We start from the raw sequence: 57,671 nt of genomic DNA on the forward strand, positions 1-57,671 counted from the left end.
TACCTATGATTTCACCATTAATAGATATATATATGTAGCCAAAACCATACTGAAAGTTTTTTGTTCTATGTATTCTAACCTTCCTCATTTCTATAAAGCCTTTTTCTTTCTATTTTTATATTTTGCTAATGAAGCTGCAATATAAGCCTTTTTATCTATTTCTTGAGCAGTAGCAATATTTTTATAGACAGCTCTTTGCTTGGCTTTTGTTTGACTTACTCTATATTTGTGGTATTCATATCTATCTCTGAAATGATTCTTCTGGTGAGTATACTGTTTCTCATAAAGATTATCAGGTTGCATATCTGTAGCTAAATCAACTAGAGATATACAATCCATAGGACATGGTTCAATACAAAGTTCGCAACCAGTACATTCTGACTCAATTATAGTGTGCATCAGTTTTTTTGAACCAACAATAGCATCAACAGGACATGCAAGTAAACATTTCTCACAACCAATACACATAGACTCATCAATCTTTGCTACAGCACGAGGTTTGTGTTGACCAAGTGAGTCATCAAGTGGTATCTCAGGTTTATTTAAAAGTTTAGATAATTCTTTTAAAGTCTTTTCTCCGCCGGTTATACACTTATTATGATTTTCGCCATTCGTAATAGCTTTAGCATAACTATAGCAGTCATCATAAGTACATTTTTGGCACTGTGTTTGCGGTAATATTTTATCTATTGCTTCTATGGATATAATCATTTTAATATAGTTCTATATTTGTTTTGGTTTCTATACTTTTTATGTAACTATTAATATTATCAGGAACCTCAAGTAAATCCCTAGCCATGGTTAGTATGAAGAATATTGGAAAAATATTTATATCATCCCAAGAAAAATTATCTCCATTGATGAAAGGTATTTTGACAAAAGGTTCTATCTCTTTGAGGATTTTATTAATTTCTAAAATTGAGTCGTAGGGAGGATTTTTAAGTAAAGAATCAAAATCCCCAATGTATTGAGATTTCTTGTTTATAAAATACTCTTTTGCACTTTGTGTTGGGAAATCACATTCATTACGAGGGTGATGAGGAATGCGAGGGTATACTATCCTACGATAATGCTCAGCTAGTTTAGCAACAGACTCTTTGGCGTAATTATCAATCGTTGATTCTGCTATCTCAAAATTTTGAGTGCGGGCTATAAACTTACAGATTTCATCACTCTCTATTATAAAAGTACCATCGTCTTTCTCTAGAAAAGGAACTTGCTTAGAGCCAATTCTGTCTATATGAGATTTTTCATCATCATTCGCTAAGATTATCATCTCATAGTCTAATTTGCTAAGATCTGCCACTAGTCTAACTTTTATACAATACGGGCAGTGATGGTAAAGATATATTTTCATATTTTATTAGTATTTTCAAATCTATGAGGCTAATTATATCATTTATCACAATTAGATAAATGTCTTAAAACATTATTGATATGAGATATTTTTAGTGATTATAATTATTTTTAATAGATATTAAAAAGTTATATTGGCAGGAGAGTGCTTCCAATAGTCTTGACTTTTACCCATTTTATAGCCTAATTCGTATAACTGATTCATTTCTAGATTATCAAATGGTTCTTGTGATATCGGATTGTAACTATATGGGATGTATGTGAAATTATATTTAAAACCATCTTTCATGCTTAGGTAATATATTCTGAACAAATCACCTACACCTTGAGATGTAGTTAAAGTGAATAGAGCTTTAGTTCCTATTGATAAAAAACTTTGATCAACAGGAACATAATCTTTATGAATTTTGCTATTGCGAATTATATATAATGATTTATCAATTTCATCATGATAGTTGATTTTGTTTAAAGCCTCTGAAAAATCAACACTAAAACCGTATAAAAACACCTCTGTCATCATACCGCCATCAACATGTAATTCATCATAGTCTTTGTGGTCTACTTTGACATCAAATTTTACTGGAGGAAACGCTACAGGTATAGATGCAGATGCTAGTAATATCTTTCTGATAAGTGCTAGAGATTTTTCTTTATCTGGTTGGATTGCAATCTCTCCAATATTCCAGATATTGACTCTTTGGTTGTCAAGGTTAGTCGTACCAACATATAATCTTCTGCCTTGATTATGTGCTTTGATAATATCCATTAGAACTTCTTCAGTTAGATATTTTTCAATAAGTTTTTTTAATGGCTCTGTGGAAGCTAGTGATGAAGAGTTACCTAATATAGCATCAGTAATATTAATTTCAAACACATCTTTAGCTGAAATTGTTGTAAATGCTTCTTTTAATCTTTGATCATATTTCTCACCTAAAAAAGCAAACGGTGCTACTAAGGCTCCAGTGCTAATACCAGTAACTAAATAGAATTCAGGCCTTTTGCCAGACTGGGACCAACCATTAACAATTCCTGCACTGAATGCTCCATCACTACCTCCACCTGAAAGTGCTAAAATATCTATTTTAGGATTGCTATCTTGGCTTGATAAATACTTTACTAGACTTTGCTCTAAATCTTTTTGGAAAAATTGATTTTTACCATATCCGTGAGCTCTAACTGTTTCATAGTCCTTTATATTTGCTTTTTGAGCATATTCTTTTGGGACGGGATTCCTATTTACAGAACAATTAGTAAGAATTAGAGTTAATAGTATTAAAAATATATTTCTGAGTATAGTCATAATAAGTTATTTAGTGTTTTCTGGTTAGTTATTATTATCTACAGATAGAGCAGGTAAGTTGCTAATCTAAAAGTCATTAGATGATATCATAATTTATGATTAATATATAAAATTAAATCTTTATTTTTATTTAATAGAAAGTTCTTCGCTATAATTCTATATTTCTTTTTTATTAAATACGTAATAGTATAAAAATATTCTATTTTCTAAAGAGCTTATATGTTAAAAGATTTAAGAACAAAACAAAGCTTTACAATTGCTGCTATAACATTTTGGGGTCAGTTTGCCACTTACAGTTTCAATGCTATTTTAATTTTGTATCTGACAAAGTCTGTACTAGATTATGGTATTGGTTTTTCTGAGAGTCATGCTTACTCATTTCAGGGTATTTATAAAGCAATGAATTATGCAATTATTATGTTTGGTGGATATATCGCGGATAGATACCTTGGTTTGAGAAGATCAATATTCTGGGGTAGTTTACTATTAGCTTTTGCATACTTAGCTGTATTTTTAAGTGGTTTCATGGTCCATGTAAGTAGTGAATTTTTTATTTTTGCATTTGCTTTGGTTCCAGTCTGTGGGTCATTATCAATGGGTACTGCATCTGCAATGGTTTCTAAAATTTATAGCACAGATCCTGTTCATGCAAAAAGTGGTATGACTATGTTTTATATATCTATTAATTTAGGTAGTTTGTTAGCATACTTAGTAGCACCCTCATTGATAGGATATCAATTTGGTGCTCTAGCTGTATTGGGTATAGTCTTTGTTGGTAAATTAATAGCTATAGCAAACTTTTCTTATAGGTATAAAATTTATGATAATGTTGTTGATGAAGCTGACAAAAGTCCGATGACGATCATAGCCAAGAAGGTCGTTTTAGGGTATTTAGCCATAGTATATATTTTTACAGTAGTTTGTTATCACTACCCGGATTATGCAAATGTTGTAGTTGCAGGTATTAGTATACTTTGCTTAGTGATATTTTTATTTAGAACAATTTTTTTCTTAAAAGAAGATGTACGGATTAAGCAAATAGTAGGTTTGATATTAATAATTGTAGCTGTAGTATTTTTTGTTATCTATAATCAGATGGAATCTACTCTTGTTATGGCCGCAAAGAATAATTCTGATCTTTTAATGTTTGGCTTTAGTGTCAATCCAGCAAGCTATCAAATGGTTAATCCAATTTTGATAATATTTGGTGGGATGCTACTTATAAGAATATATCCATTGTTACCGAGATTTTATATACCTTACCAATTTGCAGTAGGAGTTTTGTTAGCCGCTATTGGTTTATTTGTAATGTATTATGGCTTCTCTCATGATAATAATGGGATCATAAGTGGTAACTATATTACTTTATCATATATTTTGATTTCCATATCAGAGCTATTTGTAAGTGCGATTGGTCTTAGCATGATAGGTATTTATTGTGATGGTAAGACTATAGGTTTTGCTATGGGTGCATGGTATATATCTGCTTCTATGGCAAATTCTATTACAGGATTATTAAACCAAGTTGTTGCTCTTCCAGAAGATGGAATCAGCACAGTAGAGAGTGCTAGTTTGTATCAGACTTATTTTTTTGATACAAGTATTAGTGTTATGTCTATAGGAATATTTGTACTTGTACTTGCATATTTTTTGATAAGATTTATGAAAAGAAGGAAAATAGATTTTGTGTAAGTATTAGCCTAAGTCAGGAGCACTAAAGCTTCTTTTAGCAGCTTCTTGGTCCAACATGTATAAACCACCATCTTTAACTAGCTTAATTTTGTTTATCATATCGTTAACAGTAGCTTCTTCTTCAACCTGTTCGTCAATGAACCACTGTAAGAAACTCTTAGTAGCATGTTCTCTTTCTTCTAGTGCTATATCCATCAAGCTATAAAATCTATTAGTAACTTCTTGCTCGTGCTCAAGAGTTGCTTCAAAAGCCTCAAGCAATGAGTTGAAATGATTCTGAGGAGCAGAGACAGATTTAACTTCTATGCGACCATTTTTGTCGTTTATGAATTTCATAATTTTTTTAGCATGGAAAAGCTCTTCTTCATACTGCGCCATAAACCAATTAGTAAAACCACCAAGGCCTAAATCTTCAGTATATCCAGCCATCGCTAGATAAAGATTAGCTGATTCAAGTTCATAATTAAATTGATCATTTAGAGCATCTAATAATTTTTGTGATAGCATGACATTTTCCTCATTATTTATAATTTACGGATTAAGTTTAAATGTTTTTAGCATCATCTGCAAATTTATAGGCGAAATGATTTTTGAATATTGGATAAGTTATTTTTGTTGAGAATATAATCTTAAAGTAAATATTTATAAATAGGAGTTTATATTTTATAATGTAGTCAAAATTACGGATTTATAAAAGTTTCAATAATTACATGAAAGAAATATCTAGTATAAAAGTGAAAGTTGAGAGTGGTACAAAATATACTACAGACCATGGTTTCCACGCTGTCAAAGATGGTATTAGAAACAAAAAAGAAAATTCTGTACATATACGCAAACCAGAATGGTTAAAGGTAAAGAAGCAAGATTCGAAAGAGTATTTGAAAGTTAAGTCTATAACCAAAAAACATAAATTAGCAACTGTTTGTGAAGAAGCAAAGTGTCCAAATATTAATGAGTGTTGGTCTCATGGAACAGCTACAATTATGCTAATGGGAGCAGTGTGTACCAGAGCATGTAAGTTTTGTTCTGTTGATACGGGTAACCCAAAAGGTTGGCTAGATAAAGAAGAACCTCAGAATACAGCAGAAAGTGTTAAACTTATGAATCTAGAGTATGTTGTATTAACATCCGTGGATCGTGATGATTTAGAGGATGGTGGAGCTGGACATTATGCTGATACAATAACAGCTATCAAGAAACTAGATGAGAATATAAAAGTTGAGGCTTTGACTCCTGATTTTGCGGGAGTTAAACAGAATGTTGATAAAATCATTAATACAAAAGTTGATGTAATAGCTCAAAATATAGAGACTGTAGAACGTTTGACGCATCCTGTACGTGATCCTAGAGCTGGATATTGGCAAACACTAGAGTTTTTGAGATATGTCAAAGAAAAAGCACCTAGTGTACTAACTAAAACTAGTATTATGGTTGGTCTTGGTGAAACCGATGAAGAAATTTATAAGACAATGGATGATGCTCGAAGTGTTGGAGTGGATATAATAACTCTTGGTCAGTATATGCAGCCGACAAAGCATCATCTAAGTGTGGAGAGGTTTGTAACTCCTCAGCAGTTTGAAGAATATCGTAAGATTGGTCTTGAAAAAGGATTTTTAGAAGTTGCCTCTGGCCCAATGGTTAGATCAAGTTATAGAGCTGATAGAGTTTTCAAAAGAAATAATCTAGATTTGTAAATAAAAATGTAAAGGTGAGTTTAAAATGTCAAAAATAGCGGTAGTGTTATCTGGTTGTGGCTATCTAGATGGTTCAGAGATACAAGAAACTGTTTTAACTATATTAGCTTTAGAAAAACAAGGTGTAGAGTGGCAGGGAGTTGCTCCTAATAAAAATCAAAAGCATGTTATTAATCATTTGCATCAAAATGTAGATAATAGGGCATCTCCGCGTAATATTTTAGAAGAGTCAGCACGAATTACTAGAGGCAATGTTATTGATATTGCAGATGCAGATAGTGATGAGTATGATGCAGTAATTTTCCCAGGTGGTTTTGGAGCTGCTAAAAATATTATGGATTTTGCATTTGTGGGTGATGAAAGCTATCAGATGGATGAAGATGTATTAACCTTTGCAAGAGCATTTTATCTAGCTGATAAGCCAGCAGGTTATATCTGTATTGCTCCTTTGATGATACCTTTAGTTTATCCAGAAGGTACAAAAGCAACCGTAGGAACAGATGATAATACATCAGCAATCTTAGAGAAAAAAGGTGCAGAAGCTGTTATTATGGATGCAACAGATATATGTGTTGATGAGTCTGTAAAAGTTGTATCAACTCCAGCGTATATGTGTGCTAAAAATATTTTAGAAGCATCTCAAGGTATTGATAAATTAGTAGAAAAAGTGGTTAGTTATATATAAATTAAAATAGGTGTAAAAATGGCAGGTCATAGTAAATGGGCTAATATTAAGCATAAAAAAGCTAAAGAAGATGCTAAAAGAGGAAAAATTTTCACAAAGCTTATCCGAGAAATAACAGTTGCTGCAAGATTAGGTGGGGGCGATAAAGATGCGAATCCACGTTTGAGAGCGGCTATAGCAACAGCTTTTGCAAATAATATGAGTAAAGATACTGTTGAAAGAGCTATACTAAAGGGAGCTGGTGGAGATGATGGCGCTAATGTTGAAGAAGTGCGCTATGAAGGCTACGGACCTGGTGGAGTTGCTATAATAGTAGACTGTATGACTGATAATCGTAATCGTACAGTTGGTGAGGTTCGTCATGCGTTTACAAAAAGTGGTGGTAATTTGGGCACTGATGGTTCAGTTGCGTATATGTTTACAAAAAAAGGTATCATCTCTTTTGCTCCAGGAGTTGACGAAGATGCTCTTATGGAAGTGGCCCTTGAAGCTGGTGCAGAAGATATTATTACTCATGAAGATGGAAGTATTGATGTTTTTACAGCACCTAATGACTTCTCAGATGTGCAAGAAGCATTGGTAGAAAAAGGATTTGAATCTGAAAGTGCTGAAGTAACTTTTGATGCTGAAACAAAGGCTGATATGGAAATTGAAGTGGCTGAGAAAGTTATCAATCTAATTGATAAGTTAGAAGATCTTGATGATGTGCAGAATGTATACTCTAATGCCAACTTCACTCAAGAGATTATGGAGCAATTAGGCTAAATATTCTATAGTAATACATTATGGTTTTTATTCTAAAATATTATACATAATTTATAAAAGCTTCTATCTATTGAGAATTATCTATAATAAAATTCTTCTAAGTTTGTGTAACAAAAATCTATAAATGGTAATCCTAGGAATAGATCCTGGTTCAAGAATAACAGGCTTTGGAGTTATAAAGATACAAGATAACAAAGTATACTATGTGGCAAGTGGCTGCATTCGTATTACGGAAACTGGTACTGCTAAAAGGCTCAAACAAATCGCCGATGGCATCACAGAAGTTATAAACATTTATGCTCCAGATGAATCTGCTATTGAGCAGATATTCATGTTTCAAAATCCTGGTGCAGCACTTAAGCTTGGACAAGCTCGAGGTGTAGCAATGTGTACTCTTGCTATTAATAACCTTGAAGTATCAGAATACTCAGCTAAGCAAGTTAAACAAGCCGTAGTTGGAACAGGTGGCGCAGCTAAGTCTCAAGTCCAACATATGATACAGTCAATATTAGGCTTAAGTAAAAAGCCACAAGAAGATGCAGCAGATGCTTTAGCTATAGCAATATGTCACTATCATAGTAGTAAATCTCTAGCTAGAATCGCTGGAGCTAGTCGAGTTGTACATAAAAGAATCAAATAGTATAAAAAATAGTTGACCCTAACCTTTGGTAATACCTTAATATTCCAACATATGAAAAAGAAAAAGGTTTTTTATGCAGTGGTATACAAAAGAAATTAGCAAATTGACAAATGTATCTGTCAAAACTTTACATCATTATGATAGCTTAGGCTTGATAGTTCCTGTACGTAATATAAATGGTTATAGGATTTATACTGAAAAAGATCTGTTGAAACTTCAAAACATAATAGTTCTAAAATCATTTGGTTTTAATTTGAAGCAAATAAAACAGATTTTAGATAAGAAGTTAGATATTAAAGAGAGTTTTTTACTGCAATTAAAGACCTTGAAAAAGCAAAAAGATCAGCTTGAAGAGTTAATAACTATACTTTCTAAATTTACAGAGCAAGATGATTTTAAACCTTTTGATATAAGTAATATATTTAATATGATTAAGGAGTCTAATATGTTAGAGGTTTATGAAAACTCTCTTGAAGAGGTTTTAAATGATCTAGAAAAACAACAATATAATCAGTTAAAGCAAGAGAAAAAAATAACAGAAGAGGCTTTCAACAAAAGATGGAAAACTCTTTGCGAAGAAATTAGTCTAAATTTAGATGAAGATCCTTTTGGTGAGTATGGTATTAAGATGGGTGAGAAAATTCATGCAGCTGTTTATAATCTTTATGGTAGGAGGTATGCGGGCTTAAAACATACTGTATGGAATAAAGGTTTTATGACTGGGAAACTTGAAAGCAGTATAGTTACTGAGAAAGTCATTAATTGGATAGATAAAGCTATGCAAGCTTACTTTTCAGTTAGATTAAAAAGCATATTTATTGGTCTGGAGACTAAACAAGATAGTCTTGTAGCAGAGCAGTTTGGACAGCTATTAGATGAAATGTTTGGCAATGAAGATAGTTTAAAACTAAACTTTTTTGAACAAATGTTTAATCATAAGGAAGTACCTGAAAAAACCAAAAAATGGGTCAAGCAAAATCAAAAGATCTTTTTATAGCTAATAGATTGATAAAATATTTGTTTATATAGTCTTCAGTGCTTATAATGGCGTTATTAAGATGATAATCAGTTTTATAAAATGAATTCAAAATACTATTTTAGAGCTTGTACAGTTTGGCTTATTGGTGCAACATTTTTCTTTTATGAGTTTTTCCTAAGAGTATTACCAAATTCATTACATCAGGAGATTATTGATAGTTTTCAAGCAACAGCATTCAGTTTTTCATTATTTGGTGGAGCTTTTTATCTTTGTTATTCTGCCTTGCAAGTTCCAGTAGGATTTATATTTGATAAATATGGTATAAAAAAATCATTATTCTTTGCTACTATTGCATGTGCTTTAGGTGCTTTATTATTTTCTCTTACATCTAGTATATATGTTGCAATCTTTGCTAGATGTTTAATGGGTATTGGTGCTGCGTTTGGTTTCTTAGGATTGTTGATAATTTCAACACAATGGTTCCCTGTTAGATATATGGGAATTCTGTCAGGCTCTACTCAGATACTTGGAACTCTTGGTCCAATTTTAGCTGGTGGGCCATTATTGTTTTTTGTTAGCTATTTAGATAGTTGGAGATTAGTAATATTAATATCTGCTATTATTGGAATTTTTTTGGCCGCTCTAATTTTAATTTTTGTCAAAGAGGGCGCTAAAGCTGCTGAAACTCTAAGTAAACAAGAAGTAAATAGCGAAATTAAAGGTAATCTTTTAAATAAGAATCTAATTACTATATACGTTTATGCTTTCTTTATTTACTGTTCCATACCTACTTTAGGAGCTATATGGGGAGTAAGTTTGCTAGAAACTAAAGGTTTTACTGCAACTCAGGCATCATATTCTGTTGCATTTTTATGGTTAGGATTGGGTATTGGTAGTCCATTTTTTGGGTTTTTATATGACAAGTTTAAAAATAGAATTAATATGTTGTTCGTGGTATCTCTACTAGGATTTGTCTGTGTTTGTGTATTATTGTTTGTACAGTTAAATCACCTAATGAGCATGATAGTATTATTTTTGATAGGATGTGCAGCAGCAGGTCAGACGTTATCTTTTACAGTAATTGCTAATTATAGAGCAGAGAAACCAAAGTCGATATTTTTTGGTATAAACAATACAGCTGTTATGCTTTCAGGATTTGTTGTTCCTTTAGTCGTTGGAGTTTTGGTGAATAGTTTTGATTTAGATATTTCTGTTGCTCTTATGACCCTACCAGTTGCATTCTTAGTTGCACTTATGGTTAGTTTGAAGTTAAATACAATTCAAAAGTGCTAAGGAACTGATAATGATTAGTTTTATTAAAGGGACTTTAATCGAAAAAGATCCAACAGCTTTACTTATAGACGTAAATGGTCTTGGTTATGAGGTTTTTGTACCAATGACTACGTTTTATTCTTTAGGAGAGCTGAATAGTCAAATTAGTCTTTATACTCATTTTGTAGTTCGCGAGGATGCTCAACAGTTATATGGTTTTAAATCAAAAGTTGATAAAAAAGTTTTTCAAGAGCTAATAAAAGTAAGTGGTATAGGTGCTAGAACCGCTATTGCAATATTATCTGGTATGGATTCTATGACACTTCTGCATTGTATTGAAAATAAAGATTATGGATTATTAGCTACTGTACCTGGTATTGGTAAAAAAACCGCAGAACGTCTAGTTGTTGAGATTTATGATAAACTATTGAAAATGGCAAATGAAATTTATAGTCAATCATCTGATACATCTACAAATTCGAATACAAGTAGTGCTCAACAGAGCCAAACTCCAGCTGCTATTTCAAACTCAATTTTTGGTGAATCAGTAGATGCTCTTTTAGCTCTTGGTTATAAACAAAAAGACGCAGAGAAAATGATTCGTGGTACTATTGGAGAATCAACAACAGCTGCTGAGGCAATTCGTAAGGCTCTTCAAGGGTCTATAAGATCAAAAAATAAATAATCTAAGGAATCTAAAATGATATTAGCTATAGCATTGATAGTGCTATTAGTCATCTGTGGCATAGTGCTTTTTTTTAATCTTAATAAAAAATCTAAAGAAGCAAAGCATATTCGTGCTCAATTTGATGATTACAAAAATTTAGTACAGCAAGAATTGTTGTCTTTGCGTAGCAAAGAATTAACTCTTGATACACTTTTAGATCAAGAAAAGCAAAAGAATTTAGAGTTAAAGCAAGATAATACTCTACGTATAGATGAGCTTAAGCAGGAGCTCAAAGAAGAGAGAGAAAAATCTTATAGTTATATCGAAGAAATAAAAAACTACAAATCTCAAGTATCAATGCTTGAAACTCAGCTTAAAGAACAGAATAATGCGATGCAAGATAAATTAGAGCTTCTACAAAATAGTGAGACTAAGTTAAAAACTGAGTTTGAAAACTTAGCTACTAAAATCTTTGAAGATAATTCAAAAAAGCTTAGTGAGCGTAATCAAGAAAGCTTAAGTAGTGTTTTAAATCCTGTACGCGAGCAACTTAAAGATTTTAAGCAAAAAGTGGAAGATGTCTATGATAAGGAATCTACAGCTAGAGGAGCTCTACAAAATGAGTTGAAAAGTCTTAAAGAGTTAAACCAAAAAATGACTGTTGAAGCTCATAATCTGACAAATGCTCTTAGAAGTAGTACAAAGCAACAAGGTATCTGGGGTGAGATGGTACTTGAGAATGTTCTTGAAAAGTCTGGACTAAGAGAAGGCTTTGAGTACTTCAGAGAAAAACATACTACCGATGATGAGGGCAAAGCATATCGTCCTGATGTGGTTGTTAAATTACCTGATAATAGAGATATTATTATAGATGCTAAGACTTCGTTATTTGCGTACAATGATTATATGGCTGCAGATGATGAGCAAAAACAAACTCATTTAAAAGCCCATATTTGCTCTATTAGAGAGCATATTAGAGGTCTTTCTAATAAAAATTATGAAAATTTAAAAGGTATAAATTCATTAGATTTTATATTTATGTTTATACCTGTAGAAGGAGCTTTGCTATTAGCATTAGATAACGATACTAATCTTTATGATGAAGCATTTAAACAAAAGATCATCTTAGTTAGTCCTACAACTTTATTAGTAGCATTACGAGCTGTTGAAAATACTTGGCGTTATGAGAAGCAAGCTCAAAGCATTACAGACATTTATAGTAGAGCGGAAGAGTTGTATAAGAAGTTTGTAGGTTTTGTTGAAGATTTAGAAAAGGTTGGTAAATCTATAAATGATGCTAATAAATCTTATGAGAATGCTTTTAATAAGTTAAAAACTGGTCGAGGAAATTTAATTGGTCAAGTTGAAAAGCTAAAAGTAATATCTAACATAAAGCCTAAAAAAGAGCTTGATAATAATTTAGTTGAAAATGCTATGGGTGATGGTGAGTAGGGAAAATGAAGATTTTTAAAGAATATATTTTTATAAAGTCTTTTTGGCAGTATCTTGGTCAGTCACAAGACAAGAATTATCGTATTTTACATATTGTAGTAGGTATGGCTGTTTTATTTCAGATTATAAATAGTAATTTTGTGCATACTAAATATGGACTCAATTCATGGGCATATATTCATATGCTTAGTGGGCTAGGGTTAGCCGTGTTAAGCGTACTATTGCTTATTATGTCATTAGACAAAAGAGGTATGAGATACTATTTTCCATATTTGTATGGTGATTTCTCAGCGCTTAAAGAAGATCTACTAGAGTTAAGAAAATTTAAATTACCTAATGCTCGTAGTGGTAGTCTTGCTGCCATAGTCCAAGGTTTAGGTTTATTAGCTTTAACTCTGGCATGGGTTACAGGATTTTTTTGGTTCACAGCTTGGAACTATCAGTCAGCATATATTGATAATTTAAAAGCTATTCATAAAACACTAGTTGATCCTGTTGAGATATATATCTATGCTCATGCTCTAATGGGTATTTTGCACTACATTTTACAAAGATACTTTCCAGATAGAATTAGTGGAGTTAAATAATATTAAGAAATTTTTTTTGATAAAGGCTTCAGAAAATCATTAATAGTGCAATGATTTTCGATAGGATGGCGAAGGTTTTTGTCTTTATTGATACTGTAATGGTTATTTCTGCCAACTTTTTTTACTTTTAAATAGGCTGTCTCGGTTAGGTCACTTAGAATATTTAGGACTGCTCTTTCAGTGATCCCAACCTTGATAGCCATATCTCTAATAGTTATGTTTGGGTTACTATTAATGAGACATAACACGTGTGAATGGTTAGTCAGAAAAGTCCAACTTTGTTGTTTCTTAGTAGCCATTATCTATACTTTAGATTATCAATTAGTTAATTATACTGGAGAATATGGCAAAGATGAATGGTGAAGCACAATTTGCAACTCCCCATTAGCATTTGGTTTGAAGCCCATGGTGTAATTAGCTATTACCTTTGTGCCATCAGTTTGAGTTAGGTGTTTATTACCCATGACTATACCTATATTATCTTCAACAATATAGCCAGTATTTTCAAACTGTAAGTCAGCCCATGGACCAATAGCAAAACCATTATCTTCTGGGTATTTATCATTACCAGCCACAAAATAAGATACTGCACCATCTAAGTCACCTCTAAACATTTGTTTAGAAGCAAGAGTGGGCTTAAAAAGAACGTCACTATTATCATAAGCATACATATTTTTGATAAAGTTGTGAGCTAGTTTCTTATAGTCTCCTCCTTCTCTATAAGTCCTAGAAATCTTTAGAAGTCCATCTTTCCATTTAGCTAGTGCGTTATCTATATCTAAACTAGTCATATTTTTCTCCTCTCTCCAAATATGAAATTAAATATATGTATTATATTTCGTGTATTATAATTCATAATATTTATTTGTAAATACAAAATTTAAAAAAAATTATTTTTTAGTATGTGCTTTGTAATTATTTAATTGATTTTCTAAGGCTATATATTAAAAATTAGATTATCTATACTTTTAAGAAAAGTTAATTATTCCAGTGTAATTTATCCACTGTTTCAAGTATTATATAGGTAATTATTTTTACTATTTTATGATATGCACAACCATCCTTCTATACTTGTTTTTGTTCTAGTAATGCTTGGAATTTTGATAGTAACAATTACTTTGAAAAAATTAAAGCAGCCGTATGTGGTAGCATATCTACTAACAGGAATTTTGCTAGGACCATACGGTTTAGAACTAATTCAAGATCAAGAAAATCTTGCTCAACTTGGTGAAATTGGTGTAATACTATTGTTATTCTTTGCGGGTATGGAAGTTTCTCCTAGAAAATTTGCTGAAAATTGGAAAGTTCCAACTATAGGTACAATACTTCAGATAGTAATAACCAGTTTCATTGTGTCTATTGTAGGTATGGTTTTAGAGTGGAGCTTGGCAAAGATATTATTATTTGGTGCTGTGATTAGTTTAAGTAGTACAGCAGTTGTTCTTAAACTACTTAATGATAGTGGCAGCATGAAAACTCGTTTGGGACAAAATGTACTTGGAGTGTTGCTTATTCAAGATTTAGCAGTTGTTCCAATGTTGATAATATTGAGAACAATTGGTGGGGAAGAACCGTCTATCAGTCAGATATTAATACAAATTTTAGGTGGTGTATTTGTTATATCAATAGCCACCTTTATGGCGATTAAAAAGAATCTAAAAATACCATTTATTAGTGTTCTGGGTAAAGATGAAGAAATGCGAGTTTTTGCCGCTTTAGTTATTTGCTTTGGGATGGCTGCATTTACCGAATCTTTAGCATTATCTTCCGCTTTAGGAGCATTTATTGGTGGGATGATTGTGTCAACTGTTGAAGAAACAGAATGGGTAGGCCACAGTTTATCAACAGTTAAAACAATTTTTATGGCATTGTTTTTTATATCTATTGGTATGCTTATTGATTTGAATTTATTTTGGAATCATATTGAACTTTTTATTTCTCTTCTTTTGATAACATATATGCTCAATACTACAATAAATGCCCTGATTTTTAAGGCCCTTAGACAAAGGCTTGATGAGGCTTTAATTGGTGGTGCAATGTTATCACAGATTGGAGAGTTTAGTTTTGTACTTATTTCTATGGGTTATGTTTCTGGAATTCTGACAAATTCGCTTTATCAGTATTGTATTACTCTTATATCTTTATCGCTACTATTTAGTCCATTATGGATTAGTGGAGTTAATTTGTTTATTAATAAGACTATTAAAAAGAAGTGTTAAGTTTGATTATTTTTACTAATTCGTTTAGATATAGTTGTTCTATTTCTTTTTTATCGTCCGAGAAACAGTAGAAATAAGCTTGTATATTTAGGGTATCTGTTTTGTCTGATAGAGTTTTAATCTCAATATATGGTGCGAAATCATTAATGCCATATTGCCTAAGTTTATGCTTAGTGACTAAATTACTTTGAGTAAAAGTTTCGTTAAACAAATACTTCTCAGAAATTATTGCTCGGATAGTTAAGTCTAGAGAATCTCTAATTTTTAAAATATCACTATCAGTACTTATCAAAAAAGGAATTTTATTTAAGGAAATATTCTCTTCACTGGTAAAAGTAGATATAACATTTGTTATAATTATTGAATTAGGGAATTTTAATAGTTTTCCGGTAGTTTTTTTATCTCCATGTTCGACTGTCTCATACATTCTGAAATAAAATAGTTTTATTTCAGTAACACAGCCATGATACCCCATGATTTGTATATAGTCGCCCTCAGAAAATAGGCTTCTCCAGTTAATAATTATCCAACCTACTAGATTCATAACAGTTTCTTTATTAACGATTATAAGACCAGCAGCTACTAAGCTTAACATTGTAAGTAAATTAGTGATTCCACCAAGCCATATTTTTATTATTATAAGAGAAAAAATAATTATGCTTATGTATATTGTACGAGATTTTAGCTTACTAATTTGTTTTTCAGAGGTCTTACGTTTTTTCAATATGTGAAATACTACTGTAGCAATTATAGTTATAAAGATAGCCATAATTGCTGTATCTATAGTGTTCAAAAAAAGCTCATTGTTTAAGGTCATGTTACTAAATTGGTATTTGTATTTTATGTAACAGTATATTATTAATTTTATGGATTTTAAATTTGTATATCTTAATGGCGTAAAAAACTGTATTAATAAGCTTTACAAGTAACATAAAAGTTTTGATATTTAATCGCAAAACAGAGCTTTTTTCTATATCCTATAAGTTATGGTTAAATAATAATATCTATTGGCTAATGAAGACTCATAAATATAGTCTACTAGTGGGGTGGGGGATTTGGATCGTTGCGGCGATTTTCTATGGATTAGACTATTTTCAGCATACTGCACCAAGTGTTTTAATCAAACCAATATCTATTGGAATGGGAGTGGGTATAGAAGATATTGCTTATGTGATGAGTATATATTTTCCTATTTATGCAATATCTCAAGTTCCTGCAGGTATTCTATTAGACCGGTTTGGTTCTAGGATAATGTTATCAATATCTTGTTTAGTTATGAGTCTGGGGATTCTATTATTTGTATATGATCCAAATCTAAGCACAATGCTAATAGGTAGAGTTCTTATTGCGATAGGATCTGCAGTAGCTTTTATAGGTACATTAAAAGTAGCTGCTGATGTTTTGCCAGAGAGGGTGTTTCCTATTGCTGTTGGTCTAACTAATACAATCGGGGTACTAGGTGGTATATTTGGTCAAGTATTATTAAATCATTTAGTGATCCTTCATGGTTGGCAATCAGCTTTAGCCTTAATAGGCTATTTTGGTATTTTTTGGAGCATAATAATTATTGTATTCTTAAAATCATCAATAAACATTGAAAATTCAACTAAGAATTTTAAGTATTTAAGTTTCACACAAAGCTTAAAATTGCTTCTAAACAAGAAACTGTGGTTATTAGCAATTTATGCAGGATTAATGGTTGGTATTGTTGTTAATTCGTTTTCAGAGCTGTATGATGTTTTATTTTTAGAGCAAGCCTATAATCTATCACAGCACACAGCAGCACAAATAAGTGTAATGATGTTCGTAGGTATAGCAGTTGGTGGGCCATCGCATGGTTTTATTGCTAGTCTATTTGGTGAAAAGAGAATATGGATGTTAATTTGTAATTTAATTACTTTATTAGCATTTTCGTCTGTAATTATATTTGCAAGTTCCATTACAGTTAGCTACCTATATATTATATTCTTTATAATAGGATTCTCGGTTTCTAGTATGCTTTTAGCTTTTTCGGTAGTGGAAGAAATATTTCCCGCACAGATTAAAGCAACAGCTCTAGCTATTGTTAATATGGTCATAGGGTTATGCGGAGCAATATTTCAATACTTAATTAGTTATATTAGTGTATATCTTAATGGAGGACCGTTAACTGGACAGGTAGATATAAATGTTTTTGATAGGGCGTTTTTATATCTTATTGTACCTTTATTTATAAGTACTTTAATAATATTCTCATTGGTTATAGAAAAATATAGAATGCGAGAGATTAGTTTAGATAAGCTAAGCAAGTTTTAAAAATATCTTATTTCATGTCTACAAATATTACTTCTTTCTTAGAGCGACAGAATGTTTCTTTAATAAAAAATATACTTATTAAAATACCTAAGGCAGTAAATACCAACAGTAAACTTAAACTAGTCTGGTAGCTAACTACAGATGGGTTTTTTCCTTGATTAGAAAATAAGTCAAAGACTTCACTAATAATAGGCGAACCAACTCCTACTGATAGCATGATAAGAAAGTTATTAACTCCCAATGCTGCCGCTCTACATCCAGAACTAGATTGTTCAGCAATAATTGCGAATCCTATACTCTGCCCACTCGCCCCTAAGCCTAAGCAGATAAATGATAAATATAATATTGTTTGATTTATTGGGAAGAAAATAATTGTAGCTAACGAAACAAAAGTCAAGCAGATAGCAAAAATCATAACGGGCTTTCTTCTTTTTATACGATCAGATATTGCACCAAGACTAGGACAGCCAATACCATAGCCTAACCATGCTAAGGTGATCAAATAAGAACTAAATTTAGCATCAAAGCCATTTAAAGATAAAAAGCTTTTTGTAGCATTTTCAGAAAGATATTCTATAGCTAAGTATGTAGTAGCTGAAAAAATAGCAATTAACCAAATTTGTTTATTGGAGAATATACTTTGAATCTCTTTCATCACAGATGTTGGAGTATTTAGAATAATAAATCTATTTTTACTAGAGTCGCCAGATTGATCATTATTTTTTACTAAAACTATGGTTACTCCAGCTAAAATAATTCCTATTATTGCTAGAGCAATAAATACATAACGCCAGTCTACACCTCCAGCTTGTGACAAAGACTCTAGCGGGCCTGCTGCGATCATTGGACCTAGTACTCCGATAAATTGAGAAAGACCTATAAACAAACCAATATGTTTATGTGGAAGCCAATCATATACAGCAATTAATAAACAAAGAAAGCCAAAAGATGCTCCAAAACCTATCATAATCCTATAAATTAAAGCAGCTGCAAAGCTACTTGATAAAGCGAATAGCCCAACACCTAGAGCACATACTAATATTGCAAGAGTTAGAGCTTTTTTTAGCCCAAGCTTATCTGTGATAATACCTACGGGAATTTGCATGATTCCATATGTAAGCTGATAAGCCGTAGAACTAAGAATACTAAAAGTTAGTATGCTTAAGTCAAGGTCGGATATTATTTGATGTTCGAATGTACCTAGTATAGTTCTCAATAAGAACTCGTACATAAAAAATACAGCACAAGTAAGCCATATAGTGATTGCTAAAAAAGATAATTTATTATTCATCGCTAAAACTTTCTTTTGCTATTTCTTCCCAATCTTCTATTTTTGCTTCTGCTTTTTCATCATCTTGAAATGAAGAAACTTTAAATACTAAATCGCCTTCTTTAATCATAGGGTAGTTGTTAATACCTAATATAATTCCATCGATAGGAGACTTTAAGCTAACACTATCATCATTGCCAAAAGGGTCTATTAGTTTACCAATCTTTTGATCTTCTTTAACTCTTGTGCCAAGTTCTATTTCCGTTCTTAAAATTCCTGGTTTATCAGATATCGTCCATTCAGTATCTTCTGAAACAAGAGGCTTAACTTGCTGGATAAAATCCTGATCTTTTAGCAGATTAATCTTGCGCATTACATTTTGAATACCTGCTGTACCAACATTTATAGCCTCTTCACCAAATTTATTAGCTTCTCCAGCTTCATAGCATATAAACGGTATATCTAGATCTTGGTGGATTTTACGAATACTAGAACGATTCATATTTACAGCAGTAATAACCGGTGCTTGAAAGGCTCTAGCCATTTTGACAGACTCTTCATCTTCAGCATTAAAATATACTTGTGGCAGTATTTCATGATTTAATGCACCTGTCTTAATTTGTACAGAATAGTCAGTTTTTTTGATTATTTCTTGAGTTATTCTATATGCATAACGATGCATGTATGAACCAGATTCATCACCAGGGAAGGCTTGTTCGAGCGTTGGGTTGTGTTTGGCAGCATGTACTAGACCAAAGACATTTAACACTGGAATGGCTATTATTGTTCCGTGTAGCTCTTTAGGATTAGTTTTTTCTAGAACAGAGTTAATTATTTCGATACCATTAAACTCATCGCCATTAACCATACCAAAAATTAGTATACAAGGACCTTCTTTAACGCCGTTAAGAATCTTAATTGGTAAATACATAGGTGCACATGAATATTGGCTAGGTAGTGGCATCGCCAAGGTAGCCATTTCTCCGGCTTGGAAAGTATTATCAAAGATTTTGAATTTCATAAAGTAATGTAGATTAGAAATGTTAGATTTTAGTTGTACGGGTAGTATAACAAAGACACAATCTTAATTCAAAATAGAGGGTAGTATCTAGCAAATAGCAAAATAATAGATAAAAACTCATTTTTAGGCTTTTTAAAATATCTAAAAAACATTAGAATTATGATGCGTTAGGTGTGTGAATTTTTTAAAAGGTTGTTTAGGTATGTCTGAAGATTTGATGATATTTAGTGGTAATGCTTCTAAGAAGCTTGCTTGTGAGGTTGCTAAGGAGTTAGGGGCAACTCTTGGTAATGCTACTGTTGGTAGATTTAAAGATGGAGAGATACATGTAGTATTGAATGAAAATGTCCGTGGTAAAGATGTTTTTGTTATTCAATCAACATGTCCTCCATCTGATAACCTGATGGAGCTAATACTTCTAATAGATGCTTTGAAAAGATCATCAGCGGAGAGAGTAACAGCTGTATTGCCATATTTTGGATATGCTAGACAAGATAGACGATCTAAATCTGCAAGAGTACCAATATCTGCTAAGGTAGTGGCTAATCTTCTCCAAGCTGTTGGCTTAGATAGAATATTATCCGTTGATATTCATGCTGAACAAATTCAAGGTTTTTTCGATATTCCATTTGATAATGCCTTTGCGACAAAAATATTTCTAGAGTATGTGCGCAAGAATCCTGAAAAATACGAAAATATAAAAATAGTCTCACCTGATATGGGTGGGGTAGTGAGAGCTAGATCGGTAGCTAAGAATTTGGGTGTTGAGATTGCAGTTGTAGACAAAAGAAGACCTAAGCCAAATGTAGCAGAGGTCATGAATATAATTGGCGATGTTGAAGGTAAGCATTGTATATTAGTTGATGATATTATGGATACGGGTGGAACAATGTGTCAAGCTGCAAAAGCACTAGTTGAAAAGGGTGGCGCGGCTAAAGTTTCTGCTTTTTGTGTACATCCTCTGTTATCTGGTGATGCAATCAAAAATATCGAAAATTCTGCTATTGAAGAACTTATAGTTACTGATTCAATTCCTCTCAAGCCTCATGCTGAATCATGCAATAAGATAAAGGTGATAACCTTAGCTCCTTTACTTGCACAAATTGTAGAAAAAACTAATGGTGAAGAGTCTGTGAGCGATATCTTCAGAATAGATGGATTAGTTGATTAATATCTTGAATTTATTATTATAGCTGACTATAATAGCTCAGTTAATCTAGGGTCGCATAGATTAATATATTTGTTTAAACGAAAATAAAGGAATTTAACAATGGCAAATTTTGTTTTGAAAGCAGCTAAAAGAGAAGATTTAGGATCTGGTGCGAGCCGCCGTCTAAGAAGAGCGGGTAAAATCCCTGCTGTTATATATGGTGGTGACAAAGAAGCAGTATCTATAGTATTAGATCACGATAAAGTTTTACACTCTACAGAAGACAAAGCATTCTTCTCAAGTGAAATCACTTTAGAGATTGATGGTCAAGAAGAAAAAGTAATCATCAAAGCACTACAAAGACATCCATATAAAGTTAAGCTTGTTCACGCTGACTTCATGAGAGTATAATACTTCTCTCTACAAATCATTTCTGATTATATTTTTTATTATCAAAGTTCTTATGTTAAAATAAGACTTCGCACTATCTTTATTATTATCTAATTAGATGAGTACTTACACCGTAATTATTATTTTATTTATTCTTATTGGTATTTCAGCTTTTTTTTCAAGCTCAGAAACAGCTATGATGGCTTTGAATAAATATAAGCTTAAACATTTGGCAAAAAAGAATCATCGAGCAGCTAAAAGAAGTCTGTCTTTAGTTCGTAATCCTGAGAGATTGCTAGTTGCGATACTTATTGGAAATACTTTTGCGAATATATTCGCTGGAACAGTTATCTCATCATATTCAGAAGATCATTTTGGTGACATTGGTTTATTGATAGCAACAATTGTTGTTACAGTTTTAGTTTTAGTTTTTGGTGAAATAATTCCAAAGTCTTTTGCAGCCGTATATCCACAAAGGTTAGCTTTTCCATTTTCATTACCTCTAAAAATAATAATGGTATTGCTATATCCTGCGGTAGTTTTTCTCAGTATGGTTTCAAAAGTAACCTTAAAGCTTTTTGGTATAAAGATTGAGCCTGTAAATAATGAGTCTTTGGATAAAGAAGAAATACAGACTGTTGTAAATGAATCAAATGCAAAACTCGGTGTTAAAAATAAAAATATGCTTATAGGTGTCTTAGAGCTTGATAAAGTTTTGGTCCAAGAGGTTATGACTCACTTTAATAAAATAGAATATATAGATCTGAGCAATTCTATAGATAAGATTTTGGCTAGAATAGCAAAAATGAAATCGTTGAATATTATTTTATGTGAAAATGGAGTTAATAATGTTATTGGTGTCATAAAGCTTAAAGAAATAACTAATTTATTGATATCAACAAAGAGATCACAAATAACAAAAGCAAGTTTACGTAAAATTGCTCATCAAGCATATTTTATACCTGAGACTGTCTCTTTACAGACTCAGTTGGTTAATTTTCAATACAAGAGTAAACGGTTTGCTATTGTAGTTGATGAATACGGCGATGTTTGTGGTACTGTTACTATAGAAGATATTATGGAAGAAATTGTTGGAGAATTCTCTGATAGATTTGATATGAATAATAATATTCGCAAACTTGAGGAAAATAGTTATTTAATAGGTGGTAGCGCTACACTAAGAGAAATAAATCGTCATATAGGGATAGAGTTTGAAAGTGAAGATGCTAAAACTTTGTCAGGCCTTATAATAGAAGAAATTGAGAACTTACCACAAGGACCTTGTTGTATAAAATATAATAATATCTTACTTGAAATAACGAATATTAGAGATAACAAAATAGTTTCTATAAAATTAACTACCACTCTAGAAATATAAAATAAATTTTTGTTATTAAACGTTCATCCTATTCCAGTTTATATTCTGCATAAAAGGACTTGGCTGAGTAAAGCCAGTTTCTTCATAGTACTGACCTTGATATGTATATGGACTAGTTTCCATCTGTTCAACACTTTGTTGAAAGTAACCATGAATCAGATCATCTTTATCATAGTCTGGATTATAGTATGTTCCGCTAGGTTGATAATTTGGGTAGGTAAAAGAAGTATTGCATCCAACTATACTAACGACTGATAACCAAACTAAGCAGTTATTAATTATTTTTTTAGGCATTATATACTGATATTAGTTATACATTGAATCTAAAGTTTACAACATCGCCATCTTTCATGATATATTCTTTTCCTTCTAGACGAGCTTTGCCTGCTTCTTTTGCACCTTTCTCGCCATTATACTGAATATAATCATCATAAGAGATAACTTCAGCCCTGATAAATCCTCTCTCAAAGTCAGTGTGAATTACGCCAGCGGCTTGAGGCGCTGTAGCACCTACAGGGATTGTCCAAGCTCGGACCTCTTTAACACCTGCAGTTAGGTATGTATGAAGATTTAAAAGAGCGTAACCAGCTTTAATTACTCTATCAAGACCAGTTTCAGTAAGTCCCATATCAGCTAAAAACTCAAGTTTTTCATCTGGCTCAAGCTGAGATATCTCTTGCTCCATAGCAGCGCAAACAGGAACTACATTTGAGTTCTCAGCTTGAGCATATTCTATAACTTTATCTAATAATGGATTATTTTCAAAACCATCGTCATTGACATTAGCAATATATAGTACAGGCTTGTTAGTCAATAGAGGAGTTTGCTTAAGCCACTTAGCTTCATCATCTGTTAGTTCAAATGTTCTGGCTGGTTTTTCTGATTCTAAATGTTCTTTTAGTTTTGTATAAAAATCTGCTTTAGCTAAAGCCTCTTTATCACCTGACTTTTTCATTTTAGCAAATCTTTGAATAGCTTTATCACAAGACTCGATATCAGCTAAAATAAGTTCCATATTAATAGTATTAATATCATCTATAGGATCAACTTTTCCACTTACATGGATAATGTTATCATCTTCAAAGCATCTGACTACATGCGCTATAGCATCTGTTTCACGGATGTTTGCTAAAAACTTATTTCCTAACCCTTCACCTTTGCTTGCACCTGCAACAAGACCTGCAATATCAACAAACTCCATAGTTGTAGGAAGTATTCTCTCTGGTTTGACAATTTTTGCCAACTCATTAAGTCTTTGATCAGGTACAGAAACAATACCTACATTTGGATCAATTGTACAAAAAGGATAGTTTTCTGCATCAATCCCAGCTTCTGTAAGAGCATTAAAAAGAGTTGATTTACCAACGTTAGGTAAACCGACAATACCACATTTAAATCCCATTATTTTATTCCTTATAGTCTTATTTTGTATGTAGCTTCTGCATAGCAGGTTCTAATTTGTAGTTTATTATATCATCTAAAACACATATGCTATTATCAATAGCCTTGTCTATATCATTTCTCTGAGCTATAGAAGGATTCGATAGTACATAATTTGATACCTTTGATTTATGCCCTGGATGTCCAATACCAATTCTTAGGCGAAGATAGTCATTAGTTCCTAAATGTTGATGAATACTTCTTAAGCCATTATGACCGCCGTGTCCACCACCTTTTTTTAAGCGAATTTCTCCAGAGTCGATATCTAGCTCATCATGTACTACTAGTATTTCTTGCGGCTCAATTTTATAGAAATTAGCAACTTTACTAACAGCTAAACCACTGTTGTTCATAAAAGTAGTTGGAAATACTAATATTACGTTACTATAATCGATACTTACTTTAGCAATATTACAATTTAGTTTAGAGTTTAGGCTAAAATTTTCATTACTATCTTTAGCAATCCTTGCAATAAACCATTCACCAACATTATGGCGTGTATTTTCATATTCCTTGCCTATATTTCCTAGGCCAACAATCATTTTTATTTTAGGCATCTTTACTTTTATTGTGTTGTTCTAACTTGTCCAAAAGTATTTTAGTAATTTCTCTTATAATTTTACTATTTGGTTTAGCGTTTTCTTGTGATTGAGTATAAAAAATAGCCATAATTATAGCTCTATCATCATCAGGCCAAATAATTGCAACATCATTTGTTGATCCGTAGGCACAAGTACCTGTTTTATTACCAACGTCCCACTCATCAGGAATTTCAGCTGCTATACGATTATCATCGGAATCATTTCCTAAAAGCCATTTTTTAAATAATAGTCGATGCTTTTTATCAAGAATATTATTACTAAAAGCAAGCTTATTAATATCTCTAGCCATTATTTTAGGAGTGGTCTTGTTTTGATTGGTGGTAAGATTAACTTGATTGGCTATGGGCTCTAGACCAGCTACTTTTGTTGCATGATCATGTAGCGATAGTATAAACTTATTAAGGTTACTCAAACCGCCGAGTTTCTCTATTAAAAGATTGGTGGCTGTATTATCACTTTGAATAGCTGCCCTACTAAGTTGGCTAACTGTCATTGTCTGATTGATATGTTCTTTCGTAATAGGGGAGTATCCAACTACTTGATTTGATAAAATCTTTATTTTTTCATTGAGTAAATCCTTATTTGTCATGCTCTGCTTGAGGATGGCACCAACGACAAGAAACTTATAGGTGCTACAAATGGGAAAATAGAAACTTTGGTTATGGGAGAAGTTACTATTATCGTTCCTATTAATTGTATATACACCAATTTTTCCGCCATACTGTTTTTCTAGATTGTGTAAACTATTTGATATTTGAATATTTGCTATAGTCGTAGAAAAACCAATACTTGAGAAAATAAGAGTAGTTACTAGAATTATTATTTTTTTCATATTTAAAATTAAAAATTATTTGATGTTAATAATAAGAACTCATTAACTTTTTTGATATTATCTTTTTCAGCAATTTTTGCCTCTGTAAGAGGGAGTTTATTTCCGCCAGATATCTTAAGAGCACCTTCTGGTGTTTTATATATAATGGTTGGAAAGCCGTTGATCTCAGTAGATAGCTTCATATTATTTTCAGCTTTTTCATGAGATTTAGTTAAATTTTTATCATATACTTTCGTATCATGATACTGTATTAATGCTTGTAATGGGTCTTTTGAGTTTAATATACTATTTACGACATCTGCACTATTGTGTAGACTCCCTAAAGGAATCCATCGGACTGCTAGATCACCAGATTTAATGGCTGGTTGAGATGCATCAAATAAACTTGAGCAATAACCACAATTAGGATCGATTATAGCATAAAACTTATGTGGAGCATTGTCACTACCTTGCTGAATATATGTGGCATATTTCTTAATGTCTAAGTAAAGGTTATTAGCTCGAGTAGATGATGTGAAATAATTAGCATATATTTGATTTAAACTTGTTAGTTTATTTTGATTTCTGTCCCATGCTAAAAGTTCTCCATTAACAATAACATCTCCATTTTCACTAGTGAAAGTAACAGTTCGTTTTGTAGGATCTTTTTTATCTTCTAGTATATAAGCTTGCAGGTGTATACCTGTATCAAAAGTCTTTACTACTTTGTATTGTGGGAAGGCATGTTCAACAATATATAGCCCTTGTTGGTTGTTAAAAGGTGATCTGTTAAGATTAGTGGTACTAAAAAAGTATATAATCACTAACAAAAACAATACAAACACTATAAGTGAAGCGAAATATTTTTTTTGCATCTGAAACAATTAGTATTGAATAAGCATAGCGTGATTATACCATATATAGAGATTATCTTTCGTTAGAAGATAAAAAAATGTCGCTAAAATTATAGCAGGACCAAAGGGTATAACATTAGTACGCTTTGCGATGAGATTAATGCCAATAGCAATAAATATCCCAAAGATACAACTGGCAAAAATTGTATAAAGTAGTATAGGGTAGCCGAACCATGCACCAATAGCAGCTAGTAGCTTAAAATCACCATAGCCAAAACCTTCTTTACCTGTGAAAAGTTTATATACCCAAAACACACTCCATAGAGATAAGTATCCAATAATTGCTCCCCAGACTGACTGATCTAGTGTGGTAAATACACCATAATAGTTGAGAACAATACCGATCCATACTAATGGAAGAGTAAGTGAGTCTGGGAGAATTTGATATTTTGCATCTATAAAAAATAGCGGAATAAAGAATGTGCTTAAACCAGCAAGAGCTATCGCCTGAATGGTAAGTCCAAATACATAAAATATAGTTATGAATACCATAGCTGTAATAAACTCTACTAAAGGGTATTCAAAAGAGATATTCTCCCTACAAAAATAGCATTTACCTTTAAGTATAAACCAACCTAAAATAGGTACATTATGTCGATACTTGAGTTTATTATGACATTTTGGGCATCTAGATGGTTCGATTAAACTAAAGTTTTGTTCCGACTCTTGTTTAGGTAGGTCAAGTATTTCGCGGGCTATGTTTTTTTCATCTGCAAATATTTTATTAGGTATTCTATATATCAAAACATTCAGGAAGCTACCAATAGTTGCTCCAAAGAGAAATATAAATATGAAAATTATATATATATCGTAATACATATCTATTTGTGTTCAGGTGCATATTGCTTATTTTTAGGCTTAAGCTTGTTAACACCATCAATACCAGCAATACGATAGGCTTCAGCCATAGTAGGGTAGTTAAATGTTGTATTTAAGAAATACCTAATACTGTTATGTTTACCAGGCATAGATTTTATTGCTTGTCCAATATGAATAATTTCAGATACTCTATGACCAAAACAGTGAATACCTAGAATTTCGAGTGTTTCTTTGTGAAATAATATTTTTAACATACCAGTTTCACTTCCAGAAATTTGCGCTCGAGCAAGATCTTTGAAGTAAGCTCTACCACTTTCATAAGGAATTTTTTCTGCTGTTAGCTGTTCTTCAGTTTTGCCTATGCAGCTTATTTCTGGTCTTGTATAAATACCTGTTGGAATATCTTCAACTAATTTATCATTGCATGATCCATCAATAATATGAGTAGCAGCAAATCTACCTTGGTTAAAAGCAGATGATGCAAGTGAAGGGAAACCTATAACATCACCAACTGCGTATATATTAGGTTGAGTTGTTTGATAGTTATCATTTACATTTACTAAGCCTCTTTGAGGACTGTATTCAACACCAATTTTATCAAGATTTAAACCATTAGTATTACCGGCACGCCCAAGAGCAAATAGCACATAGTCAGACTCTATAATTCTGCCAGAGTTTAATGTAGTAATTACTTTATCACCTTTAGCTTTGATACTCTTGTAAGTTTCGTTATGCATTAGGTTGATTTTTTGATTAACAGTGAAATGGTTTGTTAAAGTTTCTATAATCTCATCATCAAGGAATGACATCAGCTTATCTCTAGTATTGATAAGATTTACTTGAATATCAAGAGTGCCCAATATAGAAGCATACTCACAACCGATCACACCGGCACCATATATGGTAATTGACTTGATATTTTTATCTTTTAACTCAAGAAGTTTGTCACTATCTAAAATTCTTGGATGAGTAAAGTCTATATCTTCAGGTTGGTATGGACGAGATCCAGTAGAAAGTATGAATTTCTTAGCTGTTATGATTTCTGTAGAACCATTTTTACGAGAGATTTTGATTTTGTTTTTGTCTAGAAAGCTTGCAAAACCATAAAATACATCAATTTCATTATTGGCAAAACGATTTTTTTTGATTTCTCTTTGTTTTAATACTACTTCGAATGTAGTGTCAAGCATTTCAGGGAAATCAAAGTTTTTTTTGTTATACCAAACTTCACGTGATAGTTGTCTAAGAGTTTTACTCGGAATTGTTCCCCAGTTATTACAACCGCCACCAATCGCATCATCTTCGATAATTGCTACTTTTTGACCATTTCTAGTCGCTTTCATGGCAGCACCTTCGCCACCAGGACCACTACCTATAATGATAATGTCATAATTATATTCCATGGTTTTACTCCACAATATATTTTTTGGAAAAATTGGTACATATATTCTCGAAATAATAACATAGTCTATAGATATGTTAATTATTTTTGGTGAAATTATTCATATTTTATTAGCATTTCAGCAATTTTCTTAGTTGGAGAGACTATTTGGTCTACTCCTATATTATTTGCGATATTAATGCTTTCATCTTTATCAAGTTTAATAGATATCTTTAGATTATTTACTGATTGCTCTGAAGTTTTTAATACTTCTTTTATTGATAATAAAGTTAATATATTATCCGAATCCTTTTCATTGAGAATAAATATACTTTTAGCTTTGCTAATATTTGCCTTTTTGAGAGCATCATAGTCATACGATTCTGCATCTATAAAGTGTTTTTCTTGTTCTGCATCAGTATTTATGAACTTTTGATGATAATCTTTCTCGATTACAATGATATTATCTATTTGAGATTTGAAGTAGTCTTTTATTAAACATTTGGTAATTTCTGTATAGCCACATATTACGATATGGTCTTTCATTAGAGCTGCTCCATCTTTTTGTTTAAACTTTTCTGTAATCTTGCTGATGACACTACCTGCCATTACAGTGATAATTGTTGCAAATAAACCTATACCCATAATCATTATAGATACAGTAAAAAGTTTGGCTTCTTCTGTTAAGGGGTGTATGTCGCCATACCCAACCGTGCTAAATGTAACAATTGTAAAATATATTGCATCAGAGACATTTGTAATTCCATCAAATTCATCTTTGAGATAATATAATCCAGTTACACTATATCCAATCGCTAAAAGAAGTGAAATTAAAAGTACAAACTGGTAGAAGGTGATTGTGTTAGAATTTTTTCTATTAAAAGTTTTTCTGAAGTAAACCAGTAAAAAAATCTCTAAAATATGAGTGAAAAATGCAATATCGTATGATATATGCTTATCTTGGATATAGTCACCGATTATTGATAAGCTAATGAAAACAACAGCTAAAAACCAAAAAGATCTTTTTCGATTATAAATACCACGAGCTATAATTATCATCAAATAACCGAGAACTAATGGCAAGAATATTCCCAAACCAGTATTATATTTCATACCAAAGTCATAAAGATCAGAAGGAATGTTCGGATCTAAGTTGACAGAAAAAATCTTGTTAATAACAGGTATTGCAACTGCTAAAATAGTTATAAAACCATTTAGAGTCATCGTTACAGATATAAAAAGTGGAATATATTTGGAATATTTTTCTTTAATAGTCACAGACTGATGATATTAAAATAATTAAACTGATATTTAGAATTATAGTGTATAGATTGATGAAAATACAGTTAATATACAACTATATATGAGCTAACCTTCGGATTTTTGGAATTAGTAAATACATAATAAAACCTGCTATACCAGCAATGATAGCTAGACTAGCGAATAGAGTTAAATAATTATGATTTGTTTCAATTGGGGTTGCATTTATATTTGGTGATGAAACTAATATCGATAGTAAGCTTGCTATAACCCCAGATGTACTACCGGTGACTACCATCCAAGACCCCATCATTAAGCCTTGTAGTCGAGGATTAGCAAGTTTGCCAATCATAGCATATCCTGTTGGCGATATTAAAAGCTCTCCTATGGACTGAAATACATAACTTAAAATTAACCATATAGCAGCTGTTTGTCCAAGTTTGTTCGCTGAGAAAATTCCTATCACTAGCATCAAAAATCCAATTCCTATAAATACGATGCTAAAACAAAACTGCATAGGGAATGAGAATATAAATTTTCGACGAATAATTATAAGAAGACTAGGTAATAACACACCTCCCACAGCTATTACTACAGTATTTACATTTTGAAACCACTGGGTTTGGATTGTGAAGCCAAAAATGTGCTTGTCAACATTGGCTTCTGTGAATACAGTCAAAGCCATTGGAGCAAGCTGATAAGCAGACCAGAAGACTAATCCAAAAGTTGCTAAAATAATATAAGCGTATACCTTTTCTTTTTGCTCTTTATTATCTTGTGATTTTGCAATAGGTACGAACATTGCTAATAATGCAATTCCAATACCTAAAGCAATATAGTTGGTATTTAGAGGATACTGTAAGGCTATAAATAAAATAGCTATAGTAACTAAAATCAAAATAACAGTATATATGCTATTTTTATATAGGATATTTGTTCCCGAGTTTTTTATTTTTCTGACAAGAGGAGTGGTTCTGTCTGCTACAGTTTTCCAGCTAGTTATTACAAGCAGAAAAGCTACTATATTTGTAATAGTTGTAATAAGAAAAAGTATATTATAACTATGTTCTGCTTGATATACGCCTGCAACTGTAAATCCAATGAAAAATCCAACATTCATGCCTGCATAATTCCAAAAAAATGCAGTCTCCCGAGAATTGTCATCATTTTCAAATTGCTGAGTTAACATCATGTTTATACATGGGACATTTAGTCCACAGCCTGTTAGGAAAAGGGCTAGTGCAATATATAAGTGCTCGGTACTTGGGAATGATAAAAATAGACAAGCAATTATTTGTAAAACCATGCCTATTAAAAATAAAGTTCTATAGCTAATTAATCGACCACCAATATAGCCACCTAGGATATGTAAGCCGTAGTTAAATGCTACAAAGACACCCATTACAGCACTTGCTTTTGTGACGGTGAATCCCAAAGCTTGTGTCATAAATAAGACTAATGTTGAGTAAAGAACAGCAAAGCTTACAGTTGAAAATAGCTGAGTTATTAGTAGTAGCCTAGAGGCTTTTTTAATTAGAGTAACACCCATTAATTTATTAAAACTAAAGTAGATAGTAAAATTGATTTTATAGATGTTTTTTTCTAAAAAGTAGCTGAAATAGCAAATTTAGTAAAGGATTATAGAATGTACTGACTTAAATTTTTATTTTTGACTAATCCACTTAGTTTTTCATTTATATAATCTGTTGTTATATTTATAGATTTATTTTCTAAGTCTGGGGCATCAAAAGAAATCTCTTCTAATAGTCTCTCCATAACAGTATGAAGTCTTCTAGCACCGATGTTTTCGACTTCCTCATTTACTTGGAAAGAGATTTCAGCAATCTTTTTAATAGCATCTTCTTCGAAGCTTAATTCAACACCTTCAGTCTTCATTAGAGCAACATACTGCTTAAGGATAGAGCAGTCAGGTTCTTTTAGTATTCTAACAAAGTCTTCTATCTCGAGAGATTTTAGCTCTACTCTAATTGGTAATCTACCTTGAAGCTCTGGAATTAAATCAGATGGCTTAGCAACATGGAAGGCTCCTGATGCTATGAATAAGATATGATCAGTTTTTATCATACCGTATTTAGTCGAGACAGTAGAACCTTCTACCAGTGGTAGTAAGTCACGTTGCACACCTTCTCTAGATACATCTGCACCTGAATTTCCAGATTTTTTACAAACCTTATCTATTTCATCTAGGAATACGATACCATTTTGTTCAACAGACTCAAGAGCTCTAGCTTTGATATCTTCTTCATTGATCAGCTTAGCAGCTTCTTCATCTTGGACTAGCTTGATAGCATCTTTGATTCGCATCTTTTTGGTTTTTTTCTTATCACTACTTAAACTAGAGAATAGATCCTGAAGCTGATTTGTCATATCTTCCATGCCTGGAGGTCCCATAACACCTATACTTTTAGGAGCTACAGATACTTCGATTTCAATCTCTTTATCATTTAACTCGCCATTTTGGATTTTTTTTCTAAAAATCTCACGAGTTTTATTTTCTTTTTCTTTTTTAGAGTGAGCATCTTCAGCAGGCTCATTCGCAAATCCTACTTTTGACTCAGAAGCTCTAGCTGGCGGAATAAGAACATCTAATATTCTCTCTTCTGCTAATACAGCAGCTTTTTCTGTAACTTGTTGCTTAGCTTCTTCACGCTTCATTTTGACTGCTGTTTCTACTAGGTCGCGGATTATAGACTCAACATCTTTACCTACATAACCAACCTCTGTAAATTTAGTAGCTTCAACTTTGATAAAAGGCGCATCCGCTAATTTTGCTAGTCTGCGCGCAATCTCTGTTTTACCTACACCAGTAGGTCCTATCATTAGGATATTTTTAGGAGTTACTTCTTGACGCATCTCATCATCAAGTTGCATTCTACGCCATCTATTACGTAGAGCAATAGCAACTGCTTTTTTAGCATCATTTTGACCAATAATGTGTCTTTCTAATTCATGTACAATTGTTTTTGGAGTCATCACTTGTGTCATCGTATAACTATCCTTTTTTATTTTCTAAACTTTCTATAGTGAAATTATGGTTTGTGTAAATACAAGTATCTGCAGCTATAGTAAGACTTTTTTTGACTATATCTTCTGCTGAAAGATCAGTATTTTCAACAAGGGCTGTTGCCGCTGAGCGAGCATAAGTTGACCCAGAACCAATAGATATAATGTCATTTTTGTCAGCAGCCATAACATCTCCAGCCCCTGATATTAGAAGAGATAGCTTTTCATCTGCAACTATAATCATAGCTTCTAACTTACTCAGCATTCTATCTAAACGCCACTCACGCACCATTTCAACAGCAGCTCTTTCAAGATTACCTTGATAAAATTCTAGTTTTTGTTCAAATTTTTCAAATAGTGTGAATGCATCTGCAGTAGAACCTGCAAAACCTGTTAGAACTTTACCACCATTTAATTTTCTAACTTTTATGATATTTTCTTTTGCTATTGTATGTCCTAATGTAGCTTGACCATCGCCACCAATTACTACTTTATCACCTTTTCTAACGCATAGGATGGTAGTTCCTTTCATTGCTTCCATAATCAAATCCTTTGTTAGGTTTGTTAAAATAATCTATGTAATATTACTAAATGGTATTGATATAAAATTTTACAAGTATTTATTATATTTTTTTTAAGCTTTAAAGCCGTTATTGATTTTTGTAAGACAAAAATAGTAAATTTTATGTTATATTTTAGCTTGTTTTATTTTTACTAGAGCATTTATGATGAATAATTTAAATTTTAGAGAAACGATTTCGATAGCAACAAATATATACAAAAGAGCCTTTAAAATAACTTTTGTATTAGCTTTTATGCTGTCATTTATATCAGAGTTTTGTTTTGTATATTTAATGAAGCATGGTATGGCAGACTATATTCAAAGTGGTAACGAAGCTGATATCTCGCAATTACCATCGGGAAATATACTAGCGAGTATGTTTTTGTTGATTGTAGTAGCTACAGTATTTGTTTATGCAATGATAATAATATTGCAAGGTGTAATGGTTAAACATGAGCTAAAAGTATCCGATGCATTAAAAATAGCATTACAAATCTTTTCTAAGAGAGTATTTGTATTTCTTGGAGCATTTTTACTTTCCATGATTGTGATGACAGTACTCACTATGTTTTTACAATATATAGGTATTTTTTTGGGAGTATTATTATTCTTGACAGTTATGCCTGCTGTGTTATTGGCACAAAAGGGTGTTTTTGAATCTATATCTAACAACTTCGCTATAATAAGAAGTAACTTTTTTTATATGTTTAGAATATCGATAGCAATATTAGCTCTTATGGTAATAAAACCGTTAGTAACTTTTGGATTGATATATCTGTTGAAAAACTTTGGTCTAGAGATGAGTTCATTAGAAATGTCTATTCAAAACATCATTGTAACAGTTGTTGATGCTTTTATTTTACCTTTTATTTTTGCAATTAGTGTTGCGACATTTTTCTCAACAAGCTCTAAATAAAATTTATTCTGTAAGAATTTTTTTAAAGAAATCAAAATCATAGCTATTTTCGAAACGAATATTTTTATCAGCTAGATTTGTATTTTTATAAACATTATTAATCTCTGTAACAATACCAGCATCAATCTTGATTTTGATTTGTTCACTACCTTTAGTGTATGTCTTTGTAAACGGTAGAGTTTTGCCGAAGCGCCATTTCCATTCTTTGAGTGTTTCTATCTCTTCGTCTATTAGCTCTCTATTTTCTAATGGCGTTTCTTCATTTATTAAGCTTAAATCAATGCTTCTGAAGCTTTTAATAAAAGACCTTGTGAGATCTTGAGTTTGTATATCATGTTTTATCTCAGATAGATTGATCACTTTTGAGCGATGAGATTTTACTCCCTTTGTATCTAAAGATTTATCTATTGGTTGATGAAGATAGTCATAGAGTTTTTTTGTATTAGCATTGATGAGTAGTGTACCATGATGGAAAGCACGATCTTTTTTCTCTCGAAAAGCGCTACCTGATACTTTGTAGGTATGACCATTATGATCAACAACAATATCATTTCTTTCATTTGCATATACATCTATACCTAGTTTTTTGACTGTATTGCATACTAGTTCTAGGTTTGCTTTGATGTTATGTTCTTTTTTTGTACTAATGATAGTGTAGTTAAGATTACCATAATCATGATAAACAGTTCCACCACCACTTTGACGGCGTACCATTGGTATACTATCGTTATTCATTGCTTCAAGATTACATTCAAGCCATGGGTTTTGAGCTCTACCAATAACAACACATGGAGAGTTTTGCCATAAAAATAAAATCTTTTCATGATGAAGTTTTTCTAAGAATAACCAGTTTTCAAAAGCTAAATTGAAATAAATATCATTACTTTGTGATATATATATATGCATGGGATATTAAATGTTTTTACTTTGTAGTAAGTATAAGGTTTTATTGGTTCTATAAAAGAGTTTTGTGCTATAATTTTGCTTTATTGAGAGAAATTTTTATATACAAAAATATAATGTCGACTATACAACAGACTTTAGAAATAATTAAAAGAGGGGCAGATGAAGTCCTAATTGAAGAAGAATTAGTTAAAAAACTCGAAAAAAACAAGCCATTAGTGATTAAGTTTGGTTGTGATCCAACAGCTCCTGATATCCATCTTGGTCATACCGTTGTAATTAATAAATTAAAACAGTTGCAAGATTTAGGACATGAAATTCACTTTTTGATAGGTGATTTCACAGCTCAGATAGGCGATCCTACTGGTAAAAATGCGACAAGACCTCCATTGACTGCAGAAGAGGTTGCTGCAAATGCTGAAACATATACTAAACAAGTATTTAAAATCTTAGATAAAGAAAAAACAGTCATTCGTCGTAATGGTGACTGGTTTGATAAAATGTCTGCAAGCGATATGATCAAACTAGCATCTAAATCAACAGTTGCTAGAATGCTTGAAAGAGATGATTTCTCAAAAAGATACAAAGGTGGCCAGTCTATCTCAATACATGAGTTTTTGTATCCATTAGTACAAGGCTATGATTCTGTAGCTATGAATGCGGATATTGAGCTTGGTGGTACAGATCAGAAATTTAATTTGTTGATGGGCAGAGAGCTACAAAAACAACAAGGTCAAGAACCACAGATTATCATAACAATGCCACTTCTAGAAGGTTTAGATGGTGTCAAAAAAATGTCAAAATCTAGCCAAAATTATATAGGTATTGAAGAAGCACCTAACGATATATTTGGCAAGGTGATGTCTGTTTCAGATGAATTGATGTGGAGATATTACGAATTACTTAGCTTCAAATCTTTAGATACTATAGCTAATTTAAAACAAGATGTTGCTAATGGCACAAATCCACGTGATATTAAAATAGAGTTGGCAAAAGAGTTAATAGAGAGATTTCACTCTAAGGAAGACGCTGAAAGTGCGCATCAAGATTTTATCCAAAGATTTCAAAAAAATCAGATACCTGATGACATAAATGTTGTAGAATTAAGTCAAGAATTGCCAATAGCAAACTTGCTTAAAGAAGCAGGATTGGTAGCAAGTACTTCAGAAGCTATTCGCATGATTAAGCAAGGAGCTGTTAAAATAGATGGTGAGAAGGCTGCTGATAATAAGGCTGTTTTTGGTAAAGGTACAGAAAATGTTTTCCAAGTTGGTAAACGTAAATTTGCAAAAATTATTATAAAATAAGGGGTTATTTAAAATGGATAAGTTTTTATCAATATTTGTAGGTGTTTTAATAATAGTAACTATTATTACTATATTTATTAATCTATTTCCAATTGCTATTAAAGTATGTTTTATATCGGCAGTAATCAGTGCAATAATTTACGTTGTGCTTAAGATGATAGAAAAGTTTAGTAATTAATCGTTAATAATCTATATTGTTTAATAGTGGATCAATCATTTCTTTTAAAATCAATTATCTGTCTACGTTGCTTTTTTGTAGGTTTTTCTGGGCTTAATAAGTTAGCAGTCTTTCTGATGGTTGCTTCTTTTTCTCTCTTTTCGATACTTTGTTGTGTTTCTGTGTAAAGTTTTTGAGCTTCAGTAGCTGATTTTCTAACTTCATCGAGAGCTTCGACAATTATTGTTTTTTTAATATGTGATTGTTGGATTTGGTATTCATCGCCAATATTTACAGCTTTACTGACTTTTGTTTTTTGTCCCTGAAAGTGTACTTTGCCACCTTCGATAGCTTTTTTTGCGATAGCTCTAGTTTTGTAGAATCTAGCTGCCCATAGCCATTTATCTAGTCTTACACTCATATCAGAACCAATTAGTTTGATTAAATTGATTATAGCTAATAATAACAAGGATTTTAACTGCTTTTAAAGTCTGTTATCCTAAAAGGCAGTTTAGTTATTAAAAAAAGTATTAATGAATAAAACAGTAAATTTACACAAAATGATAACAACATTAGATAGTGATAATAATGCTCTATATGAGTTAGAAGATATCTGTATGAATGATTTCATTGGCAAAAATATGAGAATAGAATTTTTAGATGAAATTAATTGTGTATCATGTGGCATCAAAACAAAAAAGAGCTATTCTCAAGGTCATTGCTTTATGTGTATGAGGAAGTTACCTGAGTGTGATATCTGTATAGTTAAGCCTGAACTGTGCCATTTCGCGGCAGGGACATGTAGAGATTCTAATTGGGGTGAAGAAAACTGCATGAAAACTCATATTGTATATCTATCAAATACAGGAGATATTAAGGTAGGTATTACTAAGCTTAAAAATATTCCTTCACGTTGGATAGATCAAGGTGCTAGTCAAGCTATTCCAATCTTTGCTGTAGAGACTAGACTAATTTCAGGATTAGTTGAGGTCGCGATTAAAGAGCATATTTCAGATAAAACGAACTGGCGAAAAATGCTTCAAGGTGAGCCAAGTTCTGAAGTTGAATTTGAGGATTTAAGAGATGAACTGATCGAAAAGTCTAGTGATCAAATAGCTCAAATTACAGCCAAATATGGTGATAATAGTGTTGAAGCTGTAGAGGGTAATATTCAAACTATAAATTATCCTGTGCTTGAGTATCCTACAAAAATTAAATCATTTAACTTAGATAAGGATCCTATTATAGAAGCTAAGCTCATAGGTATAAAAGGTCAGTATTTAATATTTGATACAGGTGTAATAAATATCCGTAAGTATAGTGGGTATAAATGTACTATTTCAGTGTAAATTATGAATAGAGTCGCAATTATCGGTGCCGGTGCAAGTGGACTTATCAATGCAAAAGTTCTCAAGGATGGTGGTTTTCAGGTTAAAGTCTTTGAAAAAACGAACAATATTTGTGGTGTATGGAATTATGATGAGTCAGAAGGTGCATTATATGAAACACTAAAGACTAATCTCCCCAAAGAAATAATGGTTTTTGAAAATGAAAAAATTCCTTATAACTCTAATAAATCGTTTATAGAGCATAAAGAAGTTTTGTATTACTTAGAAGCAAATGCTAAAGCTTGGCAAATAGATGATAGTCTTTGCCTAAATGTTGAAGTTATAAGTTTGAAACCTATCCAGAAGTTATCGAAAAGGCCATTATGGAAATTATCTTATATAAGTAATAGCGCGGTATTTAATGAAGAGTTTGACTTTGTAATAATTGCTAATGGGCACTATGATGAGCCTAAAATTCCAAATGATACTAATGGTTTTGATTATATTGTAGGTAGTGCTTCACACAGCAAATATTATAGGAGTGTAGATAACTATGCTAAGAAAGTCCTATGTGTAGGATATTCTTCATCTGGTGTGGATATATCTCATGAGTTATGTAATAGTGGTAGAGATGTTTATGTTTCTGTTAGAGAATTAGAAAATAACCAAGAACTATATAATCTAAAAAATAATCTAAATATTAAGTTTATATCTTCTATTAACAAATATTATAAATGCAATGATAAATGTATAGCTACAACTATTAATGGTAATACTATTGAGATAGATGAAATTATTTTTTGTACTGGTTATAAATATGGTTTTCCTTTTCTATCTCAAGATATTATTTCAACAAAAGATAATGTCGTGAGTCCATTATGTAATCAGATACTACATAAAGATTATCTTAATCTTGCTTTTGTTGGCATACCATGGAAAACGGTACCATTTGTTTTATCAGAATGCCAAGCTATATTTTTGGCAAAGTTGTGGCAGTCTAATCAAGATATCTTGTCTAGTATTGTTGAAAAAATGATAAATACTCACAAGCATAGCTTTAAGTTTGATAGTCGCTTATTGAAAAATTATCATATGCTTGGAGATGAACAATGGGAATATAATTTAAGTATTCTTGATGTTGTCGGTGAAAAAACTCATAACAGAGAAAAAAGAATAAGGCTTATAGAGCAAGTATATAATGATGTACATAAATTAAAGATAGAAAATCCTCATGGCTATAGAGATATCGTTTATAATGTTGATTTTGAAAAAGGTCACTATAACAAGCAAATAAATTAGTTGGCTTTAGCTAGGCTCTGCAAAGCAAATTCAATATCTTTTTCGGATGATGAGTCTTCTTTTCTATTTCTATAAACACTGAGAATCTTTTTGATTAAAGTAGCTTGATAGCATTCCTTAGATATTTGTTTTCTTTGAAATTTGTGAACATCATTGATTATAGATCTGATAGCAACCTTCCTACTTAGAGTGTGAGGAGTAAGTGGAAATAGCTTAAATGCTAACCAGAGACCTAAGCATCCAACAATTGAGCTCATAGCTATGGTAAATGATGAAGTGATTTCAAAACTCATATGATTACTTGGTTGGACCATAAATACAAAACCTAAATAGAACCCAAGACTATACATCTGCAGTTTAGGAACGTTAAGAGCTGCTATGGGAATGAGTAGTACAGTTAATAATATTAGTATTAATAGTTCAAAATAGCCCACTGCTTGAGATAGTAAATTTAGTGTTATAAGAATACTTATTGGTATTGATATAATTATGCCTATGATATTTTTTTTAACTGTTTCTGTGGGATTAGGTACGGATATAAAAAGTTGAGACAAGACACAAGGTAGAATAATCATCATAAGAAGACTAGAGTTGCCGTCTGTACTTACCCATACGAAGTACATGATAAGCAGCAAGCTTATGGTTCTAGCGATAGCAATTAGTGTAACTATAGGGTTGGTATATGTTATAAAACTATAAACTATCTTGTTTTGATCACTTTTGGCTTCTAAACTTTTGTAACTAGCTAGTAGGTTAGCTATTTTTGAGATTACCTTATTCAGTTTATGATCGTCAGATATGATGTTTAGACTATCACTTGTGCTACTATCAATATTATTTAGATTGTTTGCGATTGTTTTTAAGTGATTTTGTAGGGTAGAATTATTTTCTGTTTTAGCTAAATATTTTCTTAATGAGTGTACTGCTTCTATTAGTTCAACTACAGTATTTGAAAATATAAGATAATTACCTTTATCCAAGCTCTCATATTTTGCTGCACTCAAATCATTATCAAGAGTTATAAGATTATTAAGAATTGCTTCAACTTTTGAATTATATTTTATGTTATTAGTGAAGTCTTGTGTTAGAAACATTTCTTGAACATAATATATAGTAAGTTCTAGTACTTTATTAGAGTGGTTCTTTAATGTTTTTTGAACTTTGACTGGCAATATGTAGTAATTCACAAGGCATGAGCAGATACAGCCAATAGATATTTCAGTTACACGAGAAAATCCGGTATGAAAAATTGTCTCTTCAGTAGTGAGCATAGGATTAGCTATAGAGTAAAAAACAATTATTATGCAGGTAACATTTGCCAATGCTAAGGCATAGATAAAGTTTGGATGAGACATGTTGGCAGAGAAGAATATAGATATAGATATAAAGCTACATAGAGCCATTAGTGCTAATACAGGAAAAGGCAAAAAAAATGTGACTATCAAAAAGCCAACAAACACTCCAATAAAAGATACAGCTATTAATAAAAGAGCTTTTTCAATGATAAAACCTGTTTCTGGTCGAGTTTGTAAAAATAGTGCAGAAATCATAGCCCACATCGGTTTATCTAAATTCAAACTCATTGATATCCATAGAGCCATAGTCAAAGATATACACCCTTTGATTGTATAAATAATATTTTCTTTATTTATAATTACTTCTAGCTCATCTGATAGTCTTTGTATCATTGTATTGTTACCGTTGCATTTATACCTGATATTAAGTTGATACTTTTAGGTATCACATCTAGAGCTATATCAACAGGTATTCGCTTAGATAGTCTTACCCAATCGTAGGTCTGCTGTACTTTTGGCAGTAGTTGACTATTCACATCTGTATTGTTGTCTGCTACAGCTTTGCCAATACTTATTACATGTCCATGTAGTAGTTCTCCACCACTCATTAACTCGATAGTAGCCTTATCATTGATTTTTATATTGGGTAGTTTGGTTTCTTCAAAATATCCAGTTACATAGAAAGAATTAGCTTCAACTAAAGACATCACTGGTTTTGCTGCTACAACATAGTTACCTTGTCGTAGTTCAATATTATTTATAGTACCATCAGCTGGTGCATAAACACTTGTTCTATCTAGATTGATCTTTGCGAGTCTAGCCTCTGCTTTTGCTTTTTCAAGATTTGCCTTTTTTAGCTTTACTTGCATGTGATATTCATCGAGAGTGTCTAAGCTTATTGAGCCATCTTTTCCAAGTTGTTCTCTACGTTGATATTGACGATCAGCTAGCTCCCATTGCATTATTGCATGTTTTAGCTCTGCTTCTTTTTCATCTAGAGTTGCTGCATATCTATCTTTGTCTATTGTAAAGATTAATTGACCTTTTTTTACTCTTTGGTTATCAGATACATATATTTTGGTTACAAAACCAGAAACATCTGGCGCAATAGTGATGATATTAGCTCTAATTCGACCATCTCTAGTCCATGGTGAGTATAGATAGTATCTCCAGATCGAATATAGAGAAAACAATGCCACGCAAATTATAACAACACTAATAGTAGTTTTGGTTCTTTTGTTTGGCATTTTAGTTTCCTATTAGTAGCATGCTTAATCCTAGATAACAGATAAATAATGCAAGATTAAACCAAGATAATTTAAGATCTACATAGTCATGTATGATTTTTGGTATTGCTAGGTTTGTAGTTATAGTCAATATTGCTGCAATAGCTAAAAATAATATTATTGGAGAAATTAGTAGTCCATCAAAAGTAATTACAGGCATATCAGACTCCTTATTTTGTGCGAGATTTTTTTAATTTTATTTCTGGAGGTAAATTAAGGCTAATTTTCCTAGAGACAGACATATGATACACTGTATCGCAAAATGGTACAAGAATGTTTTGGCAATTTTATATGAAAAAAGCTATTATTAATCAAAAGACTTTTAAACCTCAGAAATTATTAACTTTTTATGAGTAATGAAAAAAAAATCCAAGTAATCAGCAGAGCTGTGAATGTGCTACAAAGTATTAGTAATGAGCCTGGAGGCATGAGCTTGGGAGATATAGCAAAGAAGGTCAACTTACCTCGATCTACAGTCCAAAGAATAGTTGCTGCTCTTGAGGCTGAAGGATTCACACGAAGTGAAGGGGCAGGTAAGATTTTGCTTGGATCAGGTGTTTTTAAGTTAGCATCTTCATCTTATGCAGATATAGTCTCTTTGACACAGAACACATTAAGGAAGCTTAGTGAAAAAATACGTGAAACAGTTGTTCTGACACAATCAAACAATACCGATCTTATAATAATGCATAGGTTCATAGCGAATAGGGAACTGCAGGTAATTCCAAGAATAGGTGTACTTGAGAAGCCAATTTACTATACAGCTTCTGGTAGGGCTTTGTTAGCACTGTACTCAGATGAGGAAATTATCGATATCCTAGATGAAGGTATTGAAGATAATAAAGAATTGTTTGAAAGGCTTGCTAAGATTAGAGAAGATGGCGTTGAATATGATTATGGTAAAACAATAGAGGGCATAGTCAGTACGGCAGTAGCTGTAAATACATTTTTAGGTAGTCTTGGTGTTTCTATTCTTGTACCTCAATATCGTTATGCGGAAAATAAAGATTTTTATATCAAAGAGCTTTTAAAAGTTAAATCTAAAATTTTAGCAGATATAGGTGTGAAATATTCTGAATAGATTGATCAATTAGATCTTCTAGTATAAACAAATTGACAATCTATGGTTATATGAGAGAATTCGAAGATCAAAAAATCTTATTTTAAAATATAAATAGATGTCTACTAATGACTGGAAAAAAGCCCTTAAAGAATCTTTCTATTCACCTTTAGAATTGTTAAAGTTTTTGGAAATAGATAGTGAAGAGGCCAAAGTTTCATTAAATATAACCAAGAAATTTAAAATGATAGTGCCTAGATCATTCGCTAATAGAATGCAAAAAGGTAATATTAATGATCCATTGCTCAAACAGGTTCTGCCAACTATCGATGAAGAAGTGATAGATCAATCCTATAATAGCGATCCACTTGATGAAAAAAATTATAATAAAGTGCCAGGACTATTACATAAATACCATGGTAGAGTTCTGCTGATATCACAAACAAGCTGCGCTGTGCATTGTCGCTATTGTTTTCGTAAAGAGTTTGATTATAGAGAAAATATCCCCGGTAGAAAGGATTGGTTAAAAGCATTTGAATATATAGCAAATGATAGTAGTATCGAGGAGGTCATATTAAGTGGAGGTGATCCTCTTTTAAATAACGATGAGATATTAGAATTTTTTGTAGAAAATATCCAGCAGATATCTCATATCAAAAGGCTTAGGATTCATTCAAGAATACCTGTAGTATTACCAGAGCGAATGACTGCTAAACTTTTGAAAATTCTTTCAGAGCATAGGCTTGATACTGTATTAGTGATACACGTTAATCATCCAAATGAGTTAGATGATAGTATTAGAGAGGTTTTAAAAGAAATACACAACCATGGCATAATTATCCTAAATCAAAGTACATTGCTTAAAGACATAAATGATGATGCTAATGTACTATATGCTTTGAGTACAAAACTTATAAATGCTAAAGCGATTCCGTACTATATACATTCACTAGATACTGTCTCAGGAACTAAACACTATAATGTTGATAATGCTAAAGATATTATGAAAAAACTGTCTGAAATTTCATCAGGATTTATGGTGCCTGTATTAACCAAAGAGATTCCAGGCTATCCATCTAAAAAATGGCTATCTTTTCATAGTTAATTGAAGAATAAAAATATGAATTAATATTCTTAAGAAAGACTATCTTTATAGTTATAAGGATGGTTTAGATTAGATAGATTTGATATTAACAGCAGCCATTTTGCCTCTGTTTTCTTCAACTTCAAAGCTAATTTTTTCGCCTTCACGTAGAGTGCTTAAACCAGCATTTTCTACTGCACTGATATGAACGAACACATCTTTACCACCATCTTGAGGCTCTATGAATCCGAATCCTTTAGTCGTATTAAAAAATTTAATAGTACCTTGTCTCATTGTTTTATTTCCTTTTGTTTTGTTGTCTTATATAAGTTAAATCACATTGGGCTTAGTTTTAAACTTTAACGATTTACTTATAAAGGATAGATTATTGGAAATAAACTTCTGATTATATTAGTTTCGTAGTAGTCAAATTAAAGTTACAATATAAATAACTGACACTAATCATATAGTATAAAAGTATTAATTGAAAGCTTTTTAATGAAAACTAGGTATTTTAGTTAAATCAAAATCTTCTTCGTATTTGTCCAAGTCTTTTAGATATAAGCATAAATCTTGAAAATCTAAACAACTTTCTACCATCGAAGATTCTTTGTTATCACTAAAGTCTCTATCCGTCATATGGTTTATTAAATTAATAAATTGTTCCATAATCTCAGTATTGAATATACTAAGCTCTGCTGCTTGAGCTATACTTACTTTTTTCGATTCTGATATTTTCTGGACTAAAGCAGTTATATCACTAAAAATAACTTCTAACATTTTATTATTTTCAAAATTAATGAATGTGTTTTTGGGATCAATCATTCTAAACATATATTATTAAATAGATGCCTATTATACTCTTAAATGAGAACATAATCTTAGTTATATTTATATATGTCTCCATAATATGTATCTTTAGTGGATACTTTGTATTAACATTGATAGTGTATAAATAAAATAAAGCCTCTAAATCTTCTTTAGATACTTCATTGCTATTTTGCTAATAATAATTTTTAACCCTAAAAGAACTTTAATAGTTCTTAATATTCTAAAATTAAGAGAGGATAATATGCCAAGAATAATAGTCGATCCCAGAAAACCTTTTGATATTAGTCTAAGAAACTTCAAAAGAGCTTGTGAAAAAGCAGGTATTAAACAAGAGCTTAGAGAAAGACAGCATTACGTAAAACCAACCCAGAAGAGAAAAATGGCTAAAAAAGCAGCTATAAGTAGAGCTAAAAAAGAAGCAAGAAGGTCTTATTCTTATTAATCCTAAGACTGTTGGTCTTTTTTTTACTATCAACTTTAAGAAAGCTTAATAAAAAGTTTAGAAGTGTAGTTTGGTAGGGCAGTATAATAGTTTTACTTGTATTAGATAAAAAATACTTTACAAATTTTAGACATAAAAAAAGCCCACATTGCTGTGAGCTTTTAATATGGCGGAGAAAGAGGGATTCGAACCCCCGGACCTGTTACAGTCAACGGTTTTCAAGACCGCCGCTTTCGACCACTCAGCCATTTCTCCGAACTGATGGAGTATATTATACAATTATTTGTCTGCATTGCAAGGCGATTTTTGACAAAAATACCAAGATATTTGAAGATTTATATAGTAACTTTTATAAAAGATAATATATTATCGATAATATAGCTTATATTTAAAGGTTGAGTGATGATAAATTTTTTAGCAAAAAATCAAAATTGGGCAAAAATAGCTCCATGGGCTGGTATATTCTTTACAATATTACTATTTGCTAATTTTTCTGTATATGATCCACATTTTTGGGGATTAATTAATATTCCTATGTATTTGTTCCACCAGACAGAGGAGCACTATGTACCAGGTGGCTTTAAAGATTTTATGAATCGTACAGTTATGGCATTGCCACAAGGTCAAGAAAAACTTACAGACATTAAGATATTTTGGATAAATATACTTATGGTGTGGTTAGCATTTGCAGTTTTTGGAACTTTGAGCTTTATCAATCTTGGTTTTGGATTGTTGATTATAATTTTTAGTATTATAAATTGCTTAACACACATTGCAGAAGGGGTTAAGCGTAAAAGCTGGAATCCTGGATTAGTTATGGCTAGCCTACAGTTTATCATATCTATATTTGCAGCTTATTATGTAACAGTACATGGTTTGGATAATCCTGTAGCTTGGTGGGTAGGGACAATAATTTTTTCAATCTTTGCGCATATCTTATTATTTAAACTTGTAATGACTAAAGATTAGTCATAAATCTATATTTATAAATAGACATTTCTGATACATCATATTATTATCTTGCTTAAAATTTGTTTAGCTAAATCTAATAAAAGAGGCTCAAAAATGTCAGATACTAGATATCAAATTACCAAAAAAGTTACTCTAGTGGGGATGTTTGTTAATGCATTGCTTGCTATTTCAAAAACATTTATTGGAATTATAGGACGCTCACCAGCATTGTTTGCTGATGGCATACACTCATTTTCAGATCTTTTGAGTGATGCTATGGTTTTATTTGCTGCTAAGTATGCTAATAAAGGCGAAGATCACAACCATCCTTATGGACATGAAAGATTAGAGACTCTAGCGACATTAGTGCTTTCTGGTTTACTTATATCTATAGGTTTTTTGATTGTATATCATTCGTTAGCTACATTGATACTAGGTGAATATGAAACTCCAGATAGATTTACTGTGTATGCAGCAGTTTTTTCTATATTTGGCAATGAATTTATCTATCAGTATACTATGCGAGCTGCAAATAAAATTGATTCTGATATGTTAAGGGCCAATGCTTGGCATAGCCGTTCGGATATGTGGTCTTCAGTAGTTGTTTTAGTTGGCTTGTTTGGTGCTTTTTTAGGTTTCCCATGGATGGATGCAGTTGCTGCCCTAGCAGTCTGCTATATGATCGTTAAGATGGGTGTCAAGTGGGGTTACTCTGCTGTTGCTGAGCTTATTGATGAAGGTGTTGATGCTGAGACACGTAAAAGCATCAAAGAAATAATTACTAATTCCGAAGGGGTACATGATTTTCATTTCCTAAGAACTAGAAAAATGGCTGGTAAAATTGTATTAGATGTACATATTTTAGTTGATAAGTTTAGTACAGCTTCTGAAGGTCACTATATAGCAGAGATTGTTAAGAGTAATATTTATCATAATATCGAAAATATCAAGGATATTACAGTGCATGTGGATGTTACAAATCATGAAGATGGTGTAATTAAGCTTGAGAACTTTGAGCCTTCTCGTTTGGAGATACTATCTGAGATAAAAGCTATTTTTGATGAAAATAATATTCCAGAAAGTAATATTTTAGATAAAAAGATGTCTATATATTATTTTGAAAATGAAATTTTAGTAGATCTATATGTCAAAAGATCAAATGATCTAAAAAGACTATCTAAAATATTGAGCAACTTCTCTGTAAACGGTTATAATATTAATGTAAGCTTGTACTGTAATTTAGCTGATAGCTAATACTAAGGAGATTAAATGAAAATCAAAAAAGCGGTTTTTCCTGTTGCCGGTTGGGGAACTAGATTTTTACCAGCAACTAAATCATGTCCTAAAGAAATGCTAACTGTTGTCGATAAACCATTGATCCAATACGCAGTTGAAGAAGCCATTGAAGCTGGCTGTAAGGAGATAATTTTTGTTACAAGCTCAAATAAAAAGTCTCTTGAGGATCATTTTGATAGAAACTTTGAGCTAGAATATTCATTAGAGAAAAAACAAAAATATGAGCTACTAGATTTAGTCAAAAATATAATCCCTAAAGATGTGAGCTTTTTCTTCGTTCGTCAGCCCGAAGCTCTAGGGCTAGGTCATGCTGTGCTATGTGCTAAACCTCTTGTGGGTATCGAAGACTTTGCTGTAATACTGCCTGATGATCTAGTATATAATCATGATTGTGGCACTGGTACCCTTAAACAAATGGTCAAAGCTGTAGAAGGTACTGATATTAGAGGTTGTATAGCTACTCAACAAGTTAAAAGAGATGAAACTAGCTCTTATGGTATTGTAGCTAAAGATAGTGAAAACCTTATAAAAGCAATAGTTGAAAAACCAGCTCCAGAAAAAGCACCATCAACAAATGCTGTAGTTGGAAGATATTTGCTACCAAATAAAATTTTCAGATGTTTAGAATCAACTTCAGAAGGTGCAGGTGGTGAAATTCAACTAACAGATGCAATAGCTAAACTTCTTGATCAAGAAGAAAAAATTCTATCTTATGAGTTTAAAGGCACTCGTTATGATTGTGGTAGTAAATTAGGCTTTTTGATTGCTAATTATGAAATAGCTCTTCAGCATAAAGAATTGGGTGATAAATTTAAAGAGTATCTTCAAAATAGATAAATCTTTATCAATATTTAATAATTCTTATTAAATATTGATAGTGCAAATATAGTCAAAAATTCAGCTAAATATGCTAATATAAATTTTAATCGTGTTTTTAAAGTTAATAATATGCCGTACTCAAGTTTTCAAGTTTCAGAAGACTTCATAGCCCAGGCTAATGTCAATGCTGAGCAATATGAAGTTATGTATAAAGAATCAATAGAAAATCCAGAAGCATTTTGGTCAAAGCAAGCCCATCATATTAGCTGGCATAAACCATTTGATAAAGCTTATGCAAGTAGTTTTGATCCAGTTGATATTCAGTGGTTCAAAGGTGGTGAGCTAAATGTTTGTTATAATTGTGTTGACAGGCACTTAGTAGACAAAGCAAATAAGATTGCATTTGTTTGGCAAGCTGATGATCCATATCATACTAAAAATATTACATATAGAGACTTGTATCATAGAGTATGTGAAATGGCTAATATACTTGAAGCTAATGGTGTCAAAAAAGGTGATGTTGTAACCATCTATATGCCAATGATACCAGAGGCAATATATGCGATGTTAGCTTGTGCACGTATAGGAGCTATGCATTCAGTTGTATTTGGAGGTTTCTCAGCAGAAGCACTTAAGCAGAGAGTCATAAATGCAGATAGTAAGTTTATAATTACAGCAGATGAAAGTATTAGATCAGGTAAGAGAATACCTCTTAAAAAAAGTGTAGATAGAGCAATCTCTGGTTTAGACTTTGTTAGAAATGTCCTAGTTGTGAGTAGGACTAAGACAAAGGATATGGTTTGGAACGATATAGATCTTTGTTATGATAAAGAGTGTGCTAAAGTTTCTGATGAACATAAAATAGAATTCTTTGATGCAGAGATGCCTTTGTTTATGCTGTATACTTCAGGATCAACAGGTACTCCGAAAGGTCTTGTCCATACTTCAGGAGGGTATCTTGTCTATGCAAGCATGACTCATAAGTTGGCTTTTGATTTGAAGGAAGATGATGTCTACTGGTGTACAGCTGATATTGGTTGGATTACTGGGCATAGTTATGCTGTTTATGGTCCGCTTGCTAATGGTTGTACTTCCTTAATCTTTGAAGGCGTTCCAACATACCCAGATGCTTCTAGAATGTGGAAAGAAGTTGATAGACATAATGTGAAATCGCTATATACAGCACCAACTTTGATTAGATTATTAATCAAAGCTGGAGATCAGTATCTTAGAGATTCAGATAGAACTTCATTGAGGGTATTAGGATCTGTAGGAGAGCCTATTAATCCAGAAGCATGGAACTGGTTTGTAGAAAAGGGTGCTAATAATCAAGCACCTCTTGTTGATACTTGGTGGCAAACTGAGACTGGTGGACACATGATCCTACCATTACCGGGAGCACACAAGTTGAAGCCAGGATCTGCATCTAAGCCTTTCTTTGGTGTTGATGTGGCTTTATTAGATACAGATGGTAAAGAGATCGAAGGAGTTGGCAAAGGAGCTTTGTGTATTAGAGCTGCGACTCCTGGTATGGCTAGAACTATTTATGGTGATCATGATAGATATATTCAAACATACTTTAGTAGTTTCAAAGGTTTTTATTTCTCAGGAGATGCTGCTAGAAGGGATGAGGATGGCTATATCTGGATAGAAGGTCGTATGGATGATGTTATTAACGTATCAGGCCATAGAATGGCAACTGCTGAAATAGAAGCTGTATTGAATACTCACTCTAGTGTTGCAGAATCTGCTGTAGTTGGTATGCCTCATGATATCAAAGGTGAAGCAATTTATGTCTATTGCATACTAAAAGATGGTCATGATGGTAAGGGTGCTGGAGATGAATATCTTGATAGCATCAGAAAAACATTGGTATCTTATATTAGACAAGAGATTGGTCCAGTAGCAAGTCCAGATGTGATTCAGTTTACTCCAGATTTACCAAAAACTCGTTCTGGTAAAATTATGAGAAGAATTTTGAGAAAAATAGCTGCAAATGATTTTGATAATTTAGGTGACACATCTACACTTTTAGATCCGAGTATAGTAGAGTATCTGATAAAAAATAGATAACCTAAAACTCATGAGCTCTTCTTTATTTCAAGGGTATATCAAAATATTCTTAGCCTTAGTTTTCTGGGCTAGCTTATATCATATAGCACCCATTCCATTAGAGTATGTCGATATATATATGGTTGGTCTTATTCGTTACATTATGGCGTCTTTGATTTTTCTTGTAGTGCATTATATTTTCACCAAAACATTATTTCCACGCTTAAATCTTAGACAATGGCTTTATGTTATAGCTGTGGGGTTCTTTGGAGTGTTCTTGTATAACATAACATTCTTATGGGCTGAGAAACTTATATCAGGAAATATTGTTGCAATTATATATGCTTTTAGTCCATGTTTAATAACTATACTGTCAAGCTATATGTTCAATATGAGAGTTAATCAACAAGCAAAAATAGGTATCTTAGTTGCTTTGTTAGGTACAATTGGTGTTGTTATGTTTTCTAGTGGTGCCTCACAATGTTCAACTAGCGTAAATATGAATCTTGGAGAAGTATTAAGTATATTAGCAGTTGTTTGTTTCTCAGCTTATGCAATATTCGGTAAATGTTGTGTAAGAGAAGGTGTTGATATGATTACAATCAATACTTATGGAGCTATAGTTGGTATGATAATGTTTGCTGTTGTAAGTTTATTTAAATCTGATTTTTCAGAACTTGCTAATACAGATATTAAGTTCTGGGGAAGTATGTTATACATAGCTGCATTTGCAACGGTATTAGCCTATTTATGGTACTTAAGAGCTCTTGAAGAAATAGGAGTTTATAAAACAGCAGTTTTTCAAAATACTATGCCATTTTTAGTTATTTTGATTGGTTTTGTTTTATACGGAGAAACAATTTCGATCTTATCACTACTTTTTGGAGGAGTAGTGTTCTTGGGTGTATATATGACAAATGTTGCAGTTAGTAAAAGAGCTTAGGTTATAATTTATTCTTAAAATCTGCACCGTAGGGTGAATATTTAAATCCGATACTTTCACGATTATGAACTTCAACAAGCCTTGAGTGTAGATCAGAGCTAGTAGCTGAATCTCTATGGAATTTACTCCATTGATTGTTTTTGTAGGTATCTTTACAACCAACGAGCATGAAAGCTAGGCTTATAAAGCCTATGGTTTTTTTTAGCACAACTGAAAATTCATAGATCAGTTAATAATAAAGTTAATTATATATTATTGGATTAAATTAACGAATAGATAAAGATTTTTAAACAGTGATTATTCATGAAAATATAGTTTTACTAATCAATTTTTAATAGGTGCTATTATTTTTTTCTATGTATTTGCTTTATAATAGGAGTTATTCTCAGTGAGGTTTTTACTTATCTATATTAGTTGTATGAATAATAGAGGTTTTTCTTTAATAGAGTTAATAATTGTTATTGCGATAATTGCTATTATAGCTGCAGTAGCAATACCAATGTACTCAAACTATCAAGTTAGAGCAAAACTTTCTGGTGCAGATATCGCGGCACGAAGCTATATTAATGAGATTACTCATTATACATATGAGGCTGGAAAATTTCCCGATGAGGACTCTGAACTTTGGGGGTGTGTTGAAGTGAATAAAGATAATGTTGTACAAGTGTGTAAAGAAAGAGTAGATGCTCAGAATGCAAATATTAAAGTCTATGTTGAACCAACTTTAATACCTGATATTACAGATCCGTATTATCAGTATGATTTAGTATTATCTGAGTAGGATATTAACTTAGGAGGTTAGTCATGAAATTTAAGAGAATATTGGTCTTATTAGGAGGTGTTTTTATCAGTGTATATTGCTCAAATGCGATAACTCTTAAAGTAAGTAAATCTGCAGGAAATTTGTCTAATGGTATGGTTCCTGGTGTAGCTAATGATGGAGATATATCCTCAAATAATAATGAGGATACGCCATCTTCAAGTGACTCAGCCCCATCTAATCCACCTATGACAGAAACTACAACGACAGGGGGTGTTTGGGGTATTTTATGCTCAAGTCCAAGAGCAGCGACAGGTTCGATTCTTCCGAATGGTGATAAAGGATGTTTAACTGGAGATAATGGCAATCTTTTATTAGCTTTCAGAGGAGATGGTGGGAGAGTGACCTTAAAGACTACACTTAGTGATGGTAATGAGTATGATATAATAAATGAGCCTGATAGTGATTATGTATATGTTCAAAGAAATGGGTCGGAGAGATTAGGGAATCAAACTAACCCTGAAGTTGTGTCTATCCTTGAAAGTTTTGTCAGTGAAAAAGGCGACTTTATTTCAGGCGTAGGTCAAGGTTCTACAATGTGTGATAGTTATGCTAAAGATGAAGACACTGCTGGTTTTTGGAATAAGTTATGTACTGCTCCATAAAGTTTTAGGAAAACTTTACACTTTTATCTCTTCTAAAAACCACCTATCAAGAGAAATTATACAGTTTCCATATTTAATAGATTCATAAGTTCCTCCATTATATGCAGAGCTAATGTTTGAGCATATATTATCACGGTATCTTTTAAAATTTTTGATGTTAGATCCTTTAAGAGAATCTAGTTTTTTGTTATACGTTTGCATTTGAGTCTTGAGGCATTGGTTAATTTCATAAGTATTACCATCACATATTGGATTATTGGCAAAAACTAGTATTGGTAGAAACAGTGAGAGTATTATTCTAAGCATTATTTTATATCCTATATTTCGATAATATGACTATCTAAGTCAAGAAAGTCATTGATGTTGTTTTTTTCGGTTGTGGTAATGAAAACCTGCGATTTTAGCTTTTTTAGATAGTTAAATAGTGTCTGTGTGTGAATATTATCAAGTTCGGATGTTATATCATCTATTAGATAAATACATTTATTTTCATTTTCTAGGTTATGAATTTCTCCTTGTGCTAGTTTGATTGCACAAATCAGTAGTTTTTGTTGACCACGGGAGAAGATATCTTGTATTGGCTTATGATTTGTAGTTAGGACTATATCTGCCTTATGAGGTCCATGATTAGTTACATTGTATCTATTATCAGATTCAAATGACTCCTCTAAAACCTGTGTTAGACTTTTGTGTGAATTCCAGCCGCGGAAGTAATCTATGTCCAGTTTTAAATTTGGGTTAAACTGCGATAGAATTTCATAGATCTTTGGTTTTAATTTTGAGAAATAAGTATGTCTCTTTTTATCCAATATATCTGCAAATTCACATAATTTTTTATCTATTCCGTTAATATAAGCTTTAGGATAGTTTTGTTTGAGAGCTGAGTTTCTTTGCTTTACTAAAAATTTGGTTTGTTGCCATATTTTTAAAAATGTTTTATCAAGATAAAAAGCTCCCCAGTCGAGTACTTTACATCTTTGTTGAGCACCTGAATTTATAATGTTGAAGCTTTCAGGATTCATTAATTGGATAGGCAAAGCTCGAGTTATCTCAGTGTGGTTTTTTTGAATTTCGCTATTTAATTTTGAAATATTATTACTATTTTTTTTACGTGATAGTGAGATGATTACTTCATCAGGGTTATAAGCTTTTGTATAGACTATAAACTCATCGCTATCATGGTTAATTATGCGATTAAGCTGTGAGCTGCGAAATGATCTACTATGTGAGAGAAAATATATCGATTCAAGTATAGATGTTTTACCAGAACCATTTTTGCCAACTATAAAGTTTATACTATTTTTAAAATCAAAACTCTTAAAAGGAATATTTCTAAAGTTTTGTAAGCGTAAGTTGGCTATATACATTTTTTAGATAAATTCTAAGCTGTTATTATAAATTTGTTGTTTTAGTATATCAGGATTTAATTGATAAATATCCTTAAGCATTTCAAAAATTATGGGTATATTTTTTGGAGTATTAATATTTTTTGGATTATCATAAAGTCTCATGTCAGGTGAGTCTGTTTCTAAAACAATATTTTTAGGATTAACTTTTTGTAGAGTTTGTTTAAGTTTTGATTGTGGATGAGAGATAATTCCTCCAATACCTAGTTTAAAACCACTATCTATATATTGTTGTGCGATAATATCATTTGCGTTAAAAGCATGAATAATACCACCATTAGTAAATTTTAAATCTTTAATGATTTGTAGTACCTCACTATGAGATTTTACAGCATGAATGATTATTTGTTTATTGAGATTTTTAGCAATAGCTATTTGCGCTGAAAAAAATTCTATTTGTTTATCAAAATTTTCAAATCTTTTATCTAGACCAATTTCTCCAACTATTTTAGTTGAGTGTTTATTACTATATTCTTCTAAAGCATTTAAGTCAGAGAGGCTGTGATTATTCATAAATACTGGATGTAAGCCAAAACAAATAGAGATATTATTATATTGCTGATTAAGTTGAATTAGATTGTCCCAATTATTTCTTTGAGTAGCAGGGTTTATAAAGTGAGTAATACCTAATTCATCACAGTTTTGTAATAGTGTAGTTCGTGTTTTATCAAAAATAGTAAAATCTAAGTGACAATGCGTATCAATAAACATAGATGTTTAGTTAAATTCTTTGGGTTATTAAGTTATAATATAGCCCAATATTCATAATAATTATACTTTCCAGCATCTAGAGAGTATTAATAAAGTAAACATTTATCTATAGGGTTTGTAAATGAGCAAAGTTACAAAAGATTTTTTATTCGAATTAGGTACAGAAGAATTACCTCCAAAAGCATTGCGAAATTTAGCACAGTCACTGTTAAACAGTGTAAGTAACCAATTACAAGAGGCAAAAGTTAGTTTTGGTAAAACTAAGTGGTTTGCGTCACCAAGAAGGTTATCTTTTGTAATTAAAAATTTAGCAGAGTTTCAAGATGATATAGTTATTGAAAAACAAGGGCCTTTAGTAAATATTGCGTATAAAGATGGTGAACCAACAAAAGTAGCTTTGGGATTTGCAAATTCTTGTGGTGTAGAGCTTGATCAGTTAGGTAGAATCGAAACACCAAAGGGTGACAAACTTTATTATAAAACTACACAGTCTGGTCAGCCAACTATTTCCTTATTGCAAGAAATCATTGCAAAAGCGCTTAAACAGCTACCAATTCCAAAAATGATGCGTTGGGGTGATTCGGTAGTTGAATTTGTGAGACCTGTGCATTGGGTCTTGGCATTATACGGTAGAGAAGCTGTTGATATTGAGATTCTAGGACATAAGGCTTCTAATGTTACTTATGGGCATAGGTTTCATCATCCTGATGCAATATATATCAATGAGATTTCTGAATATGAGGGAATATTAGCTGAAGCTAAAGTTCTTGTCGATTGGGAGCAACGCAAGCAGATGTTAATTGAACAAGCCCAAAAGATAGCTAAAGAAAATAACTATAAAGTAGTTTTGGATGATGATCTTGTTGAAGAGGTTTGTGCTATTGTAGAGTATCCAAATGCTATGCTATGTAGTTTTAATAATGATTTCTTGAGAGTACCGCAAGAGGCGTTGATATCCTCAATGGAGGAGCATCAAAAGTGTTTTGCATTATTAGATTGCGATAATAATCTTGTTGCAAACTTTATTACAATCTCAAATATTGAGAGTAAGAAGCCTGAGCTTGTAACATCTGGTAATCAAAAAGTTATGAATGCAAGATTAGCTGATGCGGCATTTTTCTATGATACAGATCTGAAGAAATCTTTAGAACAGCTATTACCTAGATTAGAAAATGTTACATTCCAAAATAAACTTGGAAATATGTATCAAAAAGCTCAAAGAATTGCTAATACAGCACAGAAATTAGCAGATTTGAATAATGTAGATAGCCAACAAGCTTACAGAGCTGGTTTATTAGCTAAGGCTGATTTGATATCTGATATGGTATTTGAGTTTACTGATCTACAAGGGATCATAGGTAAGTACTATGCAAAAGCGCATGGTGAAACAGATATCGTCGCTGATGCTATAGAACAACAGTATTGGCCAAAATACTCTGGTGCAGAATTACCAAAAACTGATGTCGCAGCTTGTGTTGCATTGGCGGAAAAGTTAGATACTCTAGTTGGGATATTTGGAGTTGGTCAAAAACCAACAGGAAACAAAGATCCATTTGCTCTAAGAAGATCTGCAATTGGTATTCTACGTATTCTAAGAGATACAAATATTGATATAGCTTTAGAAAAGGTTATCGAAATTGCATTAGATAGCTATAAAGAAGTAAATAACTTAGAGTTTAGTTCTGATATAAAAGCAGAAGTTATATCATTCTGTCTAGATAGACTAAAAAATCTATATAAAGATGAAGGTGTCGCTGTAAATATCTTTGAGTCAGTGATTAATACTAAATATGATTCAATCAAGGATTTTGCAGCTAGAATAATGGCTGTAACTAGCTTTCTATCTTCAGATAAAGCACAGAGCCTTATAGCATCAAATAAGCGTGTTGCTAATATTCTTAATAAGAACGCTTCCGATGAGAATAAGGACTTTTATAACATTGAGTTAGCTAAATCGATAGGTAATGAGTATGAGCTAGCACTTGCTTATAGTATCGAAGAAATAAGTGCTGATCTTGATAAGTATTTAGACAATAGAGACTATGGCTATGCTTTAGAGCTTCTAACTTGTCTTGATAAAGTCATTAGCGAGTTCTTTGAAAATGTAATGGTTATGGATGATGATGCCAGTGTCAGAGATAATCGAATTGCATTACTTGCAACTATTCATAAAATGTTTGTTGGTGTAGCTGATATTTCAAAACTTTAATCTTAAAATATTTATTTCATTATTTTTCTGCTTTATTATATTTAATAAAACAATCTTTTTTTAAAAAATATGTCAGAACAAAAAAATGTTTTAGGTGGTGTATTGAAGCCATGTTGTTTAGAGCCTAAGACTGGGTTTTATAGAGATGGCTTTTGTCGCACTGATAATCATGATCATGGCTTACATGTTGTTTGTGCTATTATGACCAAAGAGTTTCTAGAGTATACAGCATCAAGAGGCAATGACTTGTCTACACCTAATCTTTTATTTGATTTTCCAGGACTCAAACCTGGAGATAAATGGTGTCTATGTGCGTTGAGATGGTT

At 31.9% G+C, this 57,671-nt stretch carries 64 protein-coding genes and 1 tRNA gene (2 of these 65 only partly in view); 32 read left to right on the top strand and 33 right to left on the bottom strand.

Going from position 1 to position 57,671, the window contains the following annotated elements:
• The 4 genes from FQ699_RS03970 to FQ699_RS03985 form a co-directional block, all read right to left on the bottom strand.
• Positions 1–88, bottom strand: the start of a protein-coding gene (locus FQ699_RS03970; protein WP_146421220.1) for a hypothetical protein. Its footprint begins 326 nt before the window's first position; only the first 88 of its 414 coding nucleotides appear in the window; the start codon lies at positions 86–88; its stop codon lies off the left edge, out of view.
• A 2-nt stretch (positions 89–90) separates the two neighbouring features.
• Positions 91–711, bottom strand: coding sequence for an RnfABCDGE type electron transport complex subunit B (locus FQ699_RS03975; RefSeq protein ID WP_146421221.1), 621 nt, complete (start codon positions 709–711; stop codon positions 91–93).
• Between the two features lies 1 nt (position 712).
• Positions 713–1,357, bottom strand: coding sequence for a glutaredoxin 2 (grxB, locus tag FQ699_RS03980; RefSeq protein ID WP_146421222.1), 645 nt, complete (start codon positions 1,355–1,357; stop codon positions 713–715).
• Between the two features lie 120 nt (positions 1,358–1,477).
• A complete protein-coding gene (locus FQ699_RS03985) occupies positions 1,478–2,656 on the bottom strand; it encodes a patatin-like phospholipase family protein (RefSeq protein WP_146421223.1) in 1,179 nt (392 codons plus the stop codon).
• 219 nt (positions 2,657–2,875) lie between these two features.
• Here FQ699_RS03985 and FQ699_RS03990 point away from each other — a divergent pair, with 219 nt between their 5' ends.
• Positions 2,876–4,348 (top strand): peptide MFS transporter, encoded by a 1,473-nt coding sequence (locus FQ699_RS03990; protein WP_146421224.1) that lies wholly within the window; start codon positions 2,876–2,878, stop codon positions 4,346–4,348.
• Between the two features lie 3 nt (positions 4,349–4,351).
• Here the strand turns inward: FQ699_RS03990 and FQ699_RS03995 are convergent, their stop codons facing one another.
• Positions 4,352–4,855, bottom strand: a complete 504-nt coding sequence (locus tag FQ699_RS03995) for a ferritin (protein WP_013923318.1) — start codon at positions 4,853–4,855, stop codon at positions 4,352–4,354.
• A 203-nt stretch (positions 4,856–5,058) separates the two neighbouring features.
• On the opposite strand from FQ699_RS03995, the gene lipA reads away from it, so the two are divergent.
• The 9 genes from lipA (at position 5,059) to FQ699_RS04040 (ending at position 13,089) form a co-directional block, all read left to right on the top strand.
• Complete coding sequence (lipA, locus tag FQ699_RS04000; protein WP_146421225.1) at positions 5,059–6,042, top strand: lipoyl synthase; 984 nt, start codon at positions 5,059–5,061, stop codon at positions 6,040–6,042.
• Between the two features lie 25 nt (positions 6,043–6,067).
• Positions 6,068–6,727, top strand: coding sequence for an isoprenoid biosynthesis glyoxalase ElbB (gene elbB, locus FQ699_RS04005; RefSeq protein ID WP_146421226.1), 660 nt, complete (start codon positions 6,068–6,070; stop codon positions 6,725–6,727).
• Between the two features lie 18 nt (positions 6,728–6,745).
• Positions 6,746–7,492, top strand: a complete 747-nt coding sequence (locus FQ699_RS04010; protein WP_146421227.1) for a YebC/PmpR family DNA-binding transcriptional regulator — start codon at positions 6,746–6,748, stop codon at positions 7,490–7,492.
• A 124-nt stretch (positions 7,493–7,616) separates the two neighbouring features.
• Positions 7,617–8,132, top strand: coding sequence for a crossover junction endodeoxyribonuclease RuvC (gene ruvC / locus FQ699_RS04015; protein ID WP_013923314.1), 516 nt, complete (start codon positions 7,617–7,619; stop codon positions 8,130–8,132).
• Between the two features lie 73 nt (positions 8,133–8,205).
• A complete protein-coding gene (locus tag FQ699_RS04020; RefSeq protein ID WP_146421228.1) occupies positions 8,206–9,129 on the top strand; it encodes a MerR family transcriptional regulator in 924 nt (307 codons plus the stop codon).
• Positions 9,130–9,210: 81 nt separating this feature from the next.
• Complete coding sequence (locus FQ699_RS04025) at positions 9,211–10,404, top strand: MFS transporter (RefSeq protein WP_146421229.1); 1,194 nt, start codon at positions 9,211–9,213, stop codon at positions 10,402–10,404.
• A 10-nt stretch (positions 10,405–10,414) separates the two neighbouring features.
• Entirely contained in the window at positions 10,415–11,068 is a 654-nt protein-coding gene (gene ruvA, locus FQ699_RS04030) for a Holliday junction branch migration protein RuvA (RefSeq protein ID WP_179951661.1), read from the top strand.
• Positions 11,069–11,083: 15 nt separating this feature from the next.
• Positions 11,084–12,502 (top strand): DNA recombination protein RmuC, encoded by a 1,419-nt coding sequence (locus FQ699_RS04035; protein WP_146421231.1) that lies wholly within the window; start codon positions 11,084–11,086, stop codon positions 12,500–12,502.
• A 5-nt stretch (positions 12,503–12,507) separates the two neighbouring features.
• Entirely contained in the window at positions 12,508–13,089 is a 582-nt protein-coding gene (locus FQ699_RS04040; protein WP_146421232.1) for a cytochrome b/b6 domain-containing protein, read from the top strand.
• Positions 13,090–13,091: 2 nt separating this feature from the next.
• Here FQ699_RS04040 and FQ699_RS04045 read toward each other — a convergent pair whose 3' ends face one another.
• Together FQ699_RS04045 and FQ699_RS04050 are read right to left on the bottom strand one after the other, a co-directional pair.
• Positions 13,092–13,388, bottom strand: a complete 297-nt coding sequence (locus FQ699_RS04045; protein WP_146421233.1) for a helix-turn-helix transcriptional regulator — start codon at positions 13,386–13,388, stop codon at positions 13,092–13,094.
• Positions 13,389–13,418: 30 nt separating this feature from the next.
• A complete protein-coding gene (locus FQ699_RS04050; protein WP_146421234.1) occupies positions 13,419–13,880 on the bottom strand; it encodes a metal-independent carbonic anhydrase family protein in 462 nt (153 codons plus the stop codon).
• A 258-nt stretch (positions 13,881–14,138) separates the two neighbouring features.
• Here FQ699_RS04050 and FQ699_RS04055 point away from each other — a divergent pair, with 258 nt between their 5' ends.
• A complete protein-coding gene (locus FQ699_RS04055; RefSeq protein WP_146421235.1) occupies positions 14,139–15,308 on the top strand; it encodes a cation:proton antiporter in 1,170 nt (389 codons plus the stop codon).
• On the opposite strand, the gene FQ699_RS04060 is transcribed toward FQ699_RS04055, so the two are convergent.
• A complete protein-coding gene (locus FQ699_RS04060) occupies positions 15,292–16,125 on the bottom strand; it encodes a mechanosensitive ion channel domain-containing protein (protein WP_146421236.1) in 834 nt (277 codons plus the stop codon). The genes FQ699_RS04055 and FQ699_RS04060 overlap by 17 nt on opposite strands.
• Positions 16,126–16,322: 197 nt before the next feature.
• On the opposite strand from FQ699_RS04060, the gene FQ699_RS04065 reads away from it, so the two are divergent.
• Positions 16,323–17,603 carry an MFS transporter gene (locus FQ699_RS04065; RefSeq protein ID WP_146421237.1) on the top strand — a complete coding sequence of 427 codons (1,281 nt, stop codon included), beginning with the start codon at positions 16,323–16,325 and terminating at the stop codon, positions 17,601–17,603.
• A 7-nt stretch (positions 17,604–17,610) separates the two neighbouring features.
• Here the strand turns inward: FQ699_RS04065 and FQ699_RS04070 are convergent, their stop codons facing one another.
• Together FQ699_RS04070 and FQ699_RS04075 are read right to left on the bottom strand one after the other, a co-directional pair.
• The gene (locus FQ699_RS04070) at positions 17,611–18,894 is read right to left on the bottom strand and encodes an MFS transporter (protein ID WP_146421238.1); all 1,284 of its coding nucleotides are present in this window, start codon (positions 18,892–18,894) and stop codon (positions 17,611–17,613) included.
• Entirely contained in the window at positions 18,887–19,894 is a 1,008-nt protein-coding gene (locus FQ699_RS04075; protein ID WP_013923302.1) for a succinylglutamate desuccinylase/aspartoacylase family protein, read from the bottom strand. Before FQ699_RS04075 ends, FQ699_RS04070 begins: the two co-directional genes overlap by 8 nt.
• 202 nt (positions 19,895–20,096) lie before the next feature.
• Between FQ699_RS04075 and FQ699_RS04080 the strand changes: the two genes are divergently transcribed.
• The 3 genes from FQ699_RS04080 to FQ699_RS04090 all read left to right on the top strand — a co-directional run bounded on the left by FQ699_RS04080 (position 20,097) and on the right by FQ699_RS04090 (position 22,812).
• A complete protein-coding gene (locus FQ699_RS04080) occupies positions 20,097–21,065 on the top strand; it encodes a ribose-phosphate pyrophosphokinase (protein ID WP_013923301.1) in 969 nt (322 codons plus the stop codon).
• Between the two features lie 99 nt (positions 21,066–21,164).
• On the top strand, positions 21,165–21,455 hold the full coding sequence (gene rplY / locus FQ699_RS04085; RefSeq protein ID WP_013923300.1) for a 50S ribosomal protein L25: 291 nt from the start codon (positions 21,165–21,167) through the stop codon (positions 21,453–21,455).
• Positions 21,456–21,552: 97 nt separating this feature from the next.
• Positions 21,553–22,812, top strand: a complete 1,260-nt coding sequence (locus FQ699_RS04090; RefSeq protein WP_146421239.1) for an HlyC/CorC family transporter — start codon at positions 21,553–21,555, stop codon at positions 22,810–22,812.
• A gap of 15 nt (positions 22,813–22,827) precedes the next feature.
• Here FQ699_RS04090 and FQ699_RS04095 read toward each other — a convergent pair whose 3' ends face one another.
• From FQ699_RS04095 to hslV, 11 genes are all read right to left on the bottom strand, one after another.
• A complete protein-coding gene (locus FQ699_RS04095) occupies positions 22,828–23,106 on the bottom strand; it encodes a hypothetical protein (RefSeq protein WP_013923298.1) in 279 nt (92 codons plus the stop codon).
• A 16-nt stretch (positions 23,107–23,122) separates the two neighbouring features.
• Positions 23,123–24,214, bottom strand: a complete 1,092-nt coding sequence (ychF, locus tag FQ699_RS04100) for a redox-regulated ATPase YchF (RefSeq protein WP_013923297.1) — start codon at positions 24,212–24,214, stop codon at positions 23,123–23,125.
• A gap of 19 nt (positions 24,215–24,233) precedes the next feature.
• Positions 24,234–24,809: an aminoacyl-tRNA hydrolase gene (pth, locus tag FQ699_RS04105; protein WP_041263782.1), complete on the bottom strand. Its 576-nt coding sequence runs from the start codon at positions 24,807–24,809 to the stop codon at positions 24,234–24,236.
• Entirely contained in the window at positions 24,802–25,686 is an 885-nt protein-coding gene (gene bla, locus FQ699_RS04110; protein WP_146421240.1) for a class A beta-lactamase, read from the bottom strand. The genes pth and bla overlap by 8 nt, the downstream gene beginning before the upstream one ends.
• A gap of 8 nt (positions 25,687–25,694) precedes the next feature.
• Positions 25,695–26,540, bottom strand: a complete 846-nt coding sequence (locus FQ699_RS04115) for a DsbC family protein (RefSeq protein ID WP_146421241.1) — start codon at positions 26,538–26,540, stop codon at positions 25,695–25,697.
• Between the two features lie 9 nt (positions 26,541–26,549).
• Positions 26,550–27,398, bottom strand: coding sequence for a prepilin peptidase (locus FQ699_RS04120; RefSeq protein WP_146421242.1), 849 nt, complete (start codon positions 27,396–27,398; stop codon positions 26,550–26,552).
• Positions 27,399–27,400: 2 nt separating this feature from the next.
• Complete coding sequence (sthA, locus tag FQ699_RS04125) at positions 27,401–28,801, bottom strand: Si-specific NAD(P)(+) transhydrogenase (RefSeq protein WP_179951662.1); 1,401 nt, start codon at positions 28,799–28,801, stop codon at positions 27,401–27,403.
• 95 nt (positions 28,802–28,896) lie between these two features.
• Positions 28,897–30,057, bottom strand: a complete 1,161-nt coding sequence (locus FQ699_RS04130; RefSeq protein WP_224728092.1) for an ion channel — start codon at positions 30,055–30,057, stop codon at positions 28,897–28,899.
• A gap of 79 nt (positions 30,058–30,136) precedes the next feature.
• Positions 30,137–31,588 (bottom strand): peptide MFS transporter, encoded by a 1,452-nt coding sequence (locus FQ699_RS04135; RefSeq protein WP_146421244.1) that lies wholly within the window; start codon positions 31,586–31,588, stop codon positions 30,137–30,139.
• 89 nt (positions 31,589–31,677) lie between these two features.
• The gene (gene hslU / locus FQ699_RS04140) at positions 31,678–33,045 is read right to left on the bottom strand and encodes an ATP-dependent protease ATPase subunit HslU (RefSeq protein WP_013923289.1); all 1,368 of its coding nucleotides are present in this window, start codon (positions 33,043–33,045) and stop codon (positions 31,678–31,680) included.
• A 7-nt stretch (positions 33,046–33,052) separates the two neighbouring features.
• Positions 33,053–33,604, bottom strand: coding sequence for an ATP-dependent protease subunit HslV (gene hslV, locus FQ699_RS04145; RefSeq protein WP_013923288.1), 552 nt, complete (start codon positions 33,602–33,604; stop codon positions 33,053–33,055).
• A gap of 187 nt (positions 33,605–33,791) precedes the next feature.
• Here hslV and FQ699_RS04150 point away from each other — a divergent pair, with 187 nt between their 5' ends.
• A complete protein-coding gene (locus tag FQ699_RS04150) occupies positions 33,792–34,541 on the top strand; it encodes a hypothetical protein (RefSeq protein WP_146421245.1) in 750 nt (249 codons plus the stop codon).
• A 3-nt stretch (positions 34,542–34,544) separates the two neighbouring features.
• Here FQ699_RS04150 and FQ699_RS04155 read toward each other — a convergent pair whose 3' ends face one another.
• Positions 34,545–35,447, bottom strand: coding sequence for a lipoate--protein ligase family protein (locus FQ699_RS04155; RefSeq protein ID WP_146421246.1), 903 nt, complete (start codon positions 35,445–35,447; stop codon positions 34,545–34,547).
• A gap of 113 nt (positions 35,448–35,560) precedes the next feature.
• On the opposite strand from FQ699_RS04155, the gene tyrS reads away from it, so the two are divergent.
• Positions 35,561–36,751: a tyrosine--tRNA ligase gene (tyrS, locus tag FQ699_RS04160; protein WP_013923285.1), complete on the top strand. Its 1,191-nt coding sequence runs from the start codon at positions 35,561–35,563 to the stop codon at positions 36,749–36,751.
• Between the two features lie 13 nt (positions 36,752–36,764).
• Positions 36,765–36,929, top strand: coding sequence for a hypothetical protein (locus tag FQ699_RS09680; protein WP_013923284.1), 165 nt, complete (start codon positions 36,765–36,767; stop codon positions 36,927–36,929).
• A gap of 31 nt (positions 36,930–36,960) precedes the next feature.
• Here FQ699_RS09680 and FQ699_RS04165 read toward each other — a convergent pair whose 3' ends face one another.
• A complete protein-coding gene (locus FQ699_RS04165; RefSeq protein WP_146421247.1) occupies positions 36,961–37,329 on the bottom strand; it encodes an RNA-binding S4 domain-containing protein in 369 nt (122 codons plus the stop codon).
• 112 nt (positions 37,330–37,441) lie between these two features.
• Between FQ699_RS04165 and FQ699_RS04170 the strand changes: the two genes are divergently transcribed.
• Complete coding sequence (locus FQ699_RS04170) at positions 37,442–38,257, top strand: DUF2797 domain-containing protein (protein ID WP_146421248.1); 816 nt, start codon at positions 37,442–37,444, stop codon at positions 38,255–38,257.
• A gap of 3 nt (positions 38,258–38,260) precedes the next feature.
• Entirely contained in the window at positions 38,261–39,535 is a 1,275-nt protein-coding gene (locus tag FQ699_RS04175) for an NAD(P)-binding domain-containing protein (RefSeq protein ID WP_146421249.1), read from the top strand.
• Here FQ699_RS04175 and FQ699_RS04180 read toward each other — a convergent pair.
• The 3 genes from FQ699_RS04180 to FQ699_RS04190 are packed head-to-tail and all read right to left on the bottom strand — an operon-like array spanning position 39,532 to position 42,276.
• A complete protein-coding gene (locus tag FQ699_RS04180; protein ID WP_146421250.1) occupies positions 39,532–41,223 on the bottom strand; it encodes an FUSC family protein in 1,692 nt (563 codons plus the stop codon). The two genes, FQ699_RS04175 and FQ699_RS04180, sit on opposite strands and share 4 nt — an antisense overlap.
• Positions 41,220–42,077 (bottom strand): efflux RND transporter periplasmic adaptor subunit, encoded by an 858-nt coding sequence (locus FQ699_RS04185; RefSeq protein ID WP_013923279.1) that lies wholly within the window; start codon positions 42,075–42,077, stop codon positions 41,220–41,222. The genes FQ699_RS04180 and FQ699_RS04185 overlap by 4 nt, the downstream gene beginning before the upstream one ends.
• A gap of 1 nt (position 42,078) precedes the next feature.
• Positions 42,079–42,276, bottom strand: coding sequence for a hypothetical protein (locus FQ699_RS04190; protein ID WP_013923278.1), 198 nt, complete (start codon positions 42,274–42,276; stop codon positions 42,079–42,081).
• A 189-nt stretch (positions 42,277–42,465) separates the two neighbouring features.
• Between FQ699_RS04190 and FQ699_RS04195 the strand changes: the two genes are divergently transcribed.
• Positions 42,466–43,197 (top strand): IclR family transcriptional regulator, encoded by a 732-nt coding sequence (locus FQ699_RS04195; protein WP_041263776.1) that lies wholly within the window; start codon positions 42,466–42,468, stop codon positions 43,195–43,197.
• Positions 43,198–43,294: 97 nt separating this feature from the next.
• Positions 43,295–44,281: an EF-P beta-lysylation protein EpmB gene (epmB, locus tag FQ699_RS04200; protein ID WP_146421251.1), complete on the top strand. Its 987-nt coding sequence runs from the start codon at positions 43,295–43,297 to the stop codon at positions 44,279–44,281.
• A gap of 69 nt (positions 44,282–44,350) precedes the next feature.
• On the opposite strand, the gene FQ699_RS04205 is transcribed toward epmB, so the two are convergent.
• Positions 44,351–44,554, bottom strand: a complete 204-nt coding sequence (locus tag FQ699_RS04205) for a cold-shock protein (RefSeq protein WP_013923275.1) — start codon at positions 44,552–44,554, stop codon at positions 44,351–44,353.
• 201 nt (positions 44,555–44,755) lie between these two features.
• Entirely contained in the window at positions 44,756–45,085 is a 330-nt protein-coding gene (locus tag FQ699_RS04210; protein ID WP_146421479.1) for a hypothetical protein, read from the bottom strand.
• Between the two features lie 247 nt (positions 45,086–45,332).
• Between FQ699_RS04210 and rpsU the strand changes: the two genes are divergently transcribed.
• Positions 45,333–45,533: a 30S ribosomal protein S21 gene (gene rpsU, locus FQ699_RS04215; RefSeq protein WP_146421252.1), complete on the top strand. Its 201-nt coding sequence runs from the start codon at positions 45,333–45,335 to the stop codon at positions 45,531–45,533.
• Between the two features lie 167 nt (positions 45,534–45,700).
• Here rpsU and FQ699_RS04220 read toward each other — a convergent pair.
• A tRNA-Ser gene (locus FQ699_RS04220) sits at positions 45,701–45,788 on the bottom strand.
• Positions 45,789–45,932: 144 nt separating this feature from the next.
• On the opposite strand from FQ699_RS04220, the gene FQ699_RS04225 reads away from it, so the two are divergent.
• The 5 genes from FQ699_RS04225 (at position 45,933) to FQ699_RS04245 (ending at position 51,594) form a co-directional block, all read left to right on the top strand.
• A complete protein-coding gene (locus FQ699_RS04225) occupies positions 45,933–46,502 on the top strand; it encodes an HXXEE domain-containing protein (RefSeq protein WP_146421253.1) in 570 nt (189 codons plus the stop codon).
• A 96-nt stretch (positions 46,503–46,598) separates the two neighbouring features.
• Complete coding sequence (locus FQ699_RS04230; RefSeq protein WP_146421254.1) at positions 46,599–47,738, top strand: cation diffusion facilitator family transporter; 1,140 nt, start codon at positions 46,599–46,601, stop codon at positions 47,736–47,738.
• A gap of 15 nt (positions 47,739–47,753) precedes the next feature.
• Positions 47,754–48,617, top strand: coding sequence for a UTP--glucose-1-phosphate uridylyltransferase GalU (gene galU, locus FQ699_RS04235; RefSeq protein ID WP_146421255.1), 864 nt, complete (start codon positions 47,754–47,756; stop codon positions 48,615–48,617).
• 111 nt (positions 48,618–48,728) lie between these two features.
• The gene (acs, locus tag FQ699_RS04240; protein ID WP_146421256.1) at positions 48,729–50,672 is read left to right on the top strand and encodes an acetate--CoA ligase; all 1,944 of its coding nucleotides are present in this window, start codon (positions 48,729–48,731) and stop codon (positions 50,670–50,672) included.
• 10 nt (positions 50,673–50,682) lie between these two features.
• Positions 50,683–51,594 (top strand): DMT family transporter, encoded by a 912-nt coding sequence (locus FQ699_RS04245; protein ID WP_146421257.1) that lies wholly within the window; start codon positions 50,683–50,685, stop codon positions 51,592–51,594.
• Between the two features lies 1 nt (position 51,595).
• On the opposite strand, the gene FQ699_RS04250 is transcribed toward FQ699_RS04245, so the two are convergent.
• A complete protein-coding gene (locus tag FQ699_RS04250; protein WP_146421258.1) occupies positions 51,596–51,802 on the bottom strand; it encodes a hypothetical protein in 207 nt (68 codons plus the stop codon).
• Between the two features lie 210 nt (positions 51,803–52,012).
• On the opposite strand from FQ699_RS04250, the gene FQ699_RS04255 reads away from it, so the two are divergent.
• Together FQ699_RS04255 and FQ699_RS04260 are read left to right on the top strand one after the other, a co-directional pair.
• Positions 52,013–52,375 carry a prepilin-type N-terminal cleavage/methylation domain-containing protein gene (locus FQ699_RS04255; RefSeq protein ID WP_146421259.1) on the top strand — a complete coding sequence of 121 codons (363 nt, stop codon included), beginning with the start codon at positions 52,013–52,015 and terminating at the stop codon, positions 52,373–52,375.
• A 23-nt stretch (positions 52,376–52,398) separates the two neighbouring features.
• Positions 52,399–53,019 (top strand): hypothetical protein, encoded by a 621-nt coding sequence (locus FQ699_RS04260; RefSeq protein ID WP_146421260.1) that lies wholly within the window; start codon positions 52,399–52,401, stop codon positions 53,017–53,019.
• A gap of 15 nt (positions 53,020–53,034) precedes the next feature.
• On the opposite strand, the gene FQ699_RS04265 is transcribed toward FQ699_RS04260, so the two are convergent.
• From FQ699_RS04265 to FQ699_RS04275, 3 genes are read right to left on the bottom strand one after another with little or no spacing between them, the layout of a single operon-like run.
• Complete coding sequence (locus FQ699_RS04265; RefSeq protein WP_146421261.1) at positions 53,035–53,325, bottom strand: lysozyme inhibitor LprI family protein; 291 nt, start codon at positions 53,323–53,325, stop codon at positions 53,035–53,037.
• A gap of 11 nt (positions 53,326–53,336) precedes the next feature.
• Positions 53,337–54,386, bottom strand: a complete 1,050-nt coding sequence (recF, locus tag FQ699_RS04270) for a DNA replication/repair protein RecF (RefSeq protein ID WP_146421262.1) — start codon at positions 54,384–54,386, stop codon at positions 53,337–53,339.
• 3 nt (positions 54,387–54,389) lie between these two features.
• The gene (locus FQ699_RS04275; RefSeq protein WP_146421263.1) at positions 54,390–55,136 is read right to left on the bottom strand and encodes a TatD family hydrolase; all 747 of its coding nucleotides are present in this window, start codon (positions 55,134–55,136) and stop codon (positions 54,390–54,392) included.
• 121 nt (positions 55,137–55,257) lie between these two features.
• On the opposite strand from FQ699_RS04275, the gene glyS reads away from it, so the two are divergent.
• Complete coding sequence (glyS, locus tag FQ699_RS04280; RefSeq protein ID WP_146421264.1) at positions 55,258–57,345, top strand: glycine--tRNA ligase subunit beta; 2,088 nt, start codon at positions 55,258–55,260, stop codon at positions 57,343–57,345.
• Positions 57,346–57,414: 69 nt separating this feature from the next.
• A protein-coding gene (locus FQ699_RS04285) for a DUF2237 family protein (protein ID WP_146421265.1) crosses the window boundary here: on the top strand, positions 57,415–57,671 show its 5' portion. Its footprint extends 118 nt past the window's final position; the window shows 257 of its 375 coding nt (coding positions 1–257); it begins with the start codon at positions 57,415–57,417; the stop codon falls past the right edge of the window.

The organism is Francisella salimarina (assembly GCF_007923265.1).
Lineage (GTDB): Bacteria > Pseudomonadota > Gammaproteobacteria > Francisellales > Francisellaceae > Francisella > Francisella salimarina.

Coding starts and splice junctions, on each gene's coding strand:
- FQ699_RS03975 (WP_146421221.1), bottom strand. CDS start 711: ATGATTATATCCATAGAAGCAATAGATAAAATATTACCGCAAACACAG.
- grxB (WP_146421222.1), bottom strand. CDS start 1,357: ATGAAAATATATCTTTACCATCACTGCCCGTATTGTATAAAAGTTAGA.
- FQ699_RS03985 (WP_146421223.1), bottom strand. CDS start 2,656: ATGACTATACTCAGAAATATATTTTTAATACTATTAACTCTAATTCTT.
- FQ699_RS03990 (WP_146421224.1), top strand. CDS start 2,876: ATGTTAAAAGATTTAAGAACAAAACAAAGCTTTACAATTGCTGCTATA.
- FQ699_RS03995 (WP_013923318.1), bottom strand. CDS start 4,855: ATGCTATCACAAAAATTATTAGATGCTCTAAATGATCAATTTAATTAT.
- lipA (WP_146421225.1), top strand. CDS start 5,059: ATGAAAGAAATATCTAGTATAAAAGTGAAAGTTGAGAGTGGTACAAAA.
- elbB (WP_146421226.1), top strand. CDS start 6,068: ATGTCAAAAATAGCGGTAGTGTTATCTGGTTGTGGCTATCTAGATGGT.
- FQ699_RS04010 (WP_146421227.1), top strand. CDS start 6,746: ATGGCAGGTCATAGTAAATGGGCTAATATTAAGCATAAAAAAGCTAAA.
- ruvC (WP_013923314.1), top strand. CDS start 7,617: ATGGTAATCCTAGGAATAGATCCTGGTTCAAGAATAACAGGCTTTGGA.
- FQ699_RS04020 (WP_146421228.1), top strand. CDS start 8,206: ATGCAGTGGTATACAAAAGAAATTAGCAAATTGACAAATGTATCTGTC.
- FQ699_RS04025 (WP_146421229.1), top strand. CDS start 9,211: ATGAATTCAAAATACTATTTTAGAGCTTGTACAGTTTGGCTTATTGGT.
- ruvA (WP_179951661.1), top strand. CDS start 10,415: ATGATTAGTTTTATTAAAGGGACTTTAATCGAAAAAGATCCAACAGCT.
- FQ699_RS04035 (WP_146421231.1), top strand. CDS start 11,084: ATGATATTAGCTATAGCATTGATAGTGCTATTAGTCATCTGTGGCATA.
- FQ699_RS04040 (WP_146421232.1), top strand. CDS start 12,508: ATGAAGATTTTTAAAGAATATATTTTTATAAAGTCTTTTTGGCAGTAT.
- FQ699_RS04045 (WP_146421233.1), bottom strand. CDS start 13,388: ATGGCTACTAAGAAACAACAAAGTTGGACTTTTCTGACTAACCATTCA.
- FQ699_RS04050 (WP_146421234.1), bottom strand. CDS start 13,880: ATGACTAGTTTAGATATAGATAACGCACTAGCTAAATGGAAAGATGGA.
- FQ699_RS04055 (WP_146421235.1), top strand. CDS start 14,139: ATGCACAACCATCCTTCTATACTTGTTTTTGTTCTAGTAATGCTTGGA.
- FQ699_RS04060 (WP_146421236.1), bottom strand. CDS start 16,125: ATGACCTTAAACAATGAGCTTTTTTTGAACACTATAGATACAGCAATT.
- FQ699_RS04065 (WP_146421237.1), top strand. CDS start 16,323: ATGAAGACTCATAAATATAGTCTACTAGTGGGGTGGGGGATTTGGATC.
- FQ699_RS04070 (WP_146421238.1), bottom strand. CDS start 18,894: ATGAATAATAAATTATCTTTTTTAGCAATCACTATATGGCTTACTTGT.
- FQ699_RS04075 (WP_013923302.1), bottom strand. CDS start 19,894: ATGAAATTCAAAATCTTTGATAATACTTTCCAAGCCGGAGAAATGGCT.
- FQ699_RS04080 (WP_013923301.1), top strand. CDS start 20,097: ATGTCTGAAGATTTGATGATATTTAGTGGTAATGCTTCTAAGAAGCTT.
- rplY (WP_013923300.1), top strand. CDS start 21,165: ATGGCAAATTTTGTTTTGAAAGCAGCTAAAAGAGAAGATTTAGGATCT.
- FQ699_RS04090 (WP_146421239.1), top strand. CDS start 21,553: ATGAGTACTTACACCGTAATTATTATTTTATTTATTCTTATTGGTATT.
- FQ699_RS04095 (WP_013923298.1), bottom strand. CDS start 23,106: ATGCCTAAAAAAATAATTAATAACTGCTTAGTTTGGTTATCAGTCGTT.
- ychF (WP_013923297.1), bottom strand. CDS start 24,214: ATGGGATTTAAATGTGGTATTGTCGGTTTACCTAACGTTGGTAAATCA.
- pth (WP_041263782.1), bottom strand. CDS start 24,809: ATGCCTAAAATAAAAATGATTGTTGGCCTAGGAAATATAGGCAAGGAA.
- bla (WP_146421240.1), bottom strand. CDS start 25,686: ATGAAAAAAATAATAATTCTAGTAACTACTCTTATTTTCTCAAGTATT.
- FQ699_RS04115 (WP_146421241.1), bottom strand. CDS start 26,540: ATGCAAAAAAAATATTTCGCTTCACTTATAGTGTTTGTATTGTTTTTG.
- FQ699_RS04120 (WP_146421242.1), bottom strand. CDS start 27,398: ATGTATTACGATATATATATAATTTTCATATTTATATTTCTCTTTGGA.
- sthA (WP_179951662.1), bottom strand. CDS start 28,801: ATGGAATATAATTATGACATTATCATTATAGGTAGTGGTCCTGGTGGC.
- FQ699_RS04135 (WP_146421244.1), bottom strand. CDS start 31,588: ATGGGTGTTACTCTAATTAAAAAAGCCTCTAGGCTACTACTAATAACT.
- hslU (WP_013923289.1), bottom strand. CDS start 33,045: ATGACACAAGTGATGACTCCAAAAACAATTGTACATGAATTAGAAAGA.
- hslV (WP_013923288.1), bottom strand. CDS start 33,604: ATGGAAGCAATGAAAGGAACTACCATCCTATGCGTTAGAAAAGGTGAT.
- FQ699_RS04150 (WP_146421245.1), top strand. CDS start 33,792: ATGAATAATTTAAATTTTAGAGAAACGATTTCGATAGCAACAAATATA.
- FQ699_RS04155 (WP_146421246.1), bottom strand. CDS start 35,447: ATGCATATATATATATCACAAAGTAATGATATTTATTTCAATTTAGCT.
- tyrS (WP_013923285.1), top strand. CDS start 35,561: ATGTCGACTATACAACAGACTTTAGAAATAATTAAAAGAGGGGCAGAT.
- FQ699_RS09680 (WP_013923284.1), top strand. CDS start 36,765: ATGGATAAGTTTTTATCAATATTTGTAGGTGTTTTAATAATAGTAACT.
- FQ699_RS04165 (WP_146421247.1), bottom strand. CDS start 37,329: ATGAGTGTAAGACTAGATAAATGGCTATGGGCAGCTAGATTCTACAAA.
- FQ699_RS04170 (WP_146421248.1), top strand. CDS start 37,442: ATGAATAAAACAGTAAATTTACACAAAATGATAACAACATTAGATAGT.
- FQ699_RS04175 (WP_146421249.1), top strand. CDS start 38,261: ATGAATAGAGTCGCAATTATCGGTGCCGGTGCAAGTGGACTTATCAAT.
- FQ699_RS04180 (WP_146421250.1), bottom strand. CDS start 41,223: ATGATACAAAGACTATCAGATGAGCTAGAAGTAATTATAAATAAAGAA.
- FQ699_RS04185 (WP_013923279.1), bottom strand. CDS start 42,077: ATGCCAAACAAAAGAACCAAAACTACTATTAGTGTTGTTATAATTTGC.
- FQ699_RS04190 (WP_013923278.1), bottom strand. CDS start 42,276: ATGCCTGTAATTACTTTTGATGGACTACTAATTTCTCCAATAATATTA.
- FQ699_RS04195 (WP_041263776.1), top strand. CDS start 42,466: ATGAGTAATGAAAAAAAAATCCAAGTAATCAGCAGAGCTGTGAATGTG.
- epmB (WP_146421251.1), top strand. CDS start 43,295: ATGTCTACTAATGACTGGAAAAAAGCCCTTAAAGAATCTTTCTATTCA.
- FQ699_RS04205 (WP_013923275.1), bottom strand. CDS start 44,554: ATGAGACAAGGTACTATTAAATTTTTTAATACGACTAAAGGATTCGGA.
- FQ699_RS04210 (WP_146421479.1), bottom strand. CDS start 45,085: ATGATTGATCCCAAAAACACATTCATTAATTTTGAAAATAATAAAATG.
- rpsU (WP_146421252.1), top strand. CDS start 45,333: ATGCCAAGAATAATAGTCGATCCCAGAAAACCTTTTGATATTAGTCTA.
- FQ699_RS04230 (WP_146421254.1), top strand. CDS start 46,599: ATGTCAGATACTAGATATCAAATTACCAAAAAAGTTACTCTAGTGGGG.
- galU (WP_146421255.1), top strand. CDS start 47,754: ATGAAAATCAAAAAAGCGGTTTTTCCTGTTGCCGGTTGGGGAACTAGA.
- acs (WP_146421256.1), top strand. CDS start 48,729: ATGCCGTACTCAAGTTTTCAAGTTTCAGAAGACTTCATAGCCCAGGCT.
- FQ699_RS04245 (WP_146421257.1), top strand. CDS start 50,683: ATGAGCTCTTCTTTATTTCAAGGGTATATCAAAATATTCTTAGCCTTA.
- FQ699_RS04255 (WP_146421259.1), top strand. CDS start 52,013: ATGAATAATAGAGGTTTTTCTTTAATAGAGTTAATAATTGTTATTGCG.
- FQ699_RS04260 (WP_146421260.1), top strand. CDS start 52,399: ATGAAATTTAAGAGAATATTGGTCTTATTAGGAGGTGTTTTTATCAGT.
- FQ699_RS04265 (WP_146421261.1), bottom strand. CDS start 53,325: ATGCTTAGAATAATACTCTCACTGTTTCTACCAATACTAGTTTTTGCC.
- recF (WP_146421262.1), bottom strand. CDS start 54,386: ATGTATATAGCCAACTTACGCTTACAAAACTTTAGAAATATTCCTTTT.
- FQ699_RS04275 (WP_146421263.1), bottom strand. CDS start 55,136: ATGTTTATTGATACGCATTGTCACTTAGATTTTACTATTTTTGATAAA.
- glyS (WP_146421264.1), top strand. CDS start 55,258: ATGAGCAAAGTTACAAAAGATTTTTTATTCGAATTAGGTACAGAAGAA.